A 56312-nucleotide genomic window follows, 5' to 3' on the forward strand; every position below is an offset into this window, starting at 1 on the left:
GGAGTTGACCGGTACTAATAGGCCGAGGGCTTGTCCTCAGTTGCTCGCGTCCACTGTGTTAGTTCTGAAGTAACGAACAGCCGTGTTGATGTCCGGTGTGGTTCGATATCTTCATAGTGTTTCGGTGGTCATTGCGTGAGGGAAACGCCCGGTTACATTCCGAACCCGGAAGCTAAGCCTCACAGCGCCGATGGTACTGCAGGGGGGACCCTGTGGGAGAGTAGGACGCCGCCGAACAATTATTGTGGGAATGCCCCGTACCTTTTGGTGCGGGGCATTCCTGCGTTCTGATTCCCTCTCCTCTTACCCCCCTGCGTTCGTGTGCCGGCGCTGAGGGTAGGGTCAGGAGGCATCGTTGGCACGTTCCACACAGGAGGCCCCCGGGTGGAGGTCCAGGAGACTCGCGTTCAGACGGACCGGGTGCTCACCATCCCCAACATCCTCAGCATGGCCCGCCTCGTCGGCGTACCGCTCTTCCTGTGGCTGATCCTGCGTCCTGAGTTCGGCGGTCCGAAGAGCGACGGCTGGGCATTGCTGGTGCTCATGCTGAGCGGCGTCAGCGACTATCTCGACGGCAAGCTCGCCCGGCGCTGGAACCAGATCAGCAGCTTGGGACGACTTCTTGATCCCGCTGCCGACCGGCTCTACATCCTTTCCACCCTGGTTGGCCTCACCTGGCGGGAGATTCTGCCCCTCTGGCTGGCCCTGGCTCTCGTGGCCCGGGAACTGATGCTTCTGGTCATGGTGGCCATCCTTCGCAGGCACGGCTATCCGCCTCCCCAGGTGAACTTCCTCGGCAAGGCGGCTACCTTCAACTTGATGTACGCCTTCCCGCTCCTGCTCCTCAGTGACGGAAGTGGCTGGCTTGCGTCACTCGCTGAAGTTTTCGGATGGGCGTTCGCCATTTGGGGTACAAGTCTGTACTGGTGGGCAGGGATTCTGTACGTGGTCCAGGTCCGTCGGCTTGTCAGGGCGGACAACGTGGCCGACTGAGCTCGTCGATGTGGTGCCGTGCAGCGTCGCCGGTCCACGCCCGACGTCAAAGGGGCCTCTGTCCAGACGGGTGAAGTCGGCGAGACCGTCTCTTCAAGGAGGACGCTTCCGACATGAAGGCCGTCGTGATGGCCGGTGGCGAAGGTACTCGACTTCGCCCCATGACCTCAAGCATGCCCAAGCCGCTCCTGCCGGTCGTAAACCGCCCGATCATGGAGCATGTGCTGCGGTTGCTCAAGCGCCATGGGCTCAGTGAGACCGTCGTAACCGTGCAATTCCTCGCCTCTCTCGTCAAGAATTATTTCGGTGACGGCGAAGAGCTGGGCATGGAGCTGACCTATGCCAACGAGGAGAAGCCGCTCGGCACCGCGGGGAGTGTGAAGAACGCGGAGGAGGCGCTGAAGGACGACGCCTTCCTCGTCATTTCCGGTGATGCGCTCACCGATTTCGATCTGACCGATCTCATCGCCTTCCACAAGGAAAAGGGCGCACTGGTGACAGTGTGTCTGACCCGGGTGCCGAATCCCCTGGAATTCGGCATCACGATCGTGGACGAAGAGGGAAAGGTCGAGCGCTTCCTGGAGAAGCCCACCTGGGGACAGGTCTTCTCCGACACCGTGAACACGGGCATCTATGTGATGGAGCCCGAGGTCTTCGACTATGTCGAGGCCGACGTGTCGGTGGACTGGTCCGGTGATGTCTTCCCTCAGTTGATGAAGGAAGGCAAGAAGATCTATGGCTATATCGCCGAGGGCTACTGGGAGGACGTCGGCACACACGAGAGCTACGTCAAGGCCCAGGCCGATGTGCTCGAAGGAAAGGTCGACGTCGATATCGACGGCTTCGAGATCTCGCCGGGTGTGTGGATCGCCGAAGGTGCCGAGGTCCATCCCGACGCCGTTATGCGCGGGCCGCTGTACATCGGTGACTACGCCAAGGTCGAGGCCGACGCGGAGATTCGCGAGCACACCGTCGTCGGATCCAATGTCGTCGTCAAGACCGGCGCGTTCCTCCATAAGGCCGTCGTCCACGACAACGTGTACATCGGGCAGCACAGCAATCTGCGCGGCTGTGTGATCGGCAAGAACACCGACATCATGCGGGCCGCGCGGATCGAGGACGGCGCGGTCATCGGCGACGAGTGCCTGGTCGGTGAAGAGTCGATCATCCAGGGCAATGTGCGGGTCTACCCGTTCAAGACCATCGAAGCCGGCGCCTTCGTCAACACGTCGGTGATCTGGGAGTCCCGAGGGCAGGCGCATCTCTTCGGAGCGCGCGGTGTCTCCGGCATCCTGAACGTCGAGATCACGCCAGAAGTCGTGGTGCGGCTCGCGGGCGCGTACGCCACCACCCTGAAGAAGGGCTCAACGGTCACCACGGCGCGCGACCACTCACGTGGTGCCCGTGCGCTCAAGCGCGCGGTGATCTCGTCGCTGCAGTCCAGCGCCATCGATGTGCGGGACCTGGAGAATGTGCCGCTGCCCGTCGCCCGGCAGCAGACGGGCCGGGGGAGCGCCGGCGGCATCATGATCCGTACCTCGCCAGGGGTGCCGGACTCCGTGGACATCATGTTCTTCGACGAGCGCGGCGCCGACCTGTCGCAGGGCGGTCAGCGCAAGCTGGACCGCGTGTACGCGCGACAGGAGTACCGCCGCGCGTTCCCCGGGGAGATCGGCGATCTGCACTTCCCCGCCAGCGTCTTCGACTCGTACACCGGCTCGCTGCTGCGCAATGTCGATACGACCGGGATCGCGGAGGCCGGGCTCAAGGTCGTGGTCGACGCGTCCAACGGCAGCGCCGGACTCGTACTGCCCAGCCTCCTGGGCCGGCTCGGGGTCGACGCGCTGACCATCAACCCCGGTCTCGACGAGTCCCGGCCGACCGAGACTGCCGAATCGCGCCGTTCCGGCCTGGTCAGGCTCGGTGAGATCGTCGCCTCGGCGCGCGCGGCGTTCGGGGTGCGGTTCGACCCCGTCGGTGAGCGGCTGTCGCTGGTCGACGAGCGGGGCAGGATCATCGAGGACGACCGCGCGCTGCTGGTCCTGCTCGATCTGGTCGCGGCCGAGCGGCGCAGCGGCCGGGTGGCGCTGCCCGTGACCACCACGAGGATCGCCGAGCAGGTCGCCGCGTACCACGGCACACAGGTGGAGTGGACGACCACCTCGCCCGACGATCTGACCAGGGTGGGCCGCGAGGAGACCACGATCTTCGGCGGTGACGGGCGTGGAGCCTTCATCGTGCCGGAGTTCAGCAGTGTCCTGGACGGTACGGCCGCCTTTGTGCGGCTGATCGGTCTGGTCGCGCGTACGCAGCTCACGCTGAGCCAGATCGACGCCCGTATTCCGCGTGCGCACGTACTGCGCCGGGATCTGGCGACTCCCTGGGCGGTCAAGGGTCTGGTCATGCGCAGCGTCGTCGAGGCGGCCGGAGACCGGCAGGTGGACACGACCGATGGGGTGCGTGTGGTGGAGGCGGACGGCCGCTGGGTGATGGTGCTGCCCGACCCGGCCGAGGCCGTCACTCATTTGTGGGCGGAAGGCCCCGATGACGCGTCGGCGCAGGCGCTGCTCGACGAGTGGTCGTCGGTGGTGGACAGCGCAGGTCATTAGGGCCCTTCGCGGGTGTGTCACCGGTGTGCCGTACGGTGTGATCGACCGCCGTCCGGCACGCCGGTGGGGCCATTCGGCGGTAGCGCCCCCGACGTGCGACGATGTGCGTCATGTCGCAGCAGCCCCCCATTCGGAGCACCGGCTCTCCGCCGCCGCGCCCCGACGCGTCGATGTCGCTGCTGAACAATGTGATGGACCACAGCCTCGATGAGGGCTATGCGGAGGCGGCGGCCCGCAGGGACGCCGAAGAAGGCGGGCTGCCGCGCACCCTCAAGGCGAAGCTGGGCCTCGCCGCGGGTCTGGTGCTGGCCGCTCTGGTCGTCACGGTCGGAGCGGCCCAGGCGCGGATCTCGGCGCCCGTGGTGGCCAAGGAGCGCGAGGAGCTGATCAGCCGGATCGACGCGGAGACCGCCGCGGCGGACTCGCTGGAGAGCACGGTCGAGAAGCTGCGCACCGAGGTGGGCGAGCGCCAGCGTGCGGCCCTGCGGGACCACGGCGGCGAGCAGGGCGAGCTGGTCGCCCTGCTCGCGGGTGCGACGCCGGTGCACGGTCCTGGCGTGCGGCTCGTGGTGGATGACGCCAAGAGCACCGAGTCCGGTGGCGGCGGGCCCCGGGAGAGCAGCGACTTCTCCGATACGGGCCGGGTGCGCGACCGCGACATGCAGCGGGTCGTCAACGGGCTGTGGGAGTCGGGCGCGGAAGCGATCGCGATCAATGGGCAGCGGCTGACCTCGCTGTCCGCGATCCGGGCCGCGGGCGACGCCATACTGGTCGACAACAGGCCGCTGGTGCCACCGTACGAGGTGCTCGCGGTGGGGGACGGGAAGAGGCTGAGCACCGCGTTCCAGGACAGCGCCGACGGTCAGTATCTGCACGCGCTGCAGGAGAACTTCGGTATTCGCACCAGCATTTCGGATCAGGACGAGGTGCGTCTGCCTGCCGCGCCGAGCCTGATCGTACGTACAGCAGAGCCGAAGGCCGCCGACGCCGGGAAGAGCAACGGACAGGGCGCGGCCAACACCGGGAAGGGCACATCGTGATCGCGGTACTGGGCCTCGTCGTGGGAGTCGTGGTCGGATTGTTGGTCCGGCCCGAGGTGCCGGCGGTGGTCGAGCCCTATCTGCCGATCGCTGTCGTCGCCGCGCTCGACGCGGTCTTCGGGGGGCTGCGCGCCATGCTCGACGGGATCTTCGTCGACAAGGTCTTCGTCGTCTCGTTCCTGTCGAATGTGGTCGTCGCCGCGCTGATCGTGTTCCTCGGCGACAAGCTGGGCGTGGGCGCCCAGTTGTCCACCGGCGTGGTGGTCGTGTTCGGTATCCGTATCTTCTCCAACGCTGCCGCGATCCGTCGGCATGTGTTCCGGGCGTGAGGCCGATGAGCGGCGGAGAGACCCCCAGCAACGAGGACGGCACCCCCACCCCGTCGGAGCCGGAGCGCCAACAGCTCACCGGCCGCCAGCGGTTGGCCGCGGGGCTGTGGCCGCCGAGGGTGACCAGGGCCCAGCTGATCGTCGCGGTCCTGCTGTTCGTGCTCGGACTCGGGCTCGCGATCCAGGTCACGTCGAACAACGACGACAGCGCGCTGCGTGGCGCACGCCAGGAGGACTTGGTGCGCATCCTCGATGAACTCGACAACCGTACGCAGCGTCTTGAGGACGAGAAGCAGCGTCTCGACGCCCAGCGCACCGAGTTGGAGACCAGCTCGGACCAGGCCGAGGAGGCGCGCAAGCAGACGCGCGAGAAGGAGCAGCAGCTGGGCATCCTGGCCGGCACGGTCGCGGCGCAGGGGCCCGGAATCACGCTGACCATCAGCGACCCGAGCGGCACGGTCGAGCCGGACATGCTGCTCGACGCCATTCAGGAACTGCGGGCGGCGGGCGCCGAGGCCACCCAGGTCAATGACGTCCGGGTGGTCGCCGATACATACTTCTCGGGTACGGGAGGTGACGTGCAGGTGGACGGCAAGGCGGTCACGGCACCGTATGACTTCAAGGTCATCGGCAAGCCACAGGATCTGGAGCCCGCCCTCAACATTCCGGGCGGAGTGGTCCAGACGCTGGAGAAGGAGCAGGCCACGGCCACGGTGACACGGGCTGAGAAGATCATCGTGGATGCCTTGCGACCGGCGAAGCGTCCTGACTACGCTCGGTCGTCGTCGCAGTGAGGCGGGGGCGCATGGCAGTCGCCGAACGCGGGCATGAGGTTGCGGGGGGTCGGCGCACGATCAGCGTGGTGCGTGGTGGAAACTGTCCGGTGGATACGGACGTTGTCAAGATGTCCGGGTCGGCAGGTGTGTTCATTCAGGGTTCGTCCTGCCCCACGGGCGGGTCTGTTTCGGTCAAGGGGAATCGCCCGTGAAGTTGTTTGCGAAGTTGTTCGGCAAGAGCGCACGCGAGGAGGGCGGCTCCGCCCGCCATCGCGCATCGCGCCATGGCCAGAGCGAGGAGTCGGGTGGCGAGCGCCCGCTCTTCCGTGACCAGGTGGGTAGTGACGCCTCCGGCGCGTCGTCTGTTGACCCTGCTGGTCCCGGCCGCATAGGTTTCGAGGACTCATCTGTCCCGGGGGGGCAGTCGCGGCAGGAGGTTCCCTCTATGTCGGCCTTGCCTGTGTGTACGAGGTGCGGACACCGAAACGCCGAAGCCAGTCGGTTCTGTTCCAATTGTGGTGCGCCACTGCGGGGCGCCGCGCCCGCGGAGCGCGCCTCGGAGACGACCTCGACGATCTCCATCTCGGGTCTTGAGGCGTATGACTCCGAGGTGACCGGCCAGACGTCGCTTCCCTCGCTCACGCCGGAGGCGCAGGCGGCGGTCGACGCGCTGCCGATGGGATCGGCGCTCCTGGTGGTGCGCCGCGGTCCGAATTCGGGCAGCCGCTTCCTGCTGGACGGCGAGCTGACCACGGCCGGCCGCCATCCGGAGAGCGACATCTTCCTGGACGATGTGACCGTCTCGCGTCGCCATGTGGAGTTCCGCAGGGGCGCGGACGGCCGCTTCACCGTCTCGGACGTGGGCAGTCTGAACGGTACGTACGTCAATCGTGAGCGGATCGATTCGGTCCTGCTGGCGAACGGTGACGAGGTCCAGATCGGTAAGTACCGGCTGGTCTTCTACGCGAGCCAGCGGGGCGCCTGACCCTCAGGGAAGGTCCATGCTGCGCACACCGAAGGGCGGTGCCGGATCCGGCACCGCCCCCACGGGCGAGCCGCTGTTGAGCATCGGCGCGGTGCTCGCCAGGCTGCGGGACGAGTTTCCCGGCATCTCCATCTCCAAGATCCGGTTCCTGGAGGCGGAGGGTCTGGTCGAGCCGGACAGGACCCCCTCCGGTTACCGGAAGTTCAGCTCCGGGGATGTCGAGCGGCTGGCCCGGGTGCTGCGGATGCAGCGCGACCACTATCTGCCCCTGAAGGTCATCAGGGAGCAGCTGGACGCCCTGGGGCGCGGCGAGCGCGTTCAGCTGCCGGGCCCCCAGCGGGGGCCGCTGAGCGCCGTCCCGGAGGCCCGCCCGGAGGCCCCGACCGCGGCGAGGATCGGCCGCGACGAGCTGCTGGCGGCGGCGGGTGTCGGCGAGAGCCTGCTGGACGAGTGGGAGTCGTACGGCCTCATCACGCCGTTGCCGGACGGCGGCTATGACGCCGGGGCCGTCACCGTGGCCCGGCTTGTCTCGGATCTCGGACGATTCGGTCTGGAACCCCGGCATCTGCGGGTCATGAAGGCGGCGGCGGAACGCGAGGCCGGGCTCGTCGAACAGGTCGTGTCGCCGCTGCGTCGTCACCGTAACCCGCAGACCAGGGCCCGTGCCGAGGCGACCACGAAGGAGCTGGCCGCGCTCTCCACGAGCCTTCACGCGGCCCTGGTACGGACGGCTCTCGGGGTCCGGCCGGGCTGATCATGGGGGAGTCCGACTACCCAAACCTGCCGGGCACGTCCTAGGGTTGCTGTGTGAACGAGCTCGACGTTGTGGGTGTCCGGGTGGAAATGCCCTCCAACCAACCGATCGTGCTCCTGCGTGAAGTGGGAGGCGACCGGTACCTCCCCATTTGGATCGGACCGGGGGAGGCGACCGCCATTGCCTTCGCCCAGCAGGGCATGGCCCCGGCCCGGCCGCTGACCCATGATCTCTTCAAGGACGTGCTGGAAGCGGTGGGTCAAGAGCTCACCGAGGTCCGGATCACGGACTTGCGTGAAGGGGTCTTCTACGCGGAGCTGGTCTTCGCGAGCGGGGTCGAGGTGAGCGCCAGGCCGTCCGATGCCATAGCGCTCGCGCTGCGCACGGGCACGCCTATCTACGGCAGTGACGGGGTTCTGGACGATGCCGGCATCGCCATCCCGGATGAGCAGGAGGACGAGGTGGAGAAGTTCCGCGAGTTCCTCGACCAGATCTCTCCGGAGGACTTCGGGACCAACAGCCAGTGAGCGGCCGGTGAGCGCTGCGCCGGGCTCTGTCAGCGCATTCGGTCAGCCTTTCCCCGTAACGGGGTACGGGAAACCACACTCAGGGTGATTATCACTCGGCGTGGCGAGTGTGGCGATCGTTGACGCACCCCGGGTGACTGCCTACCTTCGACAGGGCAGGTCAAGGACGGAGGGTCGGCGTGAGAAGCAGCGGCGACAGTACGGCGGCGGGCGGTCCGTATCCGCTTCACGGCAGTGCCCCCGATCCCCGAGCGGAGACGGTCGGATACCGGGGTCCGACCGCGTGCGCGGCGGCGGGGATCACGTACCGCCAGTTGGACTACTGGGCACGCACCGGACTCGTCGAGCCGAGTGTCCGCCCCGCGTACGGGTCGGGCACCCAGCGGCTCTACAGCTTCCGGGATGTGGTCGTCCTCAAGATCGTGAAGCGGTTCCTGGACACCGGGGTCGCCCTGCAGAACATCAGGGCGGCGGTCCAGCATCTGCGGGCCGGGGGTTTCCAGGATCTGGACCGGGTGACGCTCATGAGCGACGGCGCGACCGTGTACGAGTGCTCCTCGCCCGACGAGGTGGTGAGCCTGCTCCAGGGGGGCCAGGGGGTCTTCGGGATCGCGGTGGGTGTGGTGTGGCGGGATGTCGAGGCCGCGCTGTCCCAGCTCCACGGGGAGCGTACCGACACCGGCGAGACGCTGATCGGCAACAACCCCGCCGATGAACTGGCCAGACGGCGCCGGGACCGGGCTGTCTGACCCGTGACCCGCGCCGATTGTCAGTGGCGTGAGGGAGCATCGGTGATGTGAGATCCGCGCCGACGATCCTGCATCTGGACATGGATGCCTTCTTCGCCGCCGCCGAGCAGGCGGCGAAGCCGAGTCTGCGCGGAAAGCCGGTGGTGGTCGGCGGTCTGGGCCCGCGTGGGGTGGTCTCCACGGCCTCGTACGAGGCGAGACGCTTCGGGGTGCACTCGGCGATGCCGATGGCCCAGGCGAGGCGTCTGGCGCCGAATGCCGCCTATCTCGTCCCGCGCTTCTCGCTCTACCGCGCGGTCAGCGAGCAGGTGATGGAGCTGCTGAGCCGGCTCTCGCCGCTGGTGGAGCCGCTGAGCCTGGACGAGGCGTTCGTGGACCTGGAGGCGGGCGGCTCGGCCGATGACACCGCCTCGGCGCTGGCGGCGGGTGAGCGGCTGCGCGCGGACATCAGGGCGGTGACGGGGCTCAGCGGCTCGGTGGGCCTCGCGGGGTCCAAGATGCTGGCGAAGATCGGCTCCGAGCAGGCCAAACCGGACGGCCTCGTGCTCATAGAGCCCGGTACGGAGCGCGCCCTGCTGGGGCCCATGTCGGTGCGTACGCTGCCCGGGGTGGGGCCCGCGACGGGGGACCATCTGCGCCGGGCGGGCATGACCACGGTCGCCGATCTGGCCGAGGCGGGTGAGGACGAGCTCGTACGGCTGCTGGGGAGGGCCCATGGCGCCTCGCTGTACCGGATGGCGCTCGGGCTCGACGACCGGGCCGTGGTGTCCGAGCGTGACGCCAAGTCCGTCTCGGTCGAGGACACCTTCGATGTCGATCTGCACGACCGGGTCAGGGTGCGCACGGAGGTGGACCGGCTCGCGGACCGCTGCGTCGAGCGGCTGCGGGCGGCGGGGCGTTCGGGGCGCACCGTCGTCCTCAAGGTGCGGCGGTACGACTTCTCGACCCTGACGCGTTCGGAGACCCTGCGCGGGCCCACGGACGACCCCGGGGTGGTGCGGGAGGCCGCGGGGCGCCTGCTGGAATCGGTGGACACCACGGGCGGCGTACGGCTGCTCGGGGTGGGGGTGACGGGGCTCGCTGATTTCACGCAGGAGGATCTTTTTGCCCAGGCCGCGGCCGATGAGTCCGCCGCCGCGTCGCACGCGTCGGCGGACGAGGGGGCGCGCGAGCCGGTGAGTGCGGAGCGGGCCGTGGGGGAGGGGGCGGCGGACTCATCGGCCGCGGCATGGGCCGGGAGCGGCGGCGGTGGGCCCGTGGAGGCTCCGGAGGTGCCCGCCGAGCGGCGTTTCCCGGCGGGACACGACGTGCGCCATCGCGAGTTCGGTGCGGGCTGGGTGCAGGGCAGCGGGTTGCGGAGGGTGACCGTACGGTTCGAGGAGCCGGGGTCCGCGCCCGGGCGGGTGCGGACCTTCTGGGCCGACGACCCTGATCTTGAGCTCTCGGAGCCGCTTCCCCTGGTGCCGGCGGTGGCCGGTCAGTCGTCCTGGCCGGCCAGCCGTCCGAAGTCGCGTTCGGAGTCACGATCGGACAGCGAAGCGGGCCGTTCGGGTGGCTCGGGGTCCGGCAGGGCCAGGCCGTAGTGGTGGTACAGCTGGAGTTCCTGGTCGGGGGAGAGATGCCGGCCGACACCGAAATCGGGGGCGTCCCGGATCAGCGCCCGCTCGAACGGGATCCGCAGACCGTCCTGGGAGAGCGTGCTGGGGGCAAGGGGGACGAAGGCGTCGCGACTGAAGAGTCCGGTACGGACGGCGGCCCATTCCGGGATTCCGGTGGCGTCGTCGAGATACACCTCGTCCACTGTCCCGAGCTTATGACCGTTACGGTCGAACGCCTTGCGGCCTATCAGACTGCGCGGATCAATGTCGGTCTCCACGGTCCCTCCAACTGGTCGCACCTGCTTGTGAATACTACAAAAGTGCAGAAGTCGGGCGTCGGCCACTCGAAAGTTGTGCCGAAGGTCGCGCTGGTAGGCTGGCAAGCGGCTGCTGACCCCGTGCGGGAGAGTCCTCCGGAGAGAAGGCCGGAGGCGCCGAAGGAGCAAATCCTCCCCGGAATCTCTCAGGCACCCGTACCGCACGGACGAGGTCACTCTGGAAAGCAGGGCGGGCGTCGGACGGCATCCGCTCTCACCGACGGTGAAAGCCGGGCCGCCTCCGGGCGGGCCGGTGAAGCTCTCAGGTCGAGATGACAGAGGGGGAGGCCGTTCGGGCACCCGTGTCGCGGTGCCCCTCACAGGTCGCGTCGACCAGGAGGCCTCCGCAATGACCGTCAACCGCATTCCGCTCTCCCAGCTGGAGCGAGGCACCCCCTTCGAGCAGCGCCACATCGGGCCCGACGCGCCGGCGCAGGCCAAGATGCTGGCTCAGGTCGGCTATGGCTCGCTCGACGAGCTGACCGCCGCCGCGGTGCCGGACGTCATCAAGAGCACGGAGGCCCTGCGGCTTCCTGGGGCCCGTACCGAGGCCGAGGTGCTGGCCGAGCTGCGCTCCCTCGCCGACCGCAACCAGGTGCTCGCGCCCATGATCGGGCTCGGCTACTACGGCACGTACACACCGTCGGTGATCCTGCGCAACGTGATGGAGAACCCGGCCTGGTACACCGCGTACACCCCGTACCAGCCGGAGATCTCCCAGGGCCGGCTTGAGGCGCTGCTCAACTTCCAGACCGTGGTGGCCGAGCTGACGGGGCTGCCGACCTCGGGCGCCTCCCTGCTGGACGAGGGCACCGCGGCGGCGGAGGCCATGGCGCTCGCCCGCCGTGTCGGCAAGGTCAAGGGCGGTGTCTTCCTGGTCGACGCCGACGCCCTGCCCCAGACCATCGCCGTGATCGAGACCCGCGCCGAGCCGACCGGTGTCGAGGTCGTCGTCGCGGACCTGAGCGAGGGCATCCCCGCCGAGGTGGCCGAGCGCGGGGTCTTCGGTGTGCTGCTCCAGTACCCGGGCGCCTCGGGAGCCGTACGGGACATCAGGTCCGTGGTCGAGCAGGCGCACGGCCTCGGCGCGATCGTCACCGTCGCCGCCGACCTGCTCGCGCTGACGCTGCTCACCTCGCCGGGTGAGCTGGGCGCGGACATCGCGGTGGGCACCACCCAGCGCTTCGGGGTCCCGATGGGCTTCGGCGGACCGCACGCCGGATTCATGGCCGTACGCGAGAAGTTCGCGCGCAGCCTGCCGGGCCGGCTCGTCGGGGTGTCGGTGGACGCCGACGGCAACAAGGCGTACCGGCTGGCGCTGCAGACCCGCGAGCAGCACATCCGCCGCGAGAAGGCCACCAGCAACATCTGTACCGCGCAGGTGCTGCTCGCCGTCATGGCCGGGATGTACGCGGTGTACCACGGCCCCGAGGGGCTGCGGGCCATCGCGAGCCGTACCCACCGCTATGCCACGCTGCTCGCCGAGGGGCTGCGCGCGGGCGGCGTCGAGATCGTGCACGGCGCGTACTTCGACACGCTGACCGTCCGGGTCCCCGGCCGGGCCGCCGCCGTGGTCGCCGCCGCGCGTGAGGGCGGCGTCAACCTCCGCCAGGTCGACGCCGACCATGTCTCCATCGCCTGCGACGAGACCACCGGCCGTGCGCAACTGGCCGCCGTGTGGACGGCTTTCGACGTGACCGGGGACATCGAGGCGCTGGACGCGGCCACCGAGGAGGCGCTGCCCGACGCGCTGCTGCGGACCGACGACTATCTGACCCATCCCGTCTTCCACCAGTACCGCTCCGAGACCGCGATGCTGCGCTATCTGCGCCGGCTCGCGGACCGCGACTACGCGCTGGACCGCGGCATGATCCCGCTCGGCTCCTGCACGATGAAGCTGAACGCGACCACCGAGATGGAGCCGGTCACCTGGCCCGAGTTCGGCGCGCTGCACCCCTTCGCGCCCGCCGAGCAGGCGCAGGGCTATCTGACGCTGATCAGGGAGCTGGAGGAGCGGCTCGCCGAGGTCACCGGCTACGACGCGGTCTCCCTCCAGCCCAACGCCGGTTCGCAGGGCGAGCTGGCGGGGCTGCTGGCGGTACGGGCGTATCACCGGGCCAACGGCGACACGGGGCGTACCGTCTGCCTCATCCCGTCCTCCGCGCACGGCACGAACGCCGCGAGCGCGGTGATGGCCGGCATGAAGGTCGTCGTCGTCAAGACCCGTGAGGACGGCGACGTCGACGTCGAGGACCTGCACGCCAAGATCGCCCAGTACGGCGCCGAGTTGGCCGTCCTGATGGTCACCTACCCGTCCACGCACGGGGTGTTCGAGGAGCACATCGGTGACATCTGCGCGGCCGTGCACGACGCGGGCGGCCAGGTGTATGTCGACGGCGCGAACCTCAACGCGCTGGTGGGGCTGGCGAAGCCGGGCAGGTTCGGGTCCGATGTGTCGCATCTGAATCTGCACAAGACGTTCTGCATCCCGCACGGCGGCGGCGGTCCCGGCGTCGGTCCGGTCGGCGTACGGGCCCACCTCGCCCCGTATCTGCCCAACCACCCCCTCCAGCCCGCGGCCGGGCCCGAGACGGGCGTCGGACCGATCTCGGCGGCTCCGTGGGGCTCGGCCGGCATTCTGCCGATCTCCTGGGCGTATGTACGGCTGATGGGCGGCGAGGGCCTCAAGCGGGCGACGCAGGTCGCCGTGCTCGCCGCCAACTACATCGCGAAGCGGCTGGAGCCGCACTACCCGGTGCTCTACACCGGCCCCAACGGGCTGGTGGCGCACGAGTGCATCGTGGATCTGCGGCCGCTCTCCAAGGCGACCGGCGTCAGTGTCGACGACATCGCGAAGCGGCTGATCGACTACGGCTTCCACGCGCCGACGATGTCGTTCCCGGTGGCGGGGACGCTGATGATCGAGCCCACCGAGAGCGAGGACCTGACGGAGATCGACCGCTTCTGCGAGACGATGATCGCGATTCGCTCGGAGATCGAGAAGGTCGCGTCGGGTGAGTGGCCCGCGGACGACAACCCGCTGTGCAACGCCCCGCACACCGCCGCCGCGCTGGGCGGTGCGTGGGAGCACGCCTACAGCCGCGACGAGGCGGTCTTCCCGGCCGGGGTCTCGGCCGCGGACAAGTACTGGCCGCCGGTGCGCCGTATCGACGGTGCGTTCGGCGACCGCAACCTGGTCTGCTCCTGCCCGCCGTTGGACGCGTACGACAACTGACGTGTACGTACCGTGACGCGGGTCGGGCCGGTCCCAGGGGGCCGGATCCGCGTCGAGGCAGGACACGCTTCGAGGCAGGACACGCTTCGGGGCGGGACATGCGTCGGGGCCGGTGCGGAGGAAAGTCTCCGGGCCGGCCCCATTCATTCCGGCGGCGTCCGAACGCCACCGGGCGGCGTCAGGCCGCCGTCACCACCTGTTCGGTCCGCAGCGGCCGGTGCGGGGCGATGATCTTCCCGTCGGGCAGCAGCTCGCCGGTGTCCTCGAAGAGCAGAACGCCATTGCACAGGAGGCTCCAGCCCTGCTCAGGGTGGTGAGCCATCAGTCGGGCGGCGTCGCGGTCGGCGGAGTCGGCTGTGGGACAGGCTGGTTGGTGCTGGCACATGGGCGAGATCTTTCGCTGTGTCGTAGTGAGTGTCCTGCGGCTCGATGTGGTCAAGGCCGCCCCCCGTATCTGTCTGGTCCAGTCCTAGTGTTGCCCTAGGGATGGTAATCCGCAGGGATTTCGCGACAGCGCTTCCTTCTGCTTAAGGACGTGTCACCCAGCCGGACGGTTCAGTTCAACTTGACCGTCTTTTCGGGTGGTTCGGGGTGGCCGAACCGGGCTAGTCCGATCGAGCAGAAAGGTACCCCGCGACCATAGCGGCCGCGGGGTACGGGAGGAATACGCGTTGCGGGCGCGCTGCCGGCGCCCGGGTGTCAGGCCGGCGTACGCAGGAGCGGCGCGGGCGCGAGCCGCAGCCCGATCATGGGCAGCAACTCGGCGACCCGGTGCGGGCGGTGGGCCGCGATGCCCGGCGGGGCCGGCGCGAGAGGCACCAGGATGTCCGCCGGCGCGGGGGACCCCGTGGAGGCGTCCGACTCCGTGTCCCCGTGCAGCCACAGCGTCAGCATGTAGAGCTCGGGCACCGAGAGCAGCCGGGGCTGGTACGCGGTCCCCAGGGTCTCCGCCTGCCGTACCGCCCGCTCCGTCGCGGTGACGTACGGGCCCTCGAAGAAGCGCGAGAAGGCCCAGCCGTCCGCGGTGAGCATCGTGTCCGCGGCCGCGACGGCGCGGTCACCGCTGCGGATCAGAAAGCGCCAGCCGGCCAGCCTGGTCCGTGGCGTACGTCCCGTGGGGGCGGTCCCCCGGGCCACCGGGCCGACCTGGTCGAGCACATGGACGGGCAGCGGGAGTTCGGGGCTCAGCGGTCCCTGGACGGACTGCAGAGCGGGGGTGCGGGCATCGCGCACGGCGGTAGGGGAACCGAGTGCCGCGAGAACGCTGCGCAGGGCGGGCGCGGGAGCCGGGGGAACATGCAGCGGCATGGTGGGTTGCCTCTCACTCAGGAGACAGGGGTGACGCTTGAGGTGGTGCATGGGCGGGTGCGGACGTCGCTGTCAGCGTGCGGGGTCAGAGGTGGGCTCAGGGCCGTAAGGCCGGACGCCGACTCTCTGCCTCGTATACGGGAGTTTATACGACACGTGTTCGTGCCATGTTTCTGCTAGCTGTCCTGCATATTGCGGACAAGGCACTATTAAGTCCATCTCCTGCGTAGTTTCTGCTGATAAGCGTGGAACGCAGGCGTCTGGCCTGGGGTGATTCACCCGTCGCGGACGGCCGAAACTCGTCGGCGTTTTTCGCGGCCGGTCGGGCAGTGGATACAGAACGCCACGCCATGCCAAAGGAATGTGCCGCACGACCGAAGTCCACACTCTACCCGGTACGCGGCGCGGGCGGGGCGTTACGGATCACTCCGTGTGGGCATTATCGATCGTGACGCGAGCGCCCGGTGCCGCGGGCTGCCCACTCGATCGAGGAGGGACACTTCGATGGGTGAGAAGGTCGAGGCGGGCGGTTCCGGACTGTCCGATCGGCGGAGATACCGCAGAAAGCTGCAGCAGTGCCTGGCGGTGCTGGGGCGACTCCTGGCGGAGGAGGGGTTCGACCGGCCCAAGAATCTGATGGGTCTGGAGATCGAGCTGAATCTCGCGGGGTCCGACGGGATGCCCCGGATGATGAATGCCGAGGTGCTGAAGCGTATCGCGAGCGGTGATTTCCAGACCGAACTCGGAATGTTCAACATGGAAGTGAACGTCGCTCCGCACCGGCTCGGCGGATGGGTTCTCGACCAGCTCGCCGAGGAACTCCGCACCGGCCTCGGATATGCCCACCGCAAAGCGAGCGAGGTCGACGCGGGGATCGTGATGATCGGAATTCTCCCGACCCTCACCCGGCATGACGTCGTCTCCGCGAATCTCTCCGACGTCGACCGCTACACCCTGCTCAACGAACAGATGCTGGCGGCCAGGGGCGAGGATTTCACCCTCGACATCGAAGGGGTCGAGCGACTGACATGCACCTCGTCGTCGATCACCCCGGAGGCCGCCTGCACCTCCGTACAGCTCCATCTCCAGGTGACGCCCGACCGGTTCGCCGATGTGTGGAACGCCGCCCAGGCGATGGCATCGGTGCAGGTGGCACTCGGTGCCAATGCGCCGTTCCTGTTCGGCCGGGAGCTGTGGCGGGAGTCCAGGCCGCCGCTCTTCGAACAGGCCACCGACACCCGGCCGCCGGAGCTGAAGGCCCAGGGGGTGCGGCCCAGAACCTGGTTCGGGGAGCGCTGGATCGAGTCCGCGTACGACCTCTTCGAGGAGAATCTGCGCTACTTCCCGCCACTGCTGCCGATCTGCGACGACGAGGACCCGCTGCGGGTGCTCGACAGCGGCCGAGTGCCGGAGCTCCAGGAGCTGGCGCTGCACAACGGGACGGTCTACCGCTGGAACCGGCCGGTGTACGAGGTCGCGGACGGCGTACCGCATCTGCGGGTGGAGAACCGCGTACTGCCCGCGGGCCCCACCGTCACCGATGTGATCGCCAACACCGCCTTCTACTACGGGCTGGTGCGCGCGCTCGCCGAGGACGCCAGACCGGTCTGGAGCCGGCTGCCCTTCGCCGACGCGGCGGCCAACTTCGACCTCGCCTGCCGCTACGGCATCGACGCGGAGCTGCGCTGGCCGCGCCCCGGCCGGGCCGCCGGACTGACGACCGTGCCGGTGGTCAAGCTCGTACGTGACGAACTGCTCCCGCTCGCCGCCGCCGGTCTGGACGCGTGGCAGATCGAGCCCGTGGACCGCGACTTCTATCTCGGGGTGATCGAGGAGCGCTGCAAGCGGCGGATGAACGGCGCCGCGTGGCAGGTGGACACCTTCCACCGGGCGCTGGAGGCCGGTCTTGAGCGGGACGCGGCCCTGGCGGCCACCACCCGTCGCTACTGCGAGCTGATGCACCAGGGCGAGCCGGTGCACAGCTGGCCGCTGGGGTTCCCCGGGTCCTCCCTCGACGGGACCGGATGAACGGTGACGTAGGGCCAGGGCCCCGTCGGTGTGCTTCACACAAGGCGGCCGGCCGCGCTCAGGAGCGGTCGGCCGCCGGGGAGTCGGGGCCGGTCAGTCCCGCCGACAGCATGACCGCGCGCAGCATCACGGTCCGGATCTCGGCCGGATCGCTCACCTCGTAACCCGCGCCGCCGGTGGCCCTGGCGATTGTGTCGACCTCGTTACGGTCGGCGTCCGGGCCCACGGCGATCGCGATCAGCGGTACCGGGCGGCGGGGGTCCACGACGGTCTTCAGCCGCTTGATCAGTTCGGCCCGTGAGATCGAGTCGTCGTCCTTGTTGGAGCCGTCGGTGAGGATGACGAGCGCGTTGAACTTGCCGCTCACATAGGTGGCGACCGCCTCCCGGTAGGCGGCCAGCATCGTGTCGTACAGGCCGGTGTCGCCGTCCGGGACGGGCTTGAGCGCGGTGACGGCGTCCGAGAGCCGGTCCCGGTGGGTGCCACCGCCCTTCACCGGCTCGCCGAGCCGGGCGGTGCTCTCCAACTCGCGGTAGTCCTTGGCGCCGTCGAGCCGGGTGGCGAACTCCCACAGGCCGATCTCGTCCTCGGGGGTGAACCCCGCGAGAGCCCGGAGCAGGGAGGCTTTCGTGACATCCATCCGGTTCTGGCCGTCCCGGCCGGGCACGGGCGCCGCCATCGAACCCGAGGTGTCCACGACCGTCGTCAGCCGTGCGCTGCGCACCGTCACCGTCCACAGACCGAGCGCCCACTGCCGCGACTCGGAGGACGGCGGCAGGGCGTCGTTCCCGTCGTACGGCTGGGGTGAGAGGGCGCCCGCCGTGCGGAGCACGCCGGGGTCCAGCGCCGTGTCCGCCACCCTGAAGCCGTGTTTCTGGAGTGTGCGGTACGCGGCCTCGTCGCCGAGCAGCGCCATGAACCGCATGGCGGCGCGGCTCTGGTCGGTGGTCAGCTCCGTCTCGTCGACCAGGCTGTACGGGTAGTCGAGTACGGGCGCGCCGTCCGTGGGATAGAAGAGGTTGAGGTTGGCGGAGCCGCTGCCCTTGGAGTTGTGCGTGAACGCGGCCTGTTCGGAGAGCAGTACCGCCTCGTTGCGGCGGGGACGGCCCTTCTCCGCGCCCGAGTCGTCGCGGGCCAGCGTCTCCAGGACCTGTGTGTCGGTGTCGGAGACGCGCTGGGTGAGGAATTCGGCGGTGGCGGCGGTGCGGGTGTCGCCCTCGGCTCCGGCACGCCGTGAGGACTCGGCGATGCTGCTGAGTGCGAGCAGCCCTGTGGCGCTGCGGGCGGGGTCGGCCGCGCCGAGCGGCAGCCCGTCCGCGCCGGTCGTGGTCGCCGCCGCGGCCAGTTCCGCCCAGGTATAGCTCTTACGGGGCCAGCCCAGGGTTCGCGCGGTCGTGGGTACGGTGGCCAGTGTCACCGGCGAGGTGGCGACCGTACCGGCCGGTGTCAGCGATGTGCCGTCGCCCTGTCCCTTGGCGCGCTCCACCCAGATGCCGGAATCGGGCACCCAGACCTGGTAGCCGGACGTTCCCGAGCCGTCGGCGAGCGCGGCGGCGACCTGGTGGTTCTCGCGTGCCTCGACCCGTACGTCGAGACAGTGGCCGTCGGTGGTCACCCGGTCCTGTCGCGCGCGTTCCGCGATGGCGCGCAGCGCGGGGGCGATGTCGGGGGAGGCCGCCAGATCCAGCCGTACCGGCGCGTCGGCACAGGCATCCGCGAAGGAGAGGAGACCGCTCTGGGCCGCCACCCCCGTCCCCGCCGCCACGGCCAGGACCAGCGCGGTGGCGATGGAGACGGTGCGACGGCGCGGTGAGCGGACCCTGCCCGTGCCGGTCGCCTTCGCGTCGGGCAAGCTGTGACGTCCCATGACGGTGGCGCCCCTCCTTCATGAAGGGTGTACAAGGGCTGGCAGAGTGGACGAGAACGAGCCTCGCCACGCGAACGGCGAATTGCCCCCCGGCCTGTCGCGCGCGATCTTCGTACCTGCATTCGAGACCCTAGCGGCACCGCGTGGGGCATGAGGCGGGATTACTCAACTGGAGGCAGGTGTGCAGGCGGAGGCGGGCCAGGAGGACGGTTCTCAGCCCCGGGAGGCCATCTCACAGAGGACGCTGCGGTCCGAGACCGTACTCGTACTGGCGCTCTCGCTCGGCGCGAGCGGGGTGTCCGCGCTGATCAGCTTCATCGGATCGGTGACCAGACCCGAGGCGTTGGCGGATCAGGCGGCGAAGCTCAACGCGTCGGCCGCGCCCGGCCGGCCGTGGCTCGATCTCAGCTGGCAGCTCTTCGGGATCTGTACGGCGCTGGTGCCGGTCCTGCTGGTCGCGCATCTGCTGACGCGGGAGGGCAGCGGGCTGCGCGCCATCGGCTTCGACGGCCGGCGGCCCGGGCCGGACCTGGGCCGCGGCACACTGGTCGCGGCCGGTATCGGCAGCGCGGGGCTCGCGTTCTATCTGGTCATGCAGGCGGCGGGCTTCAATCTGACGGTGGAGCCGGAATCGCTGCCCGATGTGTGGTGGAAGTTTCCGGTGCTGATCCTCTCCGCGGCGCAGAACTCCGTGCTGGAGGAGGTCATCGTCGTCGGCTATCTGCTGCGCAGACTCGGGCAGTTGGGGTGGTCGCCGATGGGCGCTCTGGTGGCCAGCTCGGTGCTGCGCGGCTCGTACCACCTGTACCAGGGGATCGGCGGCTTCATCGGCAACATGGTGATGGGCGTTGTGTTCGTCCTGCTGTACCGGCGTTGGGGGCGGGTCGGGCCCCTGGTGGTGGCCCACACACTGCTCGACATCGGGGCGTTCGTCGGATACGCGCTGCTGGCTGGGAAGGTGGACTGGCTGCCCACGGTGTAGCGCTCGCCATGACGCGGCCCCTGCCGGGCGGGCCCGGCAGGGGCTCATTTCGTGAGGGGCTGGGTGAAGCGCAACAGATTGCCGGCGGGGTCGCGGAACCCGCAGTCGCGGACGCCGTAGGGCTGGTCCATCGGCTCCTGCACCACCTCGCCGCCCGCGGCGCTGATGCGCTCGAAGGCGGCGTCGCAGTCGTCCGTCGTGAAGATGACGCCCCGCAGCAGGCCCTTGGCCATCAGCTCCGCCATGACCTGTTTGTCGGCCGATGAGGCGTTCGGGTCGGCGAGGGGCGGTTCCAGGACGATGTTCACGTCCGGTTGCGAGGGCGCCCCGACGCTCACCCAGCGCATCCCCTCGAACCCGACGTCGTCGCGTACCTCAAGGCCGAGCACATCGCGGTAGAAGGCGATCGCCTTGTCATGGTCGTCGACGGCGATGAAGCATTGGGCCAGTTTGATATCCATGCCGTTCACGCTACGGCCGGGCCGGTGGGGCGCGCTTCTCCGTTCCTGACCGGTCGCGTATGGATCTTGGCCATACAGGCCGGAATGGCGGCGCCGAGGTCATGGCTCCGGGCGCGGTAGGCGCTCGGGCTCTCGCCGACCAGCTCGGTGAAGCGCGAGCTGAACGATCCCAGCGATGTACAGCCGACCGCGAAGCAGACCTCGGTCACCGTGAGATCGCCGCGCCGCAGCAGTGCCTTGGCCCGCTCGATGCGACGGGTCATCAGATAGCTGTAGGGCGTCTCGCCGAAAGCGGCCCGGAAGCTGCGGGAGAAATGACCCGACGACATCAGGGCGTCGCGCGCCAGCGCCGGGACGTCGAGCGGCTGGGCGTAGTCGCGGTCCATCCGGTCACGGGCCTGTCGCAGCCGGACGAGGTCGTCGAGGTTCTGCCGTCTCACCTCATCAGCTTGCCACAGCACCCGCGACCGGTGACGAGGACCGTGCTCGGCCGCCCGGCCCCTCGGACACGACATACGCCCAGGTCAGGTGGAGACGTACGTCGCCAGGTGCTCGCCGGTGAGGGTGGCGCGGGCGGCGACGAGATCGGCGGGTGTGCCCTCGAAGACGATCCGGCCGCCGTCGTGTCCCGCGCCGGGGCCGAGGTCGATGATCCAGTCGGCGTGCGCCATGACCGCCTGGTGGTGTTCGACGACGATGACCGACTTGCCCGAGTCGACGAGCCGGTCGAGCAGACCGAGCAGCTGCTCGACATCGGCGAGGTGCAGGCCCGTCGTCGGCTCGTCGAGGACGTAGATTCCGCCCTTCTCGGCCATGTGCGTCGCCAGCTTGAGCCGCTGTCGCTCGCCGCCGGACAGTGTGGTGAGCGGCTGGCCGAGGCTGAGGTAGCCGAGCCCGACATCGGCGAGCCGGCCGAGAATACGGTGCGCGGCCGGAGTGCGCGCCTCACCGGCGCCGAAGAACTCCTCGGCCTCGGTCACCGACATCGCGAGGACCTCGCTGATGTCGCGCCCGCCGAGGTGGTAGTCGAGCACCGCCGCCTGGAACCGCTTCCCCTCGCACTCCTCGCAGGGCGTGGCGACTCCGGCCATCATGGCCAGATCGGTGTAGATGACCCCGGCGCCGTTGCAGGTGGGGCAGGCGCCCTCGGAGTTGGCGCTGAACAGCGCCGGCTTCACGCCGTTGACCTTCGCGAACGCCTTGCGTATCGGGTCGAGCAGTCCGGTATACGTCGCCGGGTTGCTGCGCCGCGAGCCGCGGATCGCGCCCTGGTCGATCGAGACCACACCCTCGCCGGCGGGGATCGAGCCGTGGACGAGCGAGCTCTTGCCGGAGCCGGCGACTCCCGTGACGACGGCGAGCACACCGAGCGGGATGTCGACATCGACATCGCGCAGGTTGTGCGCCGTCGCACCGCGGATCTCCAGTGTCCCGGTGGCCTTCCGCACCGTCTCCTTGAGGGCGGCCCGGTCGTCGAAATGGCGGCCGGTGACGGTGCCGCTGTCCCGCAGCCCCTCGACGGTGCCTTCGAAGCAGACGACGCCGCCCGCCGAACCGGCGCCGGGGCCGAGGTCGATGACATGGTCGGCGATCGAGATCGTCTCCGGCTTGTGCTCCACGACGAGCACGGTGTTGCCCTTGTCCCGCAGCCGCAGCAGCAGGTCGTTCATCCGCTGGATGTCATGCGGGTGCAGGCCCGTGGTGGGCTCGTCGAAGACATAGGTGGTGTCGGTGAGCGAGGAGCCGAGGTGGCGGATCATCTTGACGCGCTGTGCCTCGCCGCCCGACAGCGTGCCCGACGGCCGGTCGAGCGAGAGGTAGCCGAGACCGATCTCCACGAACGAGTCGAGGGTCTGCCCCAGCGCCGCGAGCAGCGGCGCCACCGACGGCTCGTCGAGACCCCGGACCCACTCGGCCAGATCGCTGATCTGCATCGCGCAGGCGTCGGCTATGTTGATCTTGCCGATCAGCGAGGACCTGGCCGCCTCGCTGAGCCGGGTGCCCTCGCAGTCGGGGCAGGAGGTGAAGGTGACCGCCCGGTCCACGAAAGCCCGGATGTGCGGCTGCATCGCCTCCCGGTCCTTGGAGAGGAACGACTTCTGGATCTTCGGGATCAGCCCCTCGTAGGTGAGGTTGACGCCTTCGACCTTCACCTTGGTCGGCTCCCCGTAGAGGAAGTCCCGCATCTCCTTCTCGGTGTACTCGCGGATCGGCTTGTCCGGGTCGAGGAAGCCCGACTCGGCGTAGGTCCGCACGGTCCACCAGCTGTCCGACTTCCAGCCGGGGATGGTGAACGCGCCCTCGGCGATCGACTTGGAGTCGTCGTAGAGCTGGGTGAGGTCGATGTCGGAGACCGTGCCCCGGCCTTCGCAGCGCGTGCACATGCCGCCGGTGCGGGTGAAGGACTGTTTGACGGCCTTGCTGCCCGCGCCGCGTTCGACCGTGATCGAACCGGTCGCCCGGACCGAGGCGACATTGAAGGAGAACGCGTTGGGCGAGCCGATGTGCGGCTGTCCGAGCCGGCTGAAGAGGATGCGCAGCATCGCGTTGGCGTCGGTGGCGGTGCCGACCGTGGAGCGGGGATCGGCCCCCAGCCGCTGCTGGTCGACGATGATCGCGGTCGTCAGGCCGTCGAGCACGTCGACCTCGGGCCGCGCCAGCGTCGGCATGAAGCCCTGGACGAAGGCGCTGTACGTCTCGTTGATCAGCCGCTGCGACTCCGCGGCGATCGTGCCGAACACCAGAGAGCTCTTGCCCGAGCCCGAGACACCGGTGAGCACCGTCAGCCGCCGCTTGGGGATCTCGACGCTGACGTCCTTGAGGTTGTTCACGCGCGCGCCATGCACACGGATCAGATCGTGGCTGTCGGCCACATGCGGCGCGGGCGACCGCGTGTCCTTCCTCGGGGCCATGCTCATCGTGTCTCCATCTGTTGCATGCGTGACGCTTCTGTTGCACGTGTGACGCGGAGCCGCCTTCGCGGTCTCCGCCGGCCTCGTTCCAGGCCGGGACGCGGCGTGGGGAGACGCGGGGCCGGCGCTGCGGGGTGTCCGCTGTCCGGCGCGGGCGGGCCTGAGCCGGTGCGCGGCAGCCGGTCCGTCCACTGCCGCGGCGACGCGTCGATCTCAGGGCCTCGATTTCGCCCTCGATGATAGACACGTCGCGCGTGCGCCCCACCCCCGGCGGCGACGATGCCGAACCGGGGAGCGGGTGCGGCACTCACCGGTCCTGAAGCAGCCCGAGCACGTTGCCGTCGGGGTCGGTGAAGGTGGCCACGAGGCGGCCGCCGCCGACATCGTGCGCGGGCTCCTTCACCGTGGCACCCGCGGCGGTCACCTCGGCGAGCTTCGCCTCGATGTCCGGCACGTGCCAGTAGGCCACCGGTGAGGTCATGCCCTGCGGTCCACCGCCCGGCACCAGCCCGATGTGCTGGCCCGAGGCCTCGAAACCGACGTAGTAGGACCCGTCGGCCACCGGCGCCACGCCGAGCAGCGCGGTGTACACGGCCTTGGCCGCCGCCAGGTCGGAGACGGGATGCAGCACGGTCTTGATTCCCTGCGTGGCAGAGCTGGTCATGGTCACTCCTGAAGTTCGTTCCTGAAGTCATGGATCGGTGGGGATGGTCCGCCGTGGAGGCGGACGAGATGTCTGGGAAACGACAGCCCGGAGAGGAAGCTCGCGTGGCTGGTGATGTCCACGGCGATCACGCTAGCCGCGGCCCGGAATCCACGCTTCTCGATTCCTGATCGGTTCTGTCCCGCGCCCGGCGGCGCCACCGAGCGCAGGGATCGCTTGCCGAGCGACGTGTTCCGATATATCGTTGACGCATCGCGACAGATCAACGATGTCGTGAAAGATCAACGATGTGAGGAGTGTGAGAGCAATGCGTTCACATGGACATGACCATGGACACGAGCGCGGGCGCGGACACGGTCCGGGTCCCGGCGCCTGTGGACCCGGCCACCCGGGCAGGGGCGACTTCGAGGGACGGCGCGGGGCCTTCGGCCCGTTCGGACCCGGCTTCGGCGGTCCCTTCGGTGGCGGCGGCCGCGGGCGTGGCGGCGGCAGGGGAAGGGCGCGGCGCGGCGATGTGCGCGCGTCGATCCTGGCCCTGCTGAAGGACCGGCCCATGCACGGATACGAGATGATCCAGGAGATCGGCGAGCGCAGCGGCGGGGCCTGGCGTCCCAGCCCCGGCTCGGTGTACCCGACGCTTCAGCTGCTGGAGGACGAGGGCCTGATCGCGAGCCGGAGCGAGGGCGGCAAGAAGCTGTTCACGCTCACCGAGACCGGGCGCGCGGAGGCCGAATCGGGGCCCGAGGCCCCCTGGGAAGAGGCCGGCCGCGGCATCGACTGGGAAACGATGAACGAGATCCGTCAGGCCGGCTTCGGGCTGATGGAAGCGTTCGGGCAGGTCTGGAAGACCGGTACGCCCGAGCAGCGCCAGAAGGCGCTGGCGGTCATCACCGAATCGCGCAAGAAGCTCTATCTGATCCTCGCCGATGAGGACTGAGCGCGCTTCGGACCGTAGTTTCGTAGGGGAGGCCCCGCGGCCACGCCTGGAGGGCATGCCTGTAGGCCATGCCTGTATTCGAGGCGCCGCGGGGCCTCTTCGTGCCCCTGCTCGCCGCGCTGGGGGCAAGGCGGCGCGCCTCCCAGGGGAGAGAAGGGGGGTGATCTCATTCGTAAGGAGGAGGACCGGCCCGAATGTGCCCAACTCCGGTGGGACGCGAGAATGCTCCCCGCCGGGGATGTTCCACGAGCCCGGGACTGATGGGGTGAGAGTGTGCAAAGCCCCTCTCCGCGGGTGCCGGAACAGTCCGCACCGAACCGACCCGATAGCGCGCCCGTGCGCGCCGATGTCGAGGCCCGGCTGACCCCGGAGCTGGCATCCGTCGTCTCGGGCGCGCGCAGAAGGGCGCATCGCGACGGTGACCACCAGATCGATACGGCCCATCTGCTGCACTCACTGCTGGAGACGGACCCCGAGGTACGGGCCGCGTTCGACGGCCCGCAGCTGGCCCGGGTGCTCGGCTATCTCGTCCAGCGGAGCATCGGCTACGGACTGCGCTGGCAGGGGACCGTGGAGGACTCCGGGGCCGTGCCCGTGGTGCGGGAGCGTGAGGTGACGGGCTGGTCGCCCCCGGCCGTCACCGCCATGGCGAGCGCGCTGGAACGGGCCGAGCGGCGCGGTGAGCCACTGGCCGGCGGGCTCGATCTGCTCGCCGCGCTCGCCGCCGACCGGGAGTGCCGCGCGGTCGATGTGCTCGAACGGGCCGGGGTGGACGCGCGGTCGCTGGCCGGAAGGCTGTCCAGTACCTCACGTTCGGTCTGATGCGTCACGATCAGGCCGGGCCTCGGCTGTCTCGACAGGTGTCATGAGGATGACGCTCCTGACGGCCCCTGTCATGATGACGCCATGCGGATGTCTCAGGGGAGGAGCGTCGGCCTGGGCCTTGCCCTGGCGTCGGCGTTCGCGTTCGGCGGTTCGGGTGTGGCGGCCAAGCCACTGATAGAAGCGGGGCTCGACCCGCTCCATGTGGCCTGGCTACGGATCACCGGCGCCGCCCTGGTCATGCTTCCGGTGGCCTGGCGCCATCGGGCGCTGATCCGGCGACGGCCCGCGCTGCTCGCCGGGTTCGGCCTGCTCGCCGTGGCGGGCGTACAGACCTTCTACTTCGCCGCGATCTCCCGTATCCCCGTCGGCGTCGCGCTGCTCATCGAGTATCTGGCCCCCGCGCTCGTCCTCCTCTGGGTCCGGTTCGTCCAGCGGCGGCCCGTGACGCGCGCCGCCGCGGTCGGGGTCGTGCTCGCGGTGGGCGGGCTCGCCTGTGTGGTGGAGGTCTGGGCGGGGCTGGGCTTCGACCCGGTGGGGGTGCTCCTCGCGCTTGCCGCCGCCTGCTGCCAGGTCGGCTACTTCGTCCTCTCCGACCAGGGGGCCGACGGCGAGGACGCCGCCGATCCGCTGGGCGTGATCGCGTACGGACTGCTCGTCGGGGCCGTCGTACTGACGGTGGTCGCCCGGCCCTGGGGGATGGACTGGTCGCTGCTCGGCGGGAGCGCGGACATGGGCGGATCGAGTGTGGCCGCCGCCCTGCTGCTCGGCTGGATCGTGCTGATCGCCACCGTGCTCGCCTATATGACCGGAGTGGTCTCCGTACGCAGGCTCTCGCCGCAGGTGGCGGGCGTGGTCGCCTGCCTGGAGGCGGTCATCGCGACCGTACTGGCCTGGGTGCTGCTGCGGGAACACCTCTCCGCGCCGCAGATCATCGGCGGGGCCGTGGTGCTGATCGGCGCGTTCATCGCCCAGTCGTCGACCCCGAAGGCGCCCTCCGGGCCGATGGCCGGCGGTACGGGGGCGGGCGACCCGGCGCGGTTGTCCGCCGGACACACCACGACGTAGGGTGCCGATCATGCACTTGACCGTTCTTCCGCCTCCCGCGTCATAACGCGGGCGGCCATCCGCTGACGAAGACCGGGCTCGGACAGGACCTCGGCCGTACAGGCCCCTGCCCCGAGCGGTTCGTCGCTGCCCGCGTGACGGAGCCGAGCGACCACACCATCCCGCTTCTTCACACGGAGACGTCACGTGTCCTCTTCTGTTTCCGCCACTCCTTCCGGCCTGCCCGGCACCGGCCTGCCCGTCGGACGGAGTCTGTTCTTTCTGATCGTCGCCGGGGTCGCCTGGGGGACCGCGGGGGCCGCCGCCTCGCTGCTCTACCGCGTCAGCGACCTCGGCCCCCTCGCGCTCTCCTTCTGGCGCTGCCTGGGCGGTCTCGTCCTGCTGCTCGGCGCGCTCGCCCTCCGGCGCCGCCGCGAGCCCGCGCCCGCGGAACCGCGCCGGCGGCGGCTGATCCGGATTCTTGGTACCGGCATAGGTCTCACCGTCTTCCAGAGCGCCTACTTCGCCGCCGTCGAAGCGACCGGTCTGGCGGTCGGTACGGTCGTCACCCTCGGCGCCGGGCCTGTCCTCATCGCGCTCGGCGCCCGCCTCACCATGGGCGAGCGGCTGGGCGGCGGCGGTCTGCTCGCGGTGACGGGCGCGCTCGCCGGGCTCGGGGTGCTGGTGCTCGGCGGCGAGGGCGGCTCCGTACGCCCGGCCGGTGTCGCGCTCGCGATCCTGTCCGCCGCCGGCTACGCGGGAATCACCCTGCTCACCCGGTGGCTGGGGCGCGCGGGCGGCGGGGGCGACTCGATGGCCACCACCGCCTGGGCGTTCGCCATCGGCGCGGTCCTGCTGCTGCCCATCGCCTGGGGCGAGGGACTGCTGCCGCACACCGCCGAACCGGCCCGGGTGGTCTGGCTGCTGGTGTATGTCGCGGCCGTGCCGACCGCGCTCGCCTATGCCCTCTACTTCGCGGGGGCCGCTGTGGTGCGGGCCGCGACCGTCTCGGTGATCATGCTGCTTGAGCCGGTGAGCGCGGCGGTGATCGCGGTCGTGCTGCTCGGTGAGCGGCTGACCGCGGCGACCCTGCTGGGTACGGTCCTGCTGCTCGCGGCGGTGACCGGTCTCGCGGTGGCCGAGGCACGCCTCGCCGCGCTACGGCGCCGGGCGGCGGCGGTCGGCTGACGCGCGACCGACCGGCCGCCGCCGCCCGTGTTCAGCGCGGTGTCGTCCGTGTTGTCATCTGTCGTGTCGTCGTCGTGCCTGCTCAGAGCACGGAGAGATAGTCCGGCAGCGTGATGTCCGGGTCGAGATCGTCGGACGGGACGGGGGCGTCGTAGCCGCGCGCGAGCGGGACGACCCCGGCCCAGTGCGGCAGTGTGATGTCCTCGGGATCGTCGTTGGGACCGCCCGTACGGACCTTGGCGGAGACCTCGTCGAGATCGAGGCGGATCACCGCGGTCGCGGCCAGTTCACGGGCGTTGGCCGGGCGTGAGTCGTACGAGCGGCCCGGTACGACATGGTTGACGATCACGTCTAGCGCCGTGCGCCGTTCCTCGGGGTCGCTCACCGGGCGGGCGACGCCATGGACCACGACGGAGCGGTAGTTGATCGAGTGGTGGAAGGCGGAGCGCGCCAGCACCAGAGCGTCGACATGCGTCACGGTCAGACAGACGGCGAGGCCGGGGTCGGTCTCGCCGTCCGTGCTCTCCGTACCGCCCGCGCTCGTCATGCGCAGCGGTCGCGAACCGGTCGAGCCATGGACATACAGCCGCTCGCCCACCCGGCCGTAGAGCGTCGGCAGGACGACCGGGGCGCCGTCGCGGACAAAACCGAGGTGGCAGACATACGCCTCGTCGAGTATCCCGTGCACCAACTCGCGGTCGTATGCCGCCCGCTCCCGGGCGCGGGTGGGGACCGTGCGTGGGGTGGGCCGATACGCGGCGGTGTTCTCCGGCATTGCGCTCTCCATTGCACTAGTGCATAATCTTCTTTGTGCTAGGAGAGTATCGGATTGTGGGGCGGCGCGCGGCGGAGATTTCCGCCAGCGTGGAGCGAGCGGTGGGTTCCGGGGAGCTGGCCCCGGGCCAACTCCTCCCTCCGATGCGGGAGTTGGCGACGGCGCTCGGGGTCAATCCGAATACGGTCGCCGCCGCCTACCGGAGCCTGCGGGACCGCGGGGTGATCGAGACCGCGGGACGCCGGGGGAGCAGGGTGCGCGCCCGCCCCGCCAGTACCGTGCGTGGCTCGATCCGGGTCGAGGCGCCCCCCGGCGTACGCGATGTGTCGGAGGGCAACCCCGATCCGGCGCTGCTGCCGCCGCTGCACGACGCCCTCGCCGCCGCCGCGCTGCACAACGCGGAACACCCCGGGCTGTATGGACAGGCGCCCGTCGACCCGGAGTTCGCGCGGCTCGCGCGCGCGGGGTTCGACGCCGACGGAGTGCCCGCGGGACCGGTCGCCGTGACCTCCGGGTCGCTGGACGCGATCGAACGCGTACTGGCGGCCCATCTGCGACCGGGTGACGCGGTCGCCGTGGAGGATCCGGGCTGGGGCGGCCTGCTGGACCTGGTGCCCGCGCTCGGGCTGCGGCCGGAACCGATGGGCGTCGACGACGAGGGACCGCTTCCCGCCGGACTGGCCCGCGCGCTGCGGGCCGGTGTGCGCGCGGTCATCATTACCGACCGCGCGCAGAACCCGACGGGCGCCTCGGTGGAGGCGGCCCGCGCCGAGGAACTGCGCGCCCTGCTCGCCGGCCATCCCGAGGTGTTGCTCATCGAGGACGACCACGGTCACGGAATGGTCGATCTGCCGCTCCATCCGCTCGCCGGCACCACCGGCAGTTGGGCGTTCGTACGCTCCACCGCGAAGGCGTACGGACCGGATCTGCGGATCGCGGTACTCACCGGGGACGCCCTGACCGTGGACCGGGTGACGGGGCGCCAGCGACTGGGTCCCGGCTGGGTCAGCCGGCTTCTCCAGCGCGCCGTCGTGGAGCTGTGGACCTCGGGGGCCGTGGATGTGCCGGCCGTGGCGCGGTCCTACGGCGAGCGGCGCGACGCGCTCGTACGGGCCCTGGCGGAGCGGGGCGTCGAGGCGCACGGCCGGAGCGGAATGAACGTCTGGGTGCCGGTGGCTGACGAGACCGGGGCGGTGGCACGGCTGCTGCACGCGGGCTGGGCGGTCGCGCCGGGGGCGCGCTTCCGTGTGGCCACGCCGCCGGGCGTACGGCTGACAGTGTCGGAGCTGACGGGAGACGACATCGGGCCGATCGCCGACGCGGTGGCCTCGGCGGCCGGCCCGGCGCCGGCGCGCAGCTACGGCTGAGGCGTCGGCCTATGGGGTGCCGGTCCATGGCCGGGGCGCACCGCTACGGCTGAGGCGTCGGCCGCTTTCTGGCCTTGGTCTGGGTGAGCGCGGCCCCGGCCAGCACGATCAGGGCGCCGACGGGAGTGTTCCAGCTCAGCTGTTCGCCGAGCAGTGTGACACCGGCCGCCGTGGCGATGACCGGGATGAAGTACGTGACCATCTGGCCCGTTGTCGGGCCGACTTCGGCGACCACTCCGTACTGGAGCAGGATCGCCAGACCGGTGCCCAGCGCGCCGAGCACGAACACGGCGAGCAGCGGTCCCGCCGGGAACGCCTCCGGCAGGGTGGTGAACAGCGGTGTCACGACGGCGAGTTGCAGTGTGGCGAGGAAGAGCTGCGCGCCGGTCAGGGAGAGATGGGAGCCGCTGTTGCCCGCCAGGGTGCGGCGTACGTATATCCAGCCGATCGGATAGCTGAGCGAGGCGAGCAGCGCCATCGCCGTACCCGTGACATCCAGACCGGAGAAGCCCTGCCAGGCGCCCAGCACGGTCAGCACACCGAGGAAGCCGAGGCCGAGCCCCGCGACCCGGCGCCGGGTGGGCCGGTCCTCGGAGAGCGCGACCAGCGACAGGGCCATGCCCCAGAGCGGCGAGGTGGCGTTGCAGATGCCCGCGAGTGTCGAGGGGATCGTCAGCTCGGCGTAGGCGAACAGCGAGAACGGCAGCGCGTTGAGGAAGAAGGCCGCGACGGCGAGATGCCCCCAGGTGCGGAGTCCGCGCGGCAGACGGTCCCGCTTCACCGCCATCGCCACGGCCAGCACCGCCGTACCGAAGAAGAGCCGGCCGAACGTGACCTGGAAGGGGGCGAAGCCATGGGTGCCCACCTTGATGAGCAGAAAGCTGAAGCCCCAGATGAGCGCGAGCGCCGCGAACCGGATGCGCCAGTCCACGGCCGGGCGGGTACGGCCGGCGCCCGCTCGCGCCGGATCGACGGCGTCGGGCGCGGCTGTGACGGCAGGGGCCGCCGCCGCGACGGCGGGGGACGGGGAGGCGGAGTCCGGCCCGGGACGGGGCGGGGTGGCGGTGCTCATACGGACAGCCTGACGTGGACCACCTCGTAGAACAAGCGAGATTATGTCCACCATTCTGATTAGTATTGCTTACATGTTGAATCTGGAGCGCCTGCGCACGCTGGATGCCCTGGCCCGCCACGGCTCGGTGAGCGGCGCCGCCGAGGGGCTGCATGTCACCACCTCCGCCGTCTCCCAGCAGTTGGCCAAGCTGGAGCGGGAGGTGGGCCAGCGGCTGCTGGCCAGGAACGGGCGCGGCGTACGGCTCACCGACGCGGGACGGCTGCTCGCCGACCACGCCGCGCGGATCCTTTCCCAGGTCGAGGTCGCGCAGTCCGACATCGAGGCGCAGCGCGGCCGGGTGGTCGGGGAAGTGCGGATCTCCGCCTTCCCCACGGCCGCCCGCGGGCTCTTCCCGATGGCGATCCGCGCGCTGCGCGAAGGCCATCCGGAGCTACGGGTCCTGTCGCGCGAGCTGGAGCCCGAGGCCGGGATCCGCGGGGTCGTCAGGGGTGATCTCGATCTCGCCGTGGTGCTCGACTGGAGCAACAAGCGGCTGCCGGTGCCCGGCGGGCTGGCGACGGCGCATCTGCTCGACGATGTCCCCGATGTGGCCATGCCCGCGGACCATCCGCTCGCGGGCCGGTCGGAAGTGGATCTGGAGGAGTTCGCCGACGACCCGTGGGTCTCCTGGCCGGAGGGAGAATTCTGCTACGACTGGCTGATGTTCACGCTGCGCTCGAAGGGGTTCGAACCGCGGATCGCGCATCTGGCGGGGGAGCACCACACGCAGCTCGCGCTGATCGCGGAGGGGCTCGGGGTCTGTGTCGCGCCGAGGCTGGGACGCGGCGCCGTGCCGGAAGGCGTGGCGGTCGTGCCCGTACGGCAGCGGATGCGCCGGCACATCTACGCCGCATGGCGGGCGGACGCGGATCGGCGTCCGTCGATCCGGGCGGCCGTCGAGGCGCTGGGGGAAGCGGCCGGGGCCGCGAACCGGCTGGTCGGCGGCTGACCGAGGACGACAGCGCGGGCGGAACCGAGCGGAGTGGGGCGGCCGGGGGCTTCACCTTCTGCCGACGAAAAGTGAAGCCCGCCGGCCGCCGGTCATGGGTGCCGACTCATGACGCGACGGGTCACGCCAGTGTGATCGAGTCCCCGGCGACCGTGATCGGCGTCGCGGGCAGCGGCTGCGTCGCGGGTCCGGCCTTCACACTGCCGTCCGCCACGCTGAACCGACTGCCGTGGCAGGGGCAGTGGATGGATCCGTCGGAGATGTCCTTCACGGCGCAGCCCTGGTGCGTGCACTTGGAGGAGAACGCCTTGAACTCGCCCGCCGTGGGCTGGGTGACCACCACGCCCTGGTCGGCGAAGACCTTCCCGCCGCCCTCCGGGATCTCGCTGGTCTTCGCGAGGACGGCGGTCAGCCCCCCGCCGCCGCCCGTGCCGTCGTCGGGCGCCGCGGGGTTCGAGGCATCCGAGGCCGCGGAGTCCGCGGAGTCCGCCGGAGTGTCCGAGCCGGTGGACTCCGCCGCGGTGTCCGAACCGCCGCACGCGACCAGCGCCGCCGCCAGCCCCGTCGCGCCCGCCGCCGCGACCACGGTCCGGCGTGCGACGACCCGTGCGGTCCCCTGCGTTCCCGTCATTCCGAGCTCCGTTCCCTGATGGGCCCTGCTGCGCCGGCCGGTCGGCCGTTCAGCCATAGGTACGGCTATACCCGCCGCGCTGTTCAGCTACCGAGAGACTTTCTGAGGAAGCCGAGCTCGTGGCGCAAAAGCGCGTCCGCCTGCCCCGCACGGGTGACGAGATGGCCCGCCCCCGGCAGCGGCAGTACGGTGTGCGGCCGGCCCGCGGCGAGCAGCGCGGCGGAGAGCCGCAAGGTATGGGCGGGGAACACATTGTCGTCGGCGAGCCCGTGGACGAGCATCAGCGGCCGGGTCAGCCTGTCCGCGTACGGGATCAGCGAACAACGGTCGTAGTTCTCCGGCCGGATGTCCGGATGACCGAGGTAGCGCTCCTCCCAGTACGTGTCGTACAGCCGCCGGTCGGTCACCGCGGCTCCCGCGACCGCCGCGTGGAACACATCGGGACGGTGCAGTACGGCGGCCGCCGCCAGATAGCCGCTGAACGACCAGCCCCGGATCCCCACCCGCCCCAGGTCCAGCGCGTCGTACCGGTCGGCCGCCGCGTGCAGTGCGTCGACCTGGTCCGTCAGTACGGGCGTCAGCCGGTCCCCGAGGATGGCCCGCTGCCACTCCATACCGCGTCCGGGGGTGCCGCGCCCGTCCGTGGCCAGTACGGCGAAGCCGTGCTCCGCGAACCACTGGCACACGGCGGTGTACCAGCCGCCGCCCTTCGTCACGACCCGCATGCCGGGGCCCGCGTACGGGCTGAGCAGTACGGGCAGCTTCCCCGCGTCCGGTGTGTACCACGACGGCAGATGCAGGCGGCTGCGCAACTCCCGTTTCCCGAGCGAGAGATGGACCGGCGCGGGGGTGACCAGGGGCTGTTCGGCGAGGACCGCGATCCGGCCCGACGGGGCGGCCCCGCGCACGACCGTGACCGTGTGCCCGTCCGGGGTCCTGCTGTCGAGGACGACGGTGTCGCCGCCCGCCGACGCGGTGTGCACCCCCGGCTCGTCCGTCAGCCTCACGAACCCGGTGTCCGGGGCGTACGACCACACATGGGTCTCCGTCGGCTCCTCGCTCGCGGTGAACAGGACCCGCTCGCCCACCGCGCCGAGCACCGCGTCGACCTGAAGTCCCTCCGGCGCGAGGGCGTCACCGATCCGCAGCGAGCGGGCATCGCCACGCGGGCAGGGCAGGACCGCGGTCCCCGACGCGGTGTGCAGGGGAGCGCCCGGCAGCCACTCCACCCAGTGCTCGTCGGTCTGCCCGAACAGCCGCTGGGCCTCGCCACTCGCCGGGTCGACACGCAGGACCCACAGGGTGCGCTGGTCCCGGGTCTGGAGGCCGACCACCGGGCCGCCGCTCTCCCAACCGGCGCTGACGACATACTCGAAGGCCGGGTCCCGCCAGACACCCGCCGGAGCCTCGTCCTCGGGGGCGCGCTCCGGCAGCCGCACAGGGGTGTGCCGGCCGTCGAGTGTGACAACACACAGCGAGGTCCGCGCGTTGGCGGTGCCCGCCGCCGGATACGGCACCGAGCGCGGCGCCCGCGCCGGATCGGCCGGATCGCCGAGGTACCAGCGCCGCACCATCGAGGTGTCGACCCGGGCCACCAGCAGGGCGTCCCCGTCCGGCGACCACCAGTAGCCGCGCGTCCTGCCGATGGACTCGGTGGCGGTGTGATCGGCCGATCCGTAGGCCACATCGGGGGCTTCGGGCTCGGCGAGCGGCCGGTCGCCCGTACCGTCGGTGCCTACGACGCGCAGCGCGCCGTCGCTGACATAGGCGACGTGGGTGCCGTCGGGCGAGGGGCGCGGATCGACGACCGGGCCCTCGGTGCGGACCTGCCACGGCGCACCGCCGTCCGTCCGTACGAGCCAGAGTGCGCCGCCCAGTGCGTACGCCACGACGCGCGCCTCGCGGTCGGTGGCGTACCCCACCACCCCCACGGCGGTCTCGCGTGCCCGTTCGCGTCGTGTCCGTTCCGCGTCGGAGACGTGCGCGTCGTCGGCGGCGGGGGCCGAGGGATCGGCGAGGATCCGCTCCTCGCCCCGCTCGTACAGCCACAGCGGGCTGCGCGGATCGACACCGGACAGGGACCGTACGAAGAGCACGCGCTCGCCGTCCGGTGACACGGTGAACTGCCGGGGGACACCCAGCGAGAAGCGGCGGGTACGGGCGAATTGCAGGGGAAAGCCGGTGGTATCCATGGGTCTCCAGATCTCTTTCACGGGGGCATGCGGAAGCGACGCCAGGCGGACTCAGAGAGAGCGACTTGCCATGTCACGCCCCTGCGTGGGGGCGGCTCGCTTCCGCTTCCGGGGATCGTCGAGGCCGACGATCCCGGTGCGTACGTCTTGATGTTGTACACCCGGTGGAGTGGAGGTCCGGTAATCGGCGGTCGGTAATGCCCGCGCGTCATCGGAGCGCGGAGTGCTCCCGCTTGATGGCCGAGAGGCGCTCGACCATGCCGAGGCACGACCGGTCGCGCTGGGTGATCGTGAATCCCGCGTCGTGGACCAGGTGCAGCGGGCGGCGCAGCTGGTGATCCCCGGCGATCTTGACCATGAGCGGGTCGATGATGCGCTGTCCCACGCGTACGGCGAAGTGGTCGCTGATGATGTGGTCGATCAACAGCAGGGTTCCGCCCGGTTTGAGGACTCGGTGCATCTCCGCGACGGCCGCCGTGTCATCAGGGATGCTGCACAGCGCGAGGGTACAGACCACGGTGTCGAAGGCGGAGCCGGGGAAGGGCAGTTCGGTGGCCGACGCCTCGGTGAGTGTGACGTCCATCCGCAGGGATGCCGCTCGGCGGCGGGCTCGCTCCAGCATGGCGGGGGACAGGTCGATACCTGTCAGGTCGGTGTTCTGGGGGTAGAAGGGGAGGTTCAGGCCGGTGCCGATGGCGACTTCGAGGACGCGGCCACGGGCTTGGGAGCAGACCCAGCTTCGCCCGTCACGGACCATGTACCGGTCGCAACGGCGCATCCGCTCATCGTAGTTGGGAGCATCGCGGTCCCAGATCCTCCGTGTCCGCGCGTCGTCGAGACTGTTTCCCATCGTGTCCCCTCCTGGCCCTCGGCTCGCGGCTGTCGGCCTGCTGCCCTCAGCATCGCTCCACGGAGGGTTGGAAGCGACCTCTCCGGCGGGTGGCATGTGGCCGGCCCGCGTCAGGGGCCTCGCGGCCGACGGCGCAACCGCACTGATCGGTCTCGGACTTGGATCGGTCCCGGACTTGACGGGGCGGCTCCGAGGGGAGCCGAGGCGCGGGACCCCTCGCCCTGCCCGGCGTCTCGGCCTTCCCCCGGGTCAGTGGCCTCGGGGGGCGTACATGATCACGGCCATCCCGGCGAGGCAGACCAGGGCGCCGATGATGTCGAAGCGGTCGGGGCGGTAGCCGTCGGCGACCACGCCCCAGGCGATGGATCCGGCGACGAAGATGCCGCCGTACGCGGCCAGGATGCGTCCGAAGTTGTCGTCGTTCTGGAATGTGGCCACCACGCCGTACAGCCCCAGAGCGATCACACCGGCGCCGATCCAGATCCAGCCCTTGTGCTCGCGGATCCCCTGCCAGACCAGCCAGGCGCCTCCGATCTCGAACAGGGCGGCGACAACGAACAGGGCGATGGAGCGGGTGACAAGCACGTCAGGGATCTCTCTGGTGGGGAGGTGGTACGGGGGCGTCGGGATCAGCCGGCGGCCGTGCCGAACAGGTCGGCGAGCAGGCCGGTGCCTTCGGCGGGGGCGCGCACTTCGAGATGGAGGCGCCGGCCGTCGAGGTGGAGGCGGAAGTCGAAGAAGGGGCAGCAGCGCTGCTCGGCGGCGGCGAGTTCGGCGATGGTCCCGCACCGGTCGGCGGGCAGGGTCAGTCGCAGCCCGCCCGCTATCCCCACGCGGGCGGCGCCGTCGAGGGCGTGGTGCCACCGTTCGACGCGCTCGGCCATACCGTCGCCGGTCAGGGAGCAGGCGACCGGCGCACCTCGCCACCGTTCCTCTTCCCCCTCGGCGGCCGCGGGGCCGGGGGAGAGCGTGACATCGACCGGGGCCGATGTGGGCCTTCGCGGCCGGGTGAGGAAGCCGCACTGCGGATCACAGGGTTCTGCCCGGTCGGGCAGTGCGTCCAGGTGCTCAAGCGCGGAGTTCAGGGACGCGGTGAACGCGGTCAGCTCCGCGACGCGCCGTTCCGCCTCGTCCAGGCGCGCGGCGACGCGGGGCCGCAGTTCGGCCTTCACCTCGCGGCAGGCGCCGCTTTCCCAAACGGCGAGCAGCTCACGGATCTCGTCCAGGGGCAGGCCGAGGTGTTTGGCGGCGCCGATGAACGCCAGTCGCTCCACGGAGTCCTCGCCGTACGCGCGGTAACCAGCCGGCGTCCGGTCGGCGGGCAGCAGACCGGCGCTCTCGTAGTAGCGCAGGGTGGTGGCCGGGACGCCGCAGCGTGCGGCGAGCTGGGATATCCGCATCGCGCTCATGCCCGCCACGGTAAACCTTCGACTCGGCTCGAAGGTCAAGGCGGGTCGGCGGTCGGCGACCGCCGGGATTCGCGAGGCCCTGACCCGCCGAGCCTCATGAACGTCGGGGCCACGGCGCGACACCGCGCAGCGAACCATCGCCGCGCGGAGATACCACCGCGGAGCTGCCACATTGCTTGTCGTCTCCAACTCAGGCAAGTTGACGCCGAACGCGCACCCTGGCTTGCGGCCCGTGTCGGGCGACGGGTGAGAGTGTGCGGCTCGGGCTCGCTCCGCACATTCGGAACCTACTGATCAATCGGTCGTAATGTTCGGATCAGGGCCAGGCCAGCCCTGCGGCAGCCCCTCCGCGGGTACGGTGCCGGAGATGAGCCCGGCGAGATACCCGGTCAGGGACACCGAGAACTGCGGCCAGTCGTCCCACGATCCGCTCACCACGACGGTCCACTCATCAGGGCTGTCCCCGATGGTGCGCCAGTAGAACATGTCTCCCTCGTCGGAATCACCCCAGGGAATGAGTCCGCCCTTTTCCGGAAAGGGAACGTGTCCATGGGACATGTCCGAGTCCCGGAGACTCGCGAGGTTGTCGATGATTCCCTTCGTCACCTCGATGAACTCATCCTCCTTGCCCGGCACAGGCATGTGCAGGGCGAGGAAGTCGTCGATGATCAGCGGTGTGTAGACCTCGGAGAGTTCGACGAAATCGCTGGGCAGTCCGGTGCCGAGAGCACGCTCGATCCGCGCCCAGTCAATGTGCCGGCGAACGGGTGCCTGGTGCTCAAGGAGTCCGGGCAGTGTTCGTTCCAGAAGTGACAGACTCAACAGGTCACCTGTGTTCCCGCTCGATTCTGTACGACAACAGCTAAGGTCGGCATTATTCCGCCGCGCCGACCCGTCATGCCGGAGGCCGGGAACAAGGGCCGAGCAGCCATCGACGGCTTGCTCGGCGCGTGGAGGGAGCGGGCCGTCCGGCTGAAACTCCCCAGATTCTCCCCAGACGTGATCGTGGTGATCTCCCGGCCTGCGGACTTTGTGTGGAAATCCGTGGATCACAAGGTGCCTGAGCCGTATAGCCTGGGGAAATGCTCACCGAAGTCACCGCGACCCGCTATGTCACGCCCTTGCGTGAGGGCGGCTCGCTTCCGGGGATCGTCGAGGCCGACGATCTCGGTACGTACGTCATGAAATTCACCGGCGCGGGACAGGGCCGCAAGACCCTGGTCGCGGAGGTGATCTGCGGGCAGCTGGCCCGCAGGCTGGGGCTGAGGATCCCCGAACTGGTCCGTATACAACTCGACCCCGTGATCGGACTCTCCGAGCCCGACCAGGAGGTACAGGAGTTGCTGAAGGCGAGCGGTGGGCTGAACCTCGGGATGGACTATCTGCCGGGATCGATCGGCTTCGATCCGCTGGCCTACCAGGTGGGGCCGGCGGAGGCGGGGCGGATCGTCTGGTTCGACGCGGTCGTCAACAATGTCGACCGCTCCTGGCGCAACCCCAACATGCTCGTCTGGCATGGTGACGCGTGGCTCATCGACCATGGCGCGACGATGATCTGGCACCACAACTGGCCCGGTGCGCGGGCTTCCGCCGCCAAGCCGTACAACGCCTCCGACCATGTGCTCGCCGCCTTCGGCCCCGACATCGCGTCGGCCGCGGCCGAGCTGGCGCCGCTGGTCACCGAGGAGCTGCTGACGGAGGTCACCGCCGACGTACCGGACGAGTGGCTGGTCGACGAGCCGGGCTTCGACTCCACCGACGCGCTGCGCCAGGCGTATGTGGAGCCGCTGCTCGCGCGGGCCGGCACCATCCATGAGCGCATCACCCTCGACGCGCCCACCACGAACGGCCCGTCGCGGGCGCCCGGTTGGCTGGCCGACCGGCTGACGCCCGGAGCGCGGACCGGCGGGCGGACGGCTGACGGACAGAGCACCGAGGACGGCGGCCGGTGACCACCAAGGATGTCTACGAGTACGCGCTGCTGCGGGTCGTGCCGAGGGTCGAGCGCGGCGAGTGTTTCAACGCCGGGGTACTGGTCTACTGCCGCGCCCGGTCCTACGTTTCGGCCAGGACCCATCTGGACGAGGCCAAGCTGAGGATCCTCGATCCGGACGCGGATGTCGTGGGGGTGCGGGCGGCGCTGCGCGCCGTCGAGAGCGTCTGCCGCGGCGGCGACGCGGCCGGCCAGGCCGCGCAGGACGACGCGGGGCGGCGGTTCCGGTGGCTGATCGCGCCGCGCTCGACCGTCGTACAGCCCGGTCCCGTACACACCGGACTGACGGACGACCCGGGGGCGGAGGCCGAGCGGCTGCTCGATCTGCTGGTGCGCTGACGAACGGCGGCTCCGGATCCCGCCATCGGCACCGTCGGCCGTTGACACCGCGTGCCGTGGCTTCTAGCGTCTGTCTGCTGGGCCTACTAAGCGGTTGCTCAGTGGTCTTGGCGATCAGGAGTCGCAGGAGCCTAGGGCGAGGAGAACAGGGATGTCCACCACCGAGCAGCGCGTAGCCGTCGTGACCGGGGCGGCGCGTGGCATTGGCGCCGCCACCGCGGTACGGCTGGCGGCCGAGGGCCGCGCCGTCGCCGTACTCGACCTCGACGAGGCGGCGTGCGCGGACACCGTCGAGAAGATCACCTCCGCCGGCGGTACGGCACTCGCCGTCGGCTGTGATGTCTCCGACAGCGCGCAGGTGGAGGCCGCCGTCGCGCGGGTCGCCGCCGAGCTGGGGGCGCCGACGATCCTCGTGAACAACGCGGGTGTGCTGCGGGACAACCTGCTCTTCAAGATGACCGAGTCCGACTGGGACACCGTGGTGAACGTGCATCTCAAGGGCGCGTTCCTGATGGCCAAGGCCTGTCAGAAGTACATGGTGGACGCCGGGTTCGGCCGAATCGTCAGCCTCTCCTCCAGCTCCGCGCTCGGCAACCGAGGCCAGGCCAACTACGCGGCGGTCAAGGCCGGTCTCCAGGGCTTCACCAAGACGCTCGCCAAGGAACTCGGCAAGTTCGGTGTCACGGCCAACGCGGTGGCGCCCGGCTTCGTCGTCACCGAGATGACCGCGCAGACCGCCGCCCGTGTCGGCATGGACTTCGAGGAGTTCCAGGCCGCGGCGGCGAGCGAGATCCCGGTGCGGCGCGTCGGCAGGCCGGAGGACATCGCGAACGCCATCGCGTTCTTCGCGGGCGAGGAGGCCGGCTATGTCTCCGGTCAGGTCATGTACGTCGCCGGCGGACCGCTCAACTGAGGCCGGGGGCAGCGGACATGGCGGAGCAGAGGCGGCAGCCGGAGCAGACGCGGCAGCCTGAGCCGGAGCGACAGGCACCGGACAGCGGGAAGGTCGCCCTGATCACGGGCGCGAGCCGGGGCATCGGATACGGAGTGGCCGAGGCGTTCGTCGCGCGCGGCGACCGGGTGTGCATCACCGGCCGGGGCGAGGACGCGCTCAAGGAGGCCGTGGAGAGGCTCGGTTCCGACCGGGCGATCGGTGTGCCGGGCAAGGCGCACGACGAGCAGCACCAGGCGGCGGCCGTCGAACGTGTCATGGAGGCGTTCGGCAGGGTCGACTTCCTGGTCAACAACGCGGGGACGAACCCCGTCTTCGGCCCGATGGCCGAGCTGGACCTGAACGTGGCGCGCAAGGTGTACGAGACCAATGTCATCTCGGCGCTCGGCTTCGCCCAGCGGACCTGGCGGGCCTGGCAGAAGGAGAACGGCGGCGCGATCGTGAACATCGCGTCGGTCGCCGGGGTCTCGGCGTCCCCCTTCATCGGCGCGTACGGCATGAGCAAGGCGGCGATGGTCAATCTGACCCTTCAGCTGGCGCACGAGTTCGCGCCGGCGGTACGGGTCAACGCCATCGCGCCCGCCGTGGTCAAGACCCATTTCGCGCGGGCGCTGTACGAGGGCAGGGAGGCGGAGGCCGCGGCCGCCTACCCGATGGGACGGCTCGGGGTGCCCGAGGACATCGGCGGCGCCGCCGCGTTCCTCACCTCGGACCAGTCCGACTGGATCACCGGACAGACGCTGGTCGTCGACGGAGGCATCTTCCTCAACGCCGGGGTGGGGTGACGATTCCCGGCCCCAACCTCCCCAATAGCCCCACCGGATCAGCGTATTGATCCGGTGGGCGCCGCGATATGGTCTGCCGATCCATGGCTGAACAAGGAGCGTGAACGTGCGCGACGTGAACGTGTTCAACCGGACAACTCGGCGGGCCGCCACAACCCTGGCGGCCATGTCCCTGCTCGCGGGATGCGGCCTGTTCTCGGACGACGACGCGAAAGCCGAACAGAGGATAACCGTCGGCACGACGAGTGAGCCGAGCACCCTCGATCCGGCCGTGTCCTGGGACAACTCCTGGGAGATGTTCCGCAATGTCTTCCAGACCCTGATGAGCTTTCCGACCGGCAGTTCGTCCCCGCGACCCGATGCCGCGCGGGAGTGCCGGTTCACCGACACCGCCAACCGGGTGTTCCGGTGCGAGCTGCGTGACGGACTGAAGTTCTCCAACGGCCATCCGCTCGACGCGGCGGCCGTCAAGCACTCCTTCGACCGGATCCGCGGGATCAACGCGCCCGGCGGCCCCGCTGGTCTGCTGGAATCCCTCCATACGGTGGAGACGAGCGGGGACGACACCGTCGTCTTCCGGCTGCGGAAGCCGGACGCGACCTTCCCCTTCATCCTCGCCACGCCCGCCATGTCCCTGGTCCCCCCGGCCGAGTACCCGCCGGACAGGCCCCGCCAGGACGGCGGGATCACCGGCTCGGGGCCGTACGTACTCGCCTCGTACACCAGCGGGGACAGGGCGGAGCTGACCCGGAACAAGGACTACCGCGGATTCGCGAAGCACCGGAACGACGCCGTCACCATCCAGTACTTCAAGGATTCCGACACGGTCTTCCGCGCCTTGCAGAAGAAGGACATCGACGCCATCTACCGGGGCCTCACCTCGGAGCAGGTCGTCGAACTCGAACGCAAGGGGGCGCGGAACAAGGATCTCCAACTGGTCGAGGCCGTCGGCGCCGATATCCGCTATCTGGTGTTCAACCCCGCCGATCCGGCGGCCGGCAAGCTCGCGGTGCGCAGGGCGGTGGCCCAGATCGTGGACCGCGACGCGCTTGTTGCCAAGGTCTACCCGGGCACGGCCGAGCCGCTGTACTCGATGGTCCCCAGGGGCATTTTCGCGCACACCACCGGCTTCTTCGACCAGTACGGCGAGCCCGATGTGAACGAGGCGAGGGCGATCCTCGACGGCGCGGGCATCAGGAAGCCCGTGCCCCTCACGCTCTGGTACACCACGGACCGCTACGGGTCCGGGACGGCCGCGGAGTTCACCGAGCTGAAGCGCCAGCTCGAAGCGTCGGGGCTGTTCAGGATCAGCCTCCGGAGCAAGCCGTGGAAGCAGTTCCAGGCGGGCTACCAGAAGGGGGAGTTCCCCGTGTTCGGCCGCGGCTGGTTCCCCGACTTCCCGGACCCGGACAACTTCATCGCGCCCTTCGTCGGCACGAACAACGCGCTGGGCACCCCGTACGAGAGTCCGGAGATCACCCGGGAGCTGCTGCCCCAGTCCCGGCGGATGAGCGACCGCGCCGCGGTGAACGAGCAGTTCGAGCGCGCCCAGGAGATCTTCGTCGATGACGTACGGCTCCTTCCGTTGTGGCAGGGCAGGCTGTACGTGGCGTCGACCGACGACATCGGCGGCGGCGAGCGGGCGCTCGATCCGCAGACCGTCATGCAGATGTGGGAGCTGCACCGGAAGGCCGGCTGGTAGCCGCCGATGCCGCTGTCACCAGCTCCAAGAGACCGTTGTCAGTGGTCCCCGGTAGGTTCAGTCCTGCACAAGTGATCGCTTACCGGAGGTTGTTGACGTGACCGACACCGACATGCTGCCCGAGTCCTGGCGCGGCGTCCTCGGCGATGAGCTGCAGAAGCCCTACTTCAAGGAGCTGACCGAGTTCGTCGAGGAGGAGCGGGCCAAGGGGCCGGTCTATCCGCCGCGTGAAGAGGTCTTCGCCGCGCTCGACGCCACTCCATACGACAAGGTGAAGGTCCTCATCCTGGGCCAGGACCCTTACCACGGCGAGGGGCAGGGGCACGGGCTCTGCTTCTCCGTGCGGCCCGGTGTCAGGACCCCTCCCTCCCTGCGGAACATCTACAAGGAGATGAAGGAGGAGCTGGGCCATCCGGTGCCGGACAACGGCTATCTGATGCCGTGGGCCGAGCAGGGGGTGCTGCTGCTCAACGCGGTGCTGACGGTCCGCGCGGGCGAGGCCAACTCCCACAAGGGCAAGGGCTGGGAGAAGGTGACGGACGCGGTGATCCGCGCCGTGGCCGAGCGGCCCGACCCGGCGGTCTTCGTCCTGTGGGGCGCCTACGCGCAGAAGAAGCTGCCGCTGATCGACACGGAGCGGCATGTGGTGGTGAAGGGCGCGCACCCCTCGCCGCTCTCCGCGAAGAAGTTCTTCGGGTCGCGGCCGTTCACCCAGATCAATGAGGCGGTCGCCGCGCAGGGGCACGCTCCCATCGACTGGCGCATTCCGAACCTCGCCGACCGCGGCTGAGCCGCCGGACCGGCCGACAGGCTCGGGTCATCCGCCCGAGCCTGGAGGCCATTGTCCGTCATGCCGGATAGCGTTGTGTTCGTCGGATTTACTGGACGGCCCTTGGACGGTACCTGGAGTCCGGTCGGCGACGGCATGGACGGCATACGGAGGCGGCGGTAGTGAGGGAGCGGCAGGAGGCGTCGGAGGACGCCGTCATGACCAGGATCGGGCAGGCGGTCATGCTTCTCCATGGCGGCGACCGCGAGGAGGCGCGCAACCGGTTCGGTCTGCTCTGGGCGGAGCTGGGGGAGGCGGGGGACGCGTTTCACCGCTGCGCGCTGGCGCACTATATGGCCGATACGCAGGACGACCCGGGTGATGAACTGGCCTGGGATCTGCGGGCGCTGACGGCGGCGGACGGGCTGAGGGAGGAGTCGGCGGGCGATGACCGACCGGCCGGCGACGGGGCGGCCGGCGACGGGGCGGTCGATGACCCGTTGGCGGAGGCCCGGGTGGGCGTACCCGGCACCTCTTCGGTGGTGCGGGCCTTCTATCCGTCGCTTCATCTCAATCTCGCCGCCGACTATGTGAAGCTCCAGCGGCCGGAGGCGGCGCGGCTCCATCTGGACCGGGCGCGTGAGGCGGCGGACGCCCTGGGGGACGAGGGGGATGTGAACGGGGTCGGGGCCGGGATCGACCGGCTGGAGCGGCTGCTGCGCGAGCGGTGACAGAGAGAGCGGTGACAGGGGGAGCGGTGATAGAGGGAGCGGGGGATGGGGGGCGTCAATCGCCGTAGGTGTCACGGCAGATGCGGGCCTGGGGACTGTCCTTCGGCCACTGGCCGTAACGCTCCCCGAGCGCGCAGACATCGGCGATGGCCGGTGCGGGCGACGGCGTCGAATGCCGCTGTTCCTCGGGGCGGTCCTCGTGCCGTCGCTCGGGCCGGGACGTGGCCGGGGGCCGCGTGGAGCCGTTCGTCCGGTCCGGGGTGGGCCGGTCCCGGGCCGGCGGGCGGCTTTCGGCGGAGGAGCGTGGCGCCGATCTCGGGGCCGACGGGGGGACGACCGCCTCCAACGCCTCCTTGGCCGGGGCCTCGATGATCAGCGGCTCGGGCGCCCCCGGGGGCTGGATACCGCTGCTCGTTCCCGGGCGAGGCGAGGGACCGGGCGAGGCGTGCGGCTCCACGGCCATACATCCGGAGACGGCGGTGACCGCCACCCCCATCAGGATCATCGCCGTGCTTCTCGTTCGGTTGGTTCGGTGCACTTGGGCAACTCTGCTGGTTGGGGGCGCTGTTGGGGAGCGGAAGAGCGCGGATTGGCCCGGACGGGTGACGCCGGGCCGCGCGCCGTCCGCGCCGTCGGGTCAGTCGCCCGTCGCGCCGTCGATCCGCTCGCGAAGGAGATCGGCATGGCCGTTGTGCCGGGCGTACTCCTCGATCAGGTGGGTGTAGATCCAGCGAAGGGTGTACGGATCACCGGTATGGCGGCTGGGCTGTCCGGTGCCGAGCTCGTCGAGGGTGTGCCGCGCGGCCAGTTCGCGCGCGTGGGCGATCTCGGCGTGCCAGGTGGCGGACGCCTCCTCCCAGGTGTCGGCCTCGCTCGGGTGGAAGTCGCCGTCCGGGTCGGCGTCGGTGCAGTAGAGCGCCGCGCTCCGCTCGTCGGCCAGCCGGTTGCGGAACCAGTTGCTCTCGACCTCGGCCATATGCCGTATCAGACCGAGCAGGGTCAGCTCGGAGGGCGGAACGGACGCCTCCTTGAGCTGTTTCTCGTTCAGGCCGGAACATTTCAGGGCCAGGGTCTCGCGGTGATAGTCGAGCCAGCCCTCCAGCATCTCGCGCTCGCCGGCGAGGGTGGAGGGCTCGGTGCGCTGCGGTGTGGCTTCGGGTGTGGCCTCGGTGAATGTCATGGCGGACATACTCAGGGATGAGCCGCCCAGGTGGCGAATGCTTTAGGGCCCGTCCGGCCCGTCCGGCCCGTCTGGGGTCCCGAGCATTCCGCGCAGCAGTTCGGCGAACCCCAGGCGCAGCGCGTCCAGGGAGGGTACGGCGTCGTGGTACGAACCCGCCGCGCAGGAGAACATCAGCCCCTCGCACCAGGCCACCAGCGACAGCGCGTGCCGCTCGGGGGCGGCGGAGCCCGCCGCCGTCATCATCGCGACCAGTGGCTCGCGGAACCGCCGTCCCGTCTCGTCGTAGTAGGCCCGCAGCTCCGGTCGGCGGGTGGCCTCCAGCGCCAGCTCGTAGCGGGAGACGAGCAGTTCGGGGTGGCCGGTCAGATAGCGGTGCAGCGCGAGCGCGAGCGCGTCGACGGGTGCGCCCCGGCCGCCCGTACCGACGGGCATCTCGTCCGGGGTGAGCACCCGCGCCTCGCGCTCCGCCTGCCGCTGGACCGCCGCCTCCAGCAGCGCCTGCCGGGTGCGCGCGTGGTTGGAGGTGGAGCCCTGTGGGAGCCCGGCCAGTTCGTCCACGGCCCGGTGGGTCAGCCCGCGCATACCGCGCTCGGCGAGCAGGGCGAGTGCGGTGTCGGCGATCAGTTCGGCGCGGGAGGACCCGGTGGTGCGTGCGGCCATGGCACCAATCTATCCCGCCTACTACACCTGTAGTACGGTGAGGGCGAAGGGCTTACTACAGCTGTAGTTGGCGGCGCGGTCCGCCGCGCCGTGAGTGATCCGAGGAGAGTGAGACGTCATGGACCAGCCCCGCGCCCTTGTCATCGGCGGTGGGATCGGCGGACTGAGCGCGGCCGTGGCCCTGCGGCAGCGAGGATGGGCGGTCACCGTGCTGGAGCGCGCGCCGGAGCTGACCCCGGTCGGCGCCGGCCTCGCCCTCGCGCCGAACGCGCAGCGCGCCCTGGATGTCATCGGGCTCGGCGACCGGATCCGTGCCCTCTCCGCCTGGCAGGGCGACGGCGGGCTGCGCGCCCCCGGCGGTCGCTGGCTCTCCCGTACGAGCAGTGAGGCCGCCGCCGACCGCTTCGGCGGCCCCCTCGTTCTGGTCCATCGGGCCACCCTCGTCTCCCTCCTGGCCTCCGCCCTGCCCGAAGGCGTGGTGCGCACTGGTACGGCCGCCGCGCTCGTGGATCCGGGCGGCGAGCGAGGTCCGGCCGTCGTCAGCACCCAGGACGGCGAGCTGGAGGCCGAACTCGTCGTGGCCGCAGACGGCATCCGCTCCGCCGTACGCCGGACGCTGTTCCCGGACCATCCGGGCCCCCGCTACACCGGATCGACCACCTGGCGCGTGATCGTCCCGGCCCCGGAGCGGCCGTTCGCGCCGCACGAGACCTGGGGACGGGGGCGGTTGTGGGGCACCCAGCCGCTCAAGGACGGCCGCGTGTACGCGTATGCCATGGCCACGGCCCCCGAGGGCGCCCACGCGCCCGACGACGAGCGGGCGGAGCTGCGCCGGCTCTTCGGCGACTGGCACGACCCCGTACCGGGGATCATCGAGGCCGCCGACCCCGGGCAGGTGCTGCGGAGCGACGTCCACGAGATGGCCGTACCGCTGCCCGCGTACCACCGGGGCCGGGTGGCCCTGCTCGGTGACGCCGCGCACGCGATGCAACCCACGCTGGGGCAGGGCGCCAACCAGGCCATCGAGGACGCCATCGTCCTCGCGCACCATGTCGGAGTGGACGGCGACCTCGGGCCCGGCGCCCGGCCTGCCGGGGGACTCGCGACACCCGACCCGGCCGCCGGGTTCGCGGCCGGACCCCTGGCACACGACCCGGCCGCCGGGCTCGCCTCCTACTCGGCCGACCGGCTGCCGCGTACGACCGCCATCGTCCGCCAGGCCACCAGAACGGGCCGGATGACCGCCGTCCGCGGCCCGGTCGCCGTCGCCCTGCGCGACGCGCTGATCGTCGCCGTGTCCCGCCTCGGGCCAGGACTTGTTCTGCGCGGCTTCGCCGGGATCGCCGACTGGCGGCCCCCGGGGCGCACGTATGCTTCCGGGACGGCGCGTAAGAACAGGCTGGGGAGGCCCTTGTGAAGGTCGGCTGCATCGGGCTCGGCGACATCGCGCGGAAGGCGTATCTGCCGGTGCTCACCACACTGCCCGGGGTCGAGCTGCATCTGGGGACCCGCACCCCCGCCACCCTGGCGCGTACCGCCGAGGTCCACCACATCCCGGCGGAGCGGTGTCACACGGATCTCGGCTCACTGCTCGCCCAGGGCCTCGACGCCGCGTTCGTGCACGCCCCGACCGCCGTGCACGCCGAGATCGTGACCCGGCTCCTGGAGGCGGGCGTACCGACCTATGTCGACAAGCCGATCGCCTACGAACTCGCCGACTCCGAGCGGATCGTGCGCCTCGCGGAGGAGCGCGGCGTGAGCCTCGCCGTCGGCTTCAACCGGCGGTTCGCGCCCGGGTACGCGCAGTGCCTGGAGCATCCGCGCGAACTGATCATCCTCCAGAAGAACCGGGTGGGTCTCCCCGAGGACCCGCGCACCTTCGTCCTCGACGACTTCATCCATGTCGTGGACACGCTGCGCTTCCTGCTCCCCGGGCCGGTCGAACACACCGACGTACGGGCGCGGATCCGGCAGGGACTGCTGCACCATGTCGTCCTCCAGCTCTCCGGCGACGGCTTCACCGCGATCGGTGTGATGAACCGGCTGAGCGGCTCCACCGAGGAGATCCTCGAAGTGTCGGGACAGGACACCAAGCGTGCCGTCCACGATCTCGCGACGATCATCGACCACAAGGGGCAGCCGAGTGTCCGGCGGCGCGGCGACTGGGTCCCGGTGGCCCGCCAGCGCGGAATCGAGCAGTGCGTACTGGCGTTCCTCGACACCGTACGGGCCGGAAAGACGCTCAGCGCGCGGGATGCGCTGCTGACTCATGAGCTGTGCGAGCGGGTGGTACGAGAGGCGCTGGACCAGTCCGCCGCCTGAGCGAGCGGGCGCCCTCCACCGCGAAGAACGCCGCCAGAACCACCAGCGCGCCATGGACCGCCCAGTCGCCGAACCGCGTGTAGAGGGTGGTGCCCCCGGCCAGCGGCAGATCGAAGACGGCGGCGGCCGAACGGTCGACACCGATCGCGCCGCCCACCCGTTCGCCCCCGGGACCGAACACCGCGCTGACGCCTGTCAGCGTGGCGTGCACCATCGCCCTGCCGTTCTCCGCCGCCCGCAGCGCCGCCAGTGAGGCATGCTGCTCCGGCGCCCAACTGCCCTGGAACGACGAGGTCGAGGACTGCGCCACCAGCACCTGCGCGCCGTCCCTGACCAACTGTCTGCTCATATCGGGGAACGCCGACTCGAAGCAGATCAGCGGACCGAACCGGAGCCCGCCCCTGCCCTCTCCCGGCAGCACCATCACCGACTGGCGGGTGCCGCGAATACGGTCCTCACCGGCCGCCTTGCCCACCGAGGTCACCCAGCCGAGCGCGGCACGGGCCGGTATGTACTCGCCGAAGGGCACCAGCCGCATCTTGTCGTACACATCGCCTGTCGGACCGTTCGGCCCCACCAGGACACCGCGCTTGAATATGCCCGCCCGGCCCGTCGGGTCCGTACTGCGCGCGTCGACATTGACCAGGATCTCCGCGCCCACTGTGCGGGACAGTACGGCGATCCGCGCCGCGAGATCGGGGCGCGCCGCCAGATCCGCGCCGACGCTGCTCTCGCCCCACACCACCAGATCGAGATCCTGTCCGGCCAGCGCCCGGGTCAGCTCCTCGCCGCGCGCGAAGCGCCGTTCCACCGCACCCGTGCCGGAGACCACGCCCGGCTGGACGACCGCGATCCGCGCCAGGCCCGACCGCTCGGGCTCCGGTGCCCACCACCCCACCGATCCCACCGTGATGGCGCACATCACGATGCCGAGGGCCGCCGCCGCGCGCGCCCGGGGCACCGAGACCAGCAGGGTCAGCGCGGTGTTCACCGCGACCACCAGCAGACTCACCAGCCACACCCCGCCCACCGACGCCAGCCGCAGCGCGGGCGAGACCTCCCACTGGCTGGCGCCGAGCAGACCCCATGGGCCGCCAAGTCCCTCCCAGGACCTGATCAGTTCGACCATCAGCCAGCCCGAGGGGAGCACGGCCAGGGCGACGGCGGCGCGGCCCGTGGAGGGCGCCCCGCCGAGCACGGCGCGTACCAGCCACCCCCACGGCGCCCACAGCAGACCCAGCAGCGCCGCGAGCACCACGATGAACACATGAAGGCTCGGTATCAGCCAGTGGTGCACGGCGACGATGAAGCCGAGCCCGCCCAGCCAGCCGTCCAGCGCCGCGCGTCGGCCCGTGGGCGCGGACCGTATGAGCAGCATCCAGGGCACCAGCGCCACATACGCCAGCCACCACAGGGACGGCGAGGGGAAGGCGAGGGCCGGGAGCGCGCCGGCGGCCAGGGCGGACGCGCCGCGCCACCACGGCGATGCCGTTCGCATTCCGCGCCTCCTCCGCCGTGCCTTCCGGACCGCGCTTTCGGGACCGCGCTTTCCGGGCCGCGCTTTCGGGGTCCGCCTCCTCGACGAGGAGGTCCGAAGTCCCGTTCGTTCAGCACTCCCTTCCCCCGATCGAGGGAACTGAAGCGGATACGGAGCAGCCGCGTCCGGCGCGTACCCCGCAGGTCAGCCGTCGACGGCGGGAACGATGGGATCGACGGGGGCGACAGGGGCCGCGGATGTGGCGGACGCGGCGGCGCGGCGCCACTTCTCATGGGCGACCACCGTGCGCAGCCGCCAGCCCTCCTCACCGCGCAGCAGCCCGAACGTGAACCCGCCACCGCTCACCAGGTCCTCGCCCGACGTGTGCCGCAGCGGGCAGAGATAGTCGGCCCGCAGCTCCGCGCGGTCGCCCGGATAGCCCCCGAGGTCCTGGATGCGCAGCCGCCGGTTGACGATCAGATGCTGACGGACGGTGAACGGCCGCAGCGTGCCGGCCAGCCAGTCGGCGACCTCGGCGGCGGACCCCTCGATGCCGCCCGCCGCGGTGTAGTCGGCGCGGCCGTCCGGGGTGAACAGGGCACGGAACCCCGGCCAGTCGGCGTCGTCCATGGTCACGGCGTAGTCGGTGATCACCTCATCGATCGCCAGACGGTTCATCACGGTCGCGAGATCCACACGCTGTGTCATCGGTTCAGTCTCCGTCAGCGGCAGCCCCAGGCCAAGGGCCAAGGGTGGTCGGATCGACTTCTGGACACCAGCGTGGCCCATTCAGCGCCGTCCGAAGAACTCGATCTCGGCCACGGCGGGTCGGCGGCCGGGACCGTTGCCATGGACATCGTCGATCGCGAGCCGCACCCGGACGACATCCGAGGCGCGTACGTCGAAGGTCTGCTGGCCGGGCTGGTCCTTGAGCGTGATCCTCTTCTCGGTGACCTCGTCGGACGCCGAACGCAGTGTCACCGTCAGCGCGGCGGGTCGCGCCTGCGCCAGGAACTCGTCCGCCTTGGCCGACCGGCCCGCGAAGACGACCAGCTTGAGCATCCGTACCGGCTCCTCGAAGTCGGCCTCCAGATACTCACCGAGCCCGGGCCCGGCCTCGGCGGGGACCCAGAAGCGATTGGTGTACGTGTCGAACGCGTCCCGGGGCGGATGGTCCGACAGCGCGCTGGAGCCACGGACACGGATCGGTCGCAGCTCCTCGGGGGTACCGGTGCTGTCCTTCGTGAAGTCGAACGCGTCGGAGAGATGGGGACGTGCGAACCAGACGGCGGCTGCCAAGAGGACGAGGGTGAGCGGAATGGCCAGGCTCGGTCGCCGCCACAGACGACGCCTGGGACGCGTGCCCGCCGTCGGCAGGGCGCGCCGACGGCGGCTCAGGAGCCGGCGCCACCACGGCAGCGGCGGTTCGGGCGGTGGTCCCGGATCCAGGAGCAGACCGCAGCGCAGACAGAGGGTGCGGTCGGGAGCGTTCTCCGTACGGCAGTTGGGGCAGCGGACGGCGGGTCCGTGGTGGGGGCGCGGTACGGCGTCGGGGTCCGGCCGGCCGGCCGGCTCGTCGGGCTCCTCGCCGGGGCCGGGTACGGGGGAGTCCAGCCGGTCGCCGGGGCGACGGGGGCCCGCGGCGACGGGTTCCGGGGCGGGCTCCCGTACAGGTTCCGGCACGGGTCCCGGCACAGGTGCCGGGGAGGTTTCCGGCGCAGGCTCTCGTACGGGTTCCGGGGCCGGAGGGTCGGCGGGCGCGGGGACGGACGGTGTGGCCGGCGTGGGGATGGGCGTGGGCGCAGACATGGGCGGGGGCGTTGGCGGCGGCGCGGGTGCCGGCAGGGGCGTTCGCCGCGACGATCCGGAATCCCCGGCACCGCTCCCCGTACCGGTCCCACCACCGGACCGCTCCGGATCGCCCCACTCCAGGAACGTCTCGCAGGACGCGCAGAACGCAGTGCCCGGCGCGTTGCGGTGCCCGCACTCGGGGCAGGTCATGGCCGCTCCCCGGACGAGGACTCGGACGGGGGCTCGGACGAGGGCTCTGCCGACGGCAGGATCTCCACCTCGTACCCGATGTGCGCGGGGATCTCCCCCTCGATCAGCTCCTCCAGACCGACCCGGTCCACCGCGTCCGGCTCGGGCACCCGTAGCCGTACGGCCACCCAGGGGCGCTCCTCGCCCGGCAGTGCCGTGTGGGGGGTCGGCGACCAGCCCGCGCCGCCGCTCTCGGTGATCTCCGGTTCCACACCGGTGCGCCGCCGGATCGCCTCCGCCAGGCCGCCGCGCGTCCCCCGGCGGCTGTGCCGGGCCACCGCCTCCGTCACCGCCGTCCGCCGCTCGCCCACCGGCGCGTCGCCGTGCGGCTCGGCGGCGACCCACTGCGCCACCCAGTCGAGGAAGTCCTCGGGCGCGCTGCGCGGATCCAGATGCGCGGGCAGATTGTCGAGAGTCAGCTGGATCGGGGCGAGCACATCGTCCAGCGCGGCGAGGAAGCGCCCCAGGAAGTCCTGCTCCAGATAGAGCGCGGGCAGCAGCTCGACCAGCGGATGCGGCGAGGGCAGTCCGGCGACGGTTCCGCGCATCGCTCACACCTCCCGTATCCGCAGCTGGTGTTCGTACGAGAAGGCCAGCGCGTGCCGGTCGAGCGTGATCCTCGTCGTCGCCTCCCCGCGCCGCCCGGTCATCGGGTCCGCGGGGAAGAGCCGTACGTCCTCCACCAGATCCACCTCCGGCACCCGCTGGAGCACCGCGAACGCCTCACCGGACTGAATGGGCCGCCCGAACGGCCAGCCCTGTCCGTCAGGGCCGCCGGTCAGCGGGTTGAAGTAGCCGTAGAGCGCGGTGAGCGCGGCCTCGCGCAGCCGCTCGGGCACGGCGCCCCTGCGTGCCTGCACCGAAGCGACGACGGTGACCCCCTGGTAGAAGGGCGGCTCCACCATCAGCCGGGCCCCGATGGGACGCCGCTCGTCCAGATGCCCGCTGATCTGCGCCATCGTGTCCGGCGGCGGGATCAGCTCGTCGAAGCTGATCCGGCCCTGTTCGTCGCTGCGCCCGGCCGGTACGACCAGCAGCCGTACCCCGCCCGCTTCCGCGTCCCGGCCCGCCGGTACGCAGTACACCCGCGCCGCGTCCGGGGCCACCTCGCGGGCCAGCAGTTCGTAGTCGTGCGGCACGACGGCGCGGTGCAGTGTCCGCAGCGTCATCGGCCCGCGCACCCGAGCGCTCTCCACCGTCTCGCCGTCGACCCCGCCCAGCGCGGGGCGCCGGTTCTCCACCCGCGCCACGAACGGCAGGGAGCCGCGCAGGACGCGCAGCGCGCCCCGGGCGACATTGCCCCGTCTGCCCCCGCCCGTGCGGTAGCCGCGCACCCGTACCGCGCTGCCCTTGCGGGGAACCGCGCCGTAATACCGCAGGCCGCCGTCCTGTTCCCGTACGGCAGGACCGAAGTCCACCCGGCCGGAGTTGGGGTCCAGCGTGATGTGCCGGTCGTCGGGTCCCGAGTGGGCGAAGTCGTCGACCCGGGTCCAGTCGGCCCAGCCGGACCCCTCGTCCGGATCCGCCACCTCGACGACGAAGTCCCCCGGTACGACGGGCGGTCTCGCGAGCAGGAAACTCTGTCCGGGAACACCCTCCGCGGCACCGAGCACCTCGTCACGTACCGTCTCGGCGTGCGCGGCCTCGACCGTCGCCCCGATCGTGAAGGCCGTGATCCGCCGGACGGTCGGCGGCGCCACATAGCTGGGCTGGCCCGGCTCGGACTCCAGCAGCCGGCAGCGCAGCCAGCCCGCGGTACGCCGTACGACCGCCGAGGCGGCGTGGGTGCGCGGCAGATGCAGGATCAGCTCGCCCGACTTGTTGAAGCCGCCGGTATCGTCCTTCTCGATCTCGCAGGCCCGCCACTCCGTGCCGTCCCATGCCTCCCAGCGCAGCGGCGCGCGCCGCGGGTCGACGCCCACGCCCTCGACGCGGCAGTCGAGACGCAGCACGACCACCCCCGCGGGCACCGCGGCGGAGAGGCCCACATAGAGCGCGTCTCCGGGGGTGGGGGTACGGCCGAAGCAGGGCACTTCGCGGCCGAGCGCCAGCTCCTCGGACCGCTCCACCGCTTCGCCGTCCGCCGATCGGGTGGCCAGATACGCGAACGCGCAGGGAACGATGGACAGCGGCCGGCTCGTGGTGAAGACCACCGCTTCCTCGGTCTCGGTGCGGACCGTGGCGACCTCGGTGCCCGCCCTGACCCGTACCGGCTCGGGCTGTGGCGCCGAGAGCCGGAACGTCACGTCGGTACGGGCCGCCGTCGGCGGATAGAGCCGTACCCCGATGAGATCGAGAAAGGTCAGATAGTTCTTCTCCGGCACGCGGTTCAGCCGGTAGACGAGCTGGTCGACCATGGTGGCGAAGGCCTCGATCAGGGTCACGCCGGGGTCGGAGACATTGTGGTCGGTCCACTCGGGACAGCGCTGCTGCACCAGCCGCTTGGCCTCGTCCACCAGGCCCTGGAAACGGCGGTCGTCCAGATCGGGGCTGGGAAGCGTCACGCGCCGTCCTCCTCGTGCTGCGGGATCACATAGAACGGGAATACGAGATTCCGGGGGTCGTTGGAGCCGCGCACCGTATAGCCGATGTCGATATAGAGGACTCCGCTGTCCGCCTCGTCGAACCGGACCGTCACCTCCGCCACCTCGATACGGGGCTCCCACCGCTCCAGCGCGAGACGCACCTCGTACGCGAGTTGCCCCGCCGTACCCGCGTCCGCCGGGGCGAACACGTAGTCGTTGACGGCGCAGCCGAACTCCGGCCGCATCGGGCGCTCGCCGGGCGAGGTCGCGAGGATCAGCCGGATCGATTCCTCCAGCGCGCGTTCGCCGCTCACGAGCGCGATGGAGCCGGTGGCGTCCGTACGCGGCGGGAAGGCCCAGCCCGCGCCGATGAACTGCTCTCCCATGGCGTTCAGCCCCCGATCAGCACGGTCGGGCAGCCGGTCACGACGGGTGAGCCGCAGCCCGCCCGGTCACCGACCCGGGCGGCCGGTCTCCCGCCGATCAGTACGGTGGAGCTGCCGGGGCCGGCGATCGCGGACGGCGGATGTACGGCGGGAGGCGGAACGGCGCACTGGTGCGGGGTGCCGACGGTGGCGGCGGGCCGGCCGCCGATCAGCACCGACGGTACGCCCGGCGGGCCGACCGTACCGGGGTGGCCGGTGGGGTCGCCGACGCGTGCGGCTGCCGACATCTCCGTGTGCTCCTCTCGGCTCGTCTGCTGGGTGGCTCGGCTCGTCCGCTAGTTGAGCTTGACCAGTGGGGCGTTGATGGAGCAGGTGCTGCCGCCCTTGATCTCGGTCCGCGAGGTCCCGTCGATCGCGACCTGACTGCCCGTCACATCGACCGTGCCGCCGGTGGCCAGCCGGAGCCGGCCGGTCCCGCCGTCCACCTGAACGCCTGTGCGGGCCGTCAACTTCACCGAATCACCGGTGAGTTCCAGCGCGCCCTGCCCGGCGTCCAGTGCCACGCCGCTGCCCGCCTTGATCGAGACCTGTTGCCGGGCCTCTATCTCCACACTGCCGTCGCTGTTGACGACGATGGTGGTGCCCCTGCGGTCGAGATCGATCCTCAACTTGCCGTCCCCGGTGACCAGTCGTACGCCCTGCGGGCCGTTCGCGGCGTCCAGCAGCTCCAGTTGATTGCCGCCCTTGGAGGCGAAGGCGCGCCGGTTGACCGCGCCACTGGTGGGGTCGATCAGCTCGCCGCCTCCTGAGCCGCCGATGCCTCCCCCGCCACCGCCACCGCCACCGCTTCCGCCCCCGCCACCGCTTCCACCGTCGGTTCCGCCGCTGCCCTGGGAGGGCTTGTCCTGACCGTTGTAGAGACCGGCCAGTACATACGGCCGGTCCAGATGGCCCTGCTCGAACCCGACCAGTACCTCGTCCCCCACCTCGGGGATGAACGCCTCGCCGCCGCCCGTACCACCGGACTGCGCCG

55 protein-coding genes, 1 rRNA gene and 1 riboswitch (1 of these 57 running past the window's edge) are annotated in these 56312 nt (G+C 70.5%); of the genes, 29 read left to right on the top strand and 27 right to left on the bottom strand.

All coding sequences use genetic code 11. From position 1 onward, the window contains the following. The first annotated feature begins 120 nt into the window (after window positions 1–120). From rrf to M1203_RS06510, 11 genes are all read left to right on the top strand, one after another. A 5S ribosomal RNA gene (gene rrf, locus M1203_RS06460) occupies window positions 121–237 on the top strand. A 147-nt stretch (window positions 238–384) separates the two neighbouring features. Then, the gene (locus M1203_RS06465; protein WP_249948549.1) at window positions 385–993 is read left to right on the top strand and encodes a CDP-alcohol phosphatidyltransferase family protein; all 609 of its coding nucleotides are present in this window, start codon (window positions 385–387) and stop codon (window positions 991–993) included. A gap of 113 nt (window positions 994–1106) precedes the next feature. After that, window positions 1107–3602, top strand: a complete 2496-nt coding sequence (locus tag M1203_RS06470) for a mannose-1-phosphate guanyltransferase (RefSeq protein WP_249948550.1) — start codon at window positions 1107–1109, stop codon at window positions 3600–3602. Between the two features lie 110 nt (window positions 3603–3712). Then, a complete protein-coding gene (locus tag M1203_RS06475; protein WP_249948551.1) occupies window positions 3713–4642 on the top strand; it encodes a DUF881 domain-containing protein in 930 nt (309 codons plus the stop codon). Further along, window positions 4639–4971 (top strand): small basic family protein, encoded by a 333-nt coding sequence (locus M1203_RS06480; RefSeq protein WP_023543062.1) that lies wholly within the window; start codon window positions 4639–4641, stop codon window positions 4969–4971. The genes M1203_RS06475 and M1203_RS06480 overlap by 4 nt, the downstream gene beginning before the upstream one ends. A gap of 5 nt (window positions 4972–4976) precedes the next feature. Continuing rightward, window positions 4977–5765: a DUF881 domain-containing protein gene (locus tag M1203_RS06485; protein ID WP_249948552.1), complete on the top strand. Its 789-nt coding sequence runs from the start codon at window positions 4977–4979 to the stop codon at window positions 5763–5765. A gap of 82 nt (window positions 5766–5847) precedes the next feature. Beyond that, on the top strand, window positions 5848–6732 hold the full coding sequence (locus tag M1203_RS06490) for an FHA domain-containing protein (RefSeq protein ID WP_249949058.1): 885 nt from the start codon (window positions 5848–5850) through the stop codon (window positions 6730–6732). A 16-nt stretch (window positions 6733–6748) separates the two neighbouring features. Next, window positions 6749–7486 carry a MerR family transcriptional regulator gene (locus M1203_RS06495; protein ID WP_249948553.1) on the top strand — a complete coding sequence of 246 codons (738 nt, stop codon included), beginning with the start codon at window positions 6749–6751 and terminating at the stop codon, window positions 7484–7486. Between the two features lie 53 nt (window positions 7487–7539). After that, window positions 7540–8013, top strand: coding sequence for a bifunctional nuclease family protein (locus M1203_RS06500; RefSeq protein WP_006123076.1), 474 nt, complete (start codon window positions 7540–7542; stop codon window positions 8011–8013). Window positions 8014–8192: 179 nt separating this feature from the next. Continuing rightward, window positions 8193–8762 (top strand): MerR family transcriptional regulator, encoded by a 570-nt coding sequence (locus tag M1203_RS06505; RefSeq protein WP_249948554.1) that lies wholly within the window; start codon window positions 8193–8195, stop codon window positions 8760–8762. 47 nt (window positions 8763–8809) lie between these two features. Then, window positions 8810–10345 carry a DNA polymerase IV gene (locus M1203_RS06510; protein ID WP_249948555.1) on the top strand — a complete coding sequence of 512 codons (1536 nt, stop codon included), beginning with the start codon at window positions 8810–8812 and terminating at the stop codon, window positions 10343–10345. On the opposite strand, the gene M1203_RS06515 is transcribed toward M1203_RS06510, so the two are convergent. Beyond that, a complete protein-coding gene (locus M1203_RS06515) occupies window positions 10240–10638 on the bottom strand; it encodes a PRC-barrel domain-containing protein (protein ID WP_249948556.1) in 399 nt (132 codons plus the stop codon). The genes M1203_RS06510 and M1203_RS06515 overlap by 106 nt on opposite strands. 113 nt (window positions 10639–10751) lie before the next feature. Then, window positions 10752–10849, top strand: a riboswitch (glycine riboswitch). A gap of 177 nt (window positions 10850–11026) precedes the next feature. Here M1203_RS06515 and gcvP point away from each other — a divergent pair. Beyond that, window positions 11027–13912, top strand: a complete 2886-nt coding sequence (gcvP, locus tag M1203_RS06520; protein WP_249948557.1) for an aminomethyl-transferring glycine dehydrogenase — start codon at window positions 11027–11029, stop codon at window positions 13910–13912. 178 nt (window positions 13913–14090) lie between these two features. On the opposite strand, the gene M1203_RS06525 is transcribed toward gcvP, so the two are convergent. Together M1203_RS06525 and M1203_RS06530 are read right to left on the bottom strand one after the other, a co-directional pair. Next, complete coding sequence (locus M1203_RS06525) at window positions 14091–14297, bottom strand: DUF5999 family protein (RefSeq protein WP_030353035.1); 207 nt, start codon at window positions 14295–14297, stop codon at window positions 14091–14093. Window positions 14298–14611: 314 nt separating this feature from the next. Next, window positions 14612–15220, bottom strand: coding sequence for a hypothetical protein (locus tag M1203_RS06530; protein ID WP_249948558.1), 609 nt, complete (start codon window positions 15218–15220; stop codon window positions 14612–14614). Window positions 15221–15724: 504 nt separating this feature from the next. On the opposite strand from M1203_RS06530, the gene M1203_RS06535 reads away from it, so the two are divergent. After that, complete coding sequence (locus M1203_RS06535; protein WP_249948559.1) at window positions 15725–17248, top strand: glutamate--cysteine ligase; 1524 nt, start codon at window positions 15725–15727, stop codon at window positions 17246–17248. 58 nt (window positions 17249–17306) lie between these two features. Here the strand turns inward: M1203_RS06535 and M1203_RS06540 are convergent, their stop codons facing one another. Next, window positions 17307–19115, bottom strand: a complete 1809-nt coding sequence (locus M1203_RS06540) for a substrate-binding domain-containing protein (protein WP_249948560.1) — start codon at window positions 19113–19115, stop codon at window positions 17307–17309. Window positions 19116–19296: 181 nt separating this feature from the next. Here M1203_RS06540 and M1203_RS06545 point away from each other — a divergent pair, with 181 nt between their 5' ends. Continuing rightward, window positions 19297–20097, top strand: coding sequence for a CPBP family intramembrane glutamic endopeptidase (locus M1203_RS06545; protein ID WP_249948561.1), 801 nt, complete (start codon window positions 19297–19299; stop codon window positions 20095–20097). A 44-nt stretch (window positions 20098–20141) separates the two neighbouring features. On the opposite strand, the gene M1203_RS06550 is transcribed toward M1203_RS06545, so the two are convergent. The 4 genes from M1203_RS06550 to M1203_RS06565 all read right to left on the bottom strand — a co-directional run bounded on the left by M1203_RS06550 (window position 20142) and on the right by M1203_RS06565 (window position 24134). Next, window positions 20142–20558 (bottom strand): VOC family protein, encoded by a 417-nt coding sequence (locus M1203_RS06550; protein ID WP_249948562.1) that lies wholly within the window; start codon window positions 20556–20558, stop codon window positions 20142–20144. Window positions 20559–20563: 5 nt separating this feature from the next. Next, window positions 20564–20944 carry a helix-turn-helix transcriptional regulator gene (locus tag M1203_RS06555; protein ID WP_249949059.1) on the bottom strand — a complete coding sequence of 127 codons (381 nt, stop codon included), beginning with the start codon at window positions 20942–20944 and terminating at the stop codon, window positions 20564–20566. Between the two features lie 138 nt (window positions 20945–21082). Then, window positions 21083–23476: an excinuclease ABC subunit UvrA gene (locus M1203_RS06560; protein WP_249948563.1), complete on the bottom strand. Its 2394-nt coding sequence runs from the start codon at window positions 23474–23476 to the stop codon at window positions 21083–21085. 301 nt (window positions 23477–23777) lie between these two features. Continuing rightward, on the bottom strand, window positions 23778–24134 hold the full coding sequence (locus tag M1203_RS06565) for a VOC family protein (RefSeq protein ID WP_249948564.1): 357 nt from the start codon (window positions 24132–24134) through the stop codon (window positions 23778–23780). 307 nt (window positions 24135–24441) lie between these two features. Between M1203_RS06565 and M1203_RS06570 the strand changes: the two genes are divergently transcribed. From M1203_RS06570 to M1203_RS06585, 4 genes are all read left to right on the top strand, one after another. Then, window positions 24442–25071: a PadR family transcriptional regulator gene (locus M1203_RS06570; protein WP_249948565.1), complete on the top strand. Its 630-nt coding sequence runs from the start codon at window positions 24442–24444 to the stop codon at window positions 25069–25071. Between the two features lie 273 nt (window positions 25072–25344). Then, complete coding sequence (locus M1203_RS06575; RefSeq protein ID WP_249948566.1) at window positions 25345–25893, top strand: Clp protease N-terminal domain-containing protein; 549 nt, start codon at window positions 25345–25347, stop codon at window positions 25891–25893. 84 nt (window positions 25894–25977) lie between these two features. Further along, the gene (locus tag M1203_RS06580; protein WP_249948567.1) at window positions 25978–26961 is read left to right on the top strand and encodes a DMT family transporter; all 984 of its coding nucleotides are present in this window, start codon (window positions 25978–25980) and stop codon (window positions 26959–26961) included. Window positions 26962–27147: 186 nt separating this feature from the next. Continuing rightward, the gene (locus M1203_RS06585) at window positions 27148–28128 is read left to right on the top strand and encodes a DMT family transporter (protein ID WP_249948568.1); all 981 of its coding nucleotides are present in this window, start codon (window positions 27148–27150) and stop codon (window positions 28126–28128) included. Between the two features lie 82 nt (window positions 28129–28210). Here the strand turns inward: M1203_RS06585 and M1203_RS06590 are convergent, their stop codons facing one another. Beyond that, window positions 28211–28903 carry a pyridoxamine 5'-phosphate oxidase family protein gene (locus tag M1203_RS06590; protein ID WP_249948569.1) on the bottom strand — a complete coding sequence of 231 codons (693 nt, stop codon included), beginning with the start codon at window positions 28901–28903 and terminating at the stop codon, window positions 28211–28213. A 35-nt stretch (window positions 28904–28938) separates the two neighbouring features. On the opposite strand from M1203_RS06590, the gene M1203_RS06595 reads away from it, so the two are divergent. Then, a complete protein-coding gene (locus M1203_RS06595; RefSeq protein WP_249948570.1) occupies window positions 28939–30270 on the top strand; it encodes an aminotransferase class I/II-fold pyridoxal phosphate-dependent enzyme in 1332 nt (443 codons plus the stop codon). Between the two features lie 43 nt (window positions 30271–30313). Here the strand turns inward: M1203_RS06595 and M1203_RS06600 are convergent, their stop codons facing one another. After that, on the bottom strand, window positions 30314–31342 hold the full coding sequence (locus M1203_RS06600) for a DMT family transporter (RefSeq protein ID WP_249948571.1): 1029 nt from the start codon (window positions 31340–31342) through the stop codon (window positions 30314–30316). Between the two features lie 73 nt (window positions 31343–31415). Between M1203_RS06600 and M1203_RS06605 the strand changes: the two genes are divergently transcribed. After that, the gene (locus tag M1203_RS06605) at window positions 31416–32333 is read left to right on the top strand and encodes a LysR family transcriptional regulator (RefSeq protein WP_249948572.1); all 918 of its coding nucleotides are present in this window, start codon (window positions 31416–31418) and stop codon (window positions 32331–32333) included. Window positions 32334–32454: 121 nt separating this feature from the next. Here the strand turns inward: M1203_RS06605 and M1203_RS06610 are convergent, their stop codons facing one another. The 6 genes from M1203_RS06610 to M1203_RS06635 all read right to left on the bottom strand — a co-directional run bounded on the left by M1203_RS06610 (window position 32455) and on the right by M1203_RS06635 (window position 38237). Beyond that, the gene (locus M1203_RS06610) at window positions 32455–32964 is read right to left on the bottom strand and encodes a Rieske (2Fe-2S) protein (RefSeq protein ID WP_249948573.1); all 510 of its coding nucleotides are present in this window, start codon (window positions 32962–32964) and stop codon (window positions 32455–32457) included. A gap of 83 nt (window positions 32965–33047) precedes the next feature. Further along, entirely contained in the window at window positions 33048–35156 is a 2109-nt protein-coding gene (locus M1203_RS06615) for a prolyl oligopeptidase family serine peptidase (RefSeq protein WP_249948574.1), read from the bottom strand. Between the two features lie 208 nt (window positions 35157–35364). Then, complete coding sequence (locus tag M1203_RS06620; RefSeq protein WP_249948575.1) at window positions 35365–36006, bottom strand: class I SAM-dependent methyltransferase; 642 nt, start codon at window positions 36004–36006, stop codon at window positions 35365–35367. Between the two features lie 249 nt (window positions 36007–36255). Further along, window positions 36256–36591 carry a YnfA family protein gene (locus tag M1203_RS06625; RefSeq protein ID WP_249948576.1) on the bottom strand — a complete coding sequence of 112 codons (336 nt, stop codon included), beginning with the start codon at window positions 36589–36591 and terminating at the stop codon, window positions 36256–36258. Between the two features lie 44 nt (window positions 36592–36635). Then, window positions 36636–37415: a MerR family transcriptional regulator gene (locus tag M1203_RS06630; protein ID WP_249948577.1), complete on the bottom strand. Its 780-nt coding sequence runs from the start codon at window positions 37413–37415 to the stop codon at window positions 36636–36638. A gap of 294 nt (window positions 37416–37709) precedes the next feature. Further along, complete coding sequence (locus M1203_RS06635; protein ID WP_249948578.1) at window positions 37710–38237, bottom strand: SMI1/KNR4 family protein; 528 nt, start codon at window positions 38235–38237, stop codon at window positions 37710–37712. 260 nt (window positions 38238–38497) lie between these two features. On the opposite strand from M1203_RS06635, the gene M1203_RS06640 reads away from it, so the two are divergent. The 7 genes from M1203_RS06640 to M1203_RS06670 all read left to right on the top strand — a co-directional run bounded on the left by M1203_RS06640 (window position 38498) and on the right by M1203_RS06670 (window position 44686). Beyond that, window positions 38498–39367: a HipA family kinase gene (locus M1203_RS06640; protein ID WP_249948579.1), complete on the top strand. Its 870-nt coding sequence runs from the start codon at window positions 38498–38500 to the stop codon at window positions 39365–39367. Beyond that, on the top strand, window positions 39364–39747 hold the full coding sequence (locus M1203_RS06645; RefSeq protein ID WP_249948580.1) for a DUF3037 domain-containing protein: 384 nt from the start codon (window positions 39364–39366) through the stop codon (window positions 39745–39747). The genes M1203_RS06640 and M1203_RS06645 overlap by 4 nt, the downstream gene beginning before the upstream one ends. A 151-nt stretch (window positions 39748–39898) precedes the next feature. Then, window positions 39899–40660: a 3-oxoacyl-ACP reductase FabG gene (fabG, locus tag M1203_RS06650; RefSeq protein WP_249948581.1), complete on the top strand. Its 762-nt coding sequence runs from the start codon at window positions 39899–39901 to the stop codon at window positions 40658–40660. A 17-nt stretch (window positions 40661–40677) separates the two neighbouring features. After that, the gene (locus tag M1203_RS06655) at window positions 40678–41484 is read left to right on the top strand and encodes an SDR family oxidoreductase (RefSeq protein WP_249948582.1); all 807 of its coding nucleotides are present in this window, start codon (window positions 40678–40680) and stop codon (window positions 41482–41484) included. Between the two features lie 121 nt (window positions 41485–41605). Next, window positions 41606–43186 (top strand): ABC transporter substrate-binding protein, encoded by a 1581-nt coding sequence (locus M1203_RS06660; protein WP_249949060.1) that lies wholly within the window; start codon window positions 41606–41608, stop codon window positions 43184–43186. Between the two features lie 97 nt (window positions 43187–43283). After that, window positions 43284–43976 carry a uracil-DNA glycosylase gene (locus tag M1203_RS06665; RefSeq protein WP_249948583.1) on the top strand — a complete coding sequence of 231 codons (693 nt, stop codon included), beginning with the start codon at window positions 43284–43286 and terminating at the stop codon, window positions 43974–43976. 197 nt (window positions 43977–44173) lie between these two features. Next, entirely contained in the window at window positions 44174–44686 is a 513-nt protein-coding gene (locus M1203_RS06670; RefSeq protein WP_283958304.1) for a hypothetical protein, read from the top strand. 55 nt (window positions 44687–44741) lie between these two features. Here the strand turns inward: M1203_RS06670 and M1203_RS06675 are convergent, their stop codons facing one another. The 3 genes from M1203_RS06675 to M1203_RS06685 form a co-directional block, all read right to left on the bottom strand. Then, on the bottom strand, window positions 44742–45191 hold the full coding sequence (locus M1203_RS06675; protein ID WP_249948585.1) for a hypothetical protein: 450 nt from the start codon (window positions 45189–45191) through the stop codon (window positions 44742–44744). A gap of 132 nt (window positions 45192–45323) precedes the next feature. Then, window positions 45324–45866 carry a DinB family protein gene (locus tag M1203_RS06680; RefSeq protein WP_249948586.1) on the bottom strand — a complete coding sequence of 181 codons (543 nt, stop codon included), beginning with the start codon at window positions 45864–45866 and terminating at the stop codon, window positions 45324–45326. Between the two features lie 42 nt (window positions 45867–45908). Next, entirely contained in the window at window positions 45909–46529 is a 621-nt protein-coding gene (locus tag M1203_RS06685) for a TetR/AcrR family transcriptional regulator (RefSeq protein WP_249948587.1), read from the bottom strand. A 118-nt stretch (window positions 46530–46647) separates the two neighbouring features. Here M1203_RS06685 and M1203_RS06690 point away from each other — a divergent pair, with 118 nt between their 5' ends. Continuing rightward, a complete protein-coding gene (locus M1203_RS06690) occupies window positions 46648–47946 on the top strand; it encodes an FAD-dependent oxidoreductase (RefSeq protein ID WP_249948588.1) in 1299 nt (432 codons plus the stop codon). Beyond that, window positions 47943–48851, top strand: coding sequence for a Gfo/Idh/MocA family protein (locus M1203_RS06695; protein WP_249948589.1), 909 nt, complete (start codon window positions 47943–47945; stop codon window positions 48849–48851). The genes M1203_RS06690 and M1203_RS06695 overlap by 4 nt, the downstream gene beginning before the upstream one ends. On the opposite strand, the gene lnt is transcribed toward M1203_RS06695, so the two are convergent. The 8 genes from lnt to M1203_RS06740 all read right to left on the bottom strand — a co-directional run. Beyond that, complete coding sequence (gene lnt / locus M1203_RS06700) at window positions 48772–50349, bottom strand: apolipoprotein N-acyltransferase (RefSeq protein WP_249948590.1); 1578 nt, start codon at window positions 50347–50349, stop codon at window positions 48772–48774. The two genes, M1203_RS06695 and lnt, sit on opposite strands and share 80 nt — an antisense overlap. A 183-nt stretch (window positions 50350–50532) precedes the next feature. Then, window positions 50533–51036, bottom strand: a complete 504-nt coding sequence (locus M1203_RS06705) for a nuclear transport factor 2 family protein (protein WP_249948591.1) — start codon at window positions 51034–51036, stop codon at window positions 50533–50535. Between the two features lie 81 nt (window positions 51037–51117). Further along, window positions 51118–52011, bottom strand: a complete 894-nt coding sequence (locus tag M1203_RS06710; RefSeq protein WP_249949089.1) for a hypothetical protein — start codon at window positions 52009–52011, stop codon at window positions 51118–51120. A gap of 314 nt (window positions 52012–52325) precedes the next feature. Beyond that, window positions 52326–52916, bottom strand: coding sequence for a phage tail protein (locus M1203_RS06720; RefSeq protein WP_249948592.1), 591 nt, complete (start codon window positions 52914–52916; stop codon window positions 52326–52328). 3 nt (window positions 52917–52919) lie between these two features. After that, complete coding sequence (locus tag M1203_RS06725) at window positions 52920–54872, bottom strand: putative baseplate assembly protein (protein WP_249948593.1); 1953 nt, start codon at window positions 54870–54872, stop codon at window positions 52920–52922. After that, a complete protein-coding gene (locus M1203_RS06730; RefSeq protein WP_249948594.1) occupies window positions 54869–55279 on the bottom strand; it encodes a GPW/gp25 family protein in 411 nt (136 codons plus the stop codon). Before M1203_RS06730 ends, M1203_RS06725 begins: the two co-directional genes overlap by 4 nt. Before the next feature lie 5 nt (window positions 55280–55284). Then, window positions 55285–55566 carry a PAAR domain-containing protein gene (locus M1203_RS06735; protein ID WP_249948595.1) on the bottom strand — a complete coding sequence of 94 codons (282 nt, stop codon included), beginning with the start codon at window positions 55564–55566 and terminating at the stop codon, window positions 55285–55287. 48 nt (window positions 55567–55614) lie between these two features. Then, on the bottom strand, window positions 55615–56312 hold the 3' end of the coding sequence (locus M1203_RS06740; protein ID WP_249948596.1) for a VgrG-related protein. 1261 nt of this gene lie beyond the right edge of the window; only the last 698 of its 1959 coding nucleotides appear in the window; the start codon falls outside the window, past its right edge; it ends in the stop codon at window positions 55615–55617.

Origin of the sequence: Streptomyces sp. 35G-GA-8 (genome assembly GCF_023534745.1) — a bacterium.
GTDB lineage: Bacteria > Actinomycetota > Actinomycetes > Streptomycetales > Streptomycetaceae > Streptomyces.

What these genes read in the sequence shown, in the direction of transcription:
- M1203_RS06470 (WP_249948550.1), top strand. Translation starts at nt 1,107, where the DNA reads ATGAAGGCCGTCGTGATGGCCGGTGGCGAAGGTACTCGACTTCGCCCC.
- M1203_RS06475 (WP_249948551.1), top strand. Translation starts at nt 3,713, where the DNA reads ATGTCGCAGCAGCCCCCCATTCGGAGCACCGGCTCTCCGCCGCCGCGC.
- M1203_RS06485 (WP_249948552.1), top strand. Translation starts at nt 4,977, where the DNA reads ATGAGCGGCGGAGAGACCCCCAGCAACGAGGACGGCACCCCCACCCCG.
- M1203_RS06495 (WP_249948553.1), top strand. Translation starts at nt 6,749, where the DNA reads ATGCTGCGCACACCGAAGGGCGGTGCCGGATCCGGCACCGCCCCCACG.
- gcvP (WP_249948557.1), top strand. Translation starts at nt 11,027, where the DNA reads ATGACCGTCAACCGCATTCCGCTCTCCCAGCTGGAGCGAGGCACCCCC.
- M1203_RS06525 (WP_030353035.1), bottom strand. Translation starts at nt 14,297, where the DNA reads ATGTGCCAGCACCAACCAGCCTGTCCCACAGCCGACTCCGCCGACCGC.
- M1203_RS06530 (WP_249948558.1), bottom strand. Translation starts at nt 15,220, where the DNA reads ATGCCGCTGCATGTTCCCCCGGCTCCCGCGCCCGCCCTGCGCAGCGTT.
- M1203_RS06535 (WP_249948559.1), top strand. Translation starts at nt 15,725, where the DNA reads ATGGGTGAGAAGGTCGAGGCGGGCGGTTCCGGACTGTCCGATCGGCGG.
- M1203_RS06540 (WP_249948560.1), bottom strand. Translation starts at nt 19,115, where the DNA reads ATGGGACGTCACAGCTTGCCCGACGCGAAGGCGACCGGCACGGGCAGG.
- M1203_RS06550 (WP_249948562.1), bottom strand. Translation starts at nt 20,558, where the DNA reads ATGGATATCAAACTGGCCCAATGCTTCATCGCCGTCGACGACCATGAC.
- M1203_RS06555 (WP_249949059.1), bottom strand. Translation starts at nt 20,944, where the DNA reads ATGGACCGCGACTACGCCCAGCCGCTCGACGTCCCGGCGCTGGCGCGC.
- M1203_RS06560 (WP_249948563.1), bottom strand. Translation starts at nt 23,476, where the DNA reads ATGAGCATGGCCCCGAGGAAGGACACGCGGTCGCCCGCGCCGCATGTG.
- M1203_RS06565 (WP_249948564.1), bottom strand. Translation starts at nt 24,134, where the DNA reads ATGACCAGCTCTGCCACGCAGGGAATCAAGACCGTGCTGCATCCCGTC.
- M1203_RS06570 (WP_249948565.1), top strand. Translation starts at nt 24,442, where the DNA reads ATGCGTTCACATGGACATGACCATGGACACGAGCGCGGGCGCGGACAC.
- M1203_RS06580 (WP_249948567.1), top strand. Translation starts at nt 25,978, where the DNA reads ATGCGGATGTCTCAGGGGAGGAGCGTCGGCCTGGGCCTTGCCCTGGCG.
- M1203_RS06590 (WP_249948569.1), bottom strand. Translation starts at nt 28,903, where the DNA reads ATGCCGGAGAACACCGCCGCGTATCGGCCCACCCCACGCACGGTCCCC.
- M1203_RS06600 (WP_249948571.1), bottom strand. Translation starts at nt 31,342, where the DNA reads ATGAGCACCGCCACCCCGCCCCGTCCCGGGCCGGACTCCGCCTCCCCG.
- M1203_RS06605 (WP_249948572.1), top strand. Translation starts at nt 31,416, where the DNA reads ATGTTGAATCTGGAGCGCCTGCGCACGCTGGATGCCCTGGCCCGCCAC.
- M1203_RS06610 (WP_249948573.1), bottom strand. Translation starts at nt 32,964, where the DNA reads ATGACGGGAACGCAGGGGACCGCACGGGTCGTCGCACGCCGGACCGTG.
- M1203_RS06615 (WP_249948574.1), bottom strand. Translation starts at nt 35,156, where the DNA reads ATGGATACCACCGGCTTTCCCCTGCAATTCGCCCGTACCCGCCGCTTC.
- M1203_RS06620 (WP_249948575.1), bottom strand. Translation starts at nt 36,006, where the DNA reads ATGGGAAACAGTCTCGACGACGCGCGGACACGGAGGATCTGGGACCGC.
- M1203_RS06630 (WP_249948577.1), bottom strand. Translation starts at nt 37,415, where the DNA reads ATGAGCGCGATGCGGATATCCCAGCTCGCCGCACGCTGCGGCGTCCCG.
- M1203_RS06640 (WP_249948579.1), top strand. Translation starts at nt 38,498, where the DNA reads ATGCTCACCGAAGTCACCGCGACCCGCTATGTCACGCCCTTGCGTGAG.
- fabG (WP_249948581.1), top strand. Translation starts at nt 39,899, where the DNA reads ATGTCCACCACCGAGCAGCGCGTAGCCGTCGTGACCGGGGCGGCGCGT.
- M1203_RS06655 (WP_249948582.1), top strand. Translation starts at nt 40,678, where the DNA reads ATGGCGGAGCAGAGGCGGCAGCCGGAGCAGACGCGGCAGCCTGAGCCG.
- M1203_RS06670 (WP_283958304.1), top strand. Translation starts at nt 44,174, where the DNA reads ATGACCAGGATCGGGCAGGCGGTCATGCTTCTCCATGGCGGCGACCGC.
- M1203_RS06675 (WP_249948585.1), bottom strand. Translation starts at nt 45,191, where the DNA reads ATGATCCTGATGGGGGTGGCGGTCACCGCCGTCTCCGGATGTATGGCC.
- M1203_RS06680 (WP_249948586.1), bottom strand. Translation starts at nt 45,866, where the DNA reads ATGACATTCACCGAGGCCACACCCGAAGCCACACCGCAGCGCACCGAG.
- M1203_RS06685 (WP_249948587.1), bottom strand. Translation starts at nt 46,529, where the DNA reads ATGGCCGCACGCACCACCGGGTCCTCCCGCGCCGAACTGATCGCCGAC.
- M1203_RS06690 (WP_249948588.1), top strand. Translation starts at nt 46,648, where the DNA reads ATGGACCAGCCCCGCGCCCTTGTCATCGGCGGTGGGATCGGCGGACTG.
- lnt (WP_249948590.1), bottom strand. Translation starts at nt 50,349, where the DNA reads ATGCGAACGGCATCGCCGTGGTGGCGCGGCGCGTCCGCCCTGGCCGCC.
- M1203_RS06705 (WP_249948591.1), bottom strand. Translation starts at nt 51,036, where the DNA reads ATGACACAGCGTGTGGATCTCGCGACCGTGATGAACCGTCTGGCGATC.
- M1203_RS06720 (WP_249948592.1), bottom strand. Translation starts at nt 52,916, where the DNA reads ATGCGCGGAACCGTCGCCGGACTGCCCTCGCCGCATCCGCTGGTCGAG.
- M1203_RS06730 (WP_249948594.1), bottom strand. Translation starts at nt 55,279, where the DNA reads ATGGGAGAGCAGTTCATCGGCGCGGGCTGGGCCTTCCCGCCGCGTACG.
- M1203_RS06735 (WP_249948595.1), bottom strand. Translation starts at nt 55,566, where the DNA reads ATGTCGGCAGCCGCACGCGTCGGCGACCCCACCGGCCACCCCGGTACG.